Genomic DNA, 55,844 nt, shown 5'->3' with positions numbered 1-55,844 from the left:
AGGACGGCCCGGAACGGATCAGCTGGACGCCCGGGGTCGGTTACCGGTCGATCGACAGCGTGGACCGCACTCCGGCGAAGGTCCCGCCACCGTTGGACGGGCGGCCGGGGGCCGAGGCCACACCGGTCGGTGTGTGGGTGTTGCGGTCCGGCCCCGGCCTGGTCCTCTACGTACCGCTGCGCGGCACGGTCCGGTGGAGCGGCCCGGCCCCGGTGATGATCGCCGACTACGACCGGCTGATCTACCGGGACGGCGCGGACCTGGTCGGCGTCGGGCCACGGGACGGCGCGGTGAAGGGGCCGTGATGCGGCATGATGCGGAGCCATGAGCGCGAACCTGGAGTCGTCGGTGGTGTCGGAGCGGGACGACCGGGCCTCGCTGCGCAGCGTTCTGGTGCTCACGCTGGTGGGCTGGCTGCTCTTCAACGCGGGCGCCACGATCGGCCGCTATTCCGGGCCGGATTACGCCGGGTCGCCGGTCAAGGGTGTCGGGACCGTCGAGAAGTGTGAGCGGCGTGGGCCGTTCACCATTCTCGACGGCGTGGGCTTCTACGACGCCTGCTACTTGTGGGTGGAGTGGGACCGCAACGGGTCGGAGCGGGTGCTCGTCGACGACCCCGGCTTCTTCCGTGGGGAGAAGCCGGGCGACACGATCCGGATCGGTTACGGGGTGTCCCGTCCCGAGGTGGGCTATTCGTCGGGGCTGGAGCTGCTCAAGTTCGGTTTCGTCGGGCTCGGTGGCCTGCTGCTCGGTCTCGGGACGCTGCTGCTGCTCGTCCGGCTCAAACTGTATGTTCTGCGATGACCTCGTCGGCCCAGGCGGGGGCGTAGAGGGCGTCCGGCTCGACCAGGCCGGTCAGGGCGAGGGCCTGGCGGACGTGCCCGTGCGCGTTGACGATCTCGTAACCGTGGCCGCCGCGGACGGCCCGGGTGTAGCCGACCAGCAGCAGGTCGATGCTCTCGCTGCCGATGGACTCGACCTGCCGCACGTCGATGACGACGCGGTGCCCGCGCCGGCCGGAGGCGAAGGCGTCCCGCATGCCGGCCCGCAACACCCGGTCGGTGTCGCGGTCGAAGGCGCCGATCAGGCGCAGGTGGACGGTCGAGCCGGTCCGTTGGGTGGTTCGCTCGATCTGATAGTGCGGGTCCATGCCTAGGGGTTTACCCGCCGCATGTGTCCATGCGCCAAATTCGGGATTAAAGGGTGACCGAGCCAACAGTTTCAGGACGGTCCGTAGTCGCGTTCGACGGTCGCCACCCGCACTCGGTAGTCGCGGTACCACACTTCGCGTCCGCGCCGCTGGGCGACCAGATGGGCGGCGACCTGCTTCCAGGCGCGGGCCGCGTCGTGGTCGGCCCAGTAGGAGACGGTGATCCCGACGTCCTCCCGGGCCGACTCGATGCCCAGATATCCGGGCTGGTCAAGTGCCAGTTCGTGCATCCGGGCGGCCATCGCCGCATATCCCTGATCACCCTCGGTGCGGGTCGACGTGAAGATCACCGCGACGTAGGGCGGTTCGGGGGTCTCAGCGATCAGGGTCATCCGGAGATGGTCTCAGAACGGGACGGCGACCAACTCGCTGTAGAGCAGGTCGATCCGGTCCGGGTCCAGCGTGTCGCTGCGGTACATCCGGCGCCGCTCGGTCGGCACGGTGATCGCGCCGGGCGGGCGGAACCCGGCGACCCGCGGTTCCAGCAGGGTGGCCGGGACGCCGTGCCGCAGCAGCAGGTGGCGGGTGAACGGCCGGAACATCCGGCGGAACACCGCCTGGTCGCTGACGTGCACCAGGGAGGCGAAGAACGGCAGGTTCTTCGGCCGGTCGTGGCGGAAGACTGCCCAGCAGACCCCGCCACGGTCGGCGAGCACCACGTGCCGGGCGGCGAGGGCGTCCCGGTGGTCCCGGTATCTCTCCAGGTCGTCGCCGCTGAGCAGATCCTCGATGCGGCGCGGGTCGGCGGTCACCGTGCGGTCTCCCCGGGGCCGGGCCGGCCAGGGCAGATTGGGTACGGCCACCAGCGTGCTGTCGAGGTGCCGGAATCCGAGGCGCTCGTTCATCGGGATGACGGTGCCGCTCGGGGACAGGTCGGTGAAGTGGTAGCCGGGCTGTTTCAGTAAGGCCCGCAGCAGCCGGATGCTGAGCAGCCGGTACTCCGGCAGCACGCACCACCCGGCCAGGTTGCAGAACCGGTGGCGGGCGCCGCCGATCGTCCGGTCGGCGTAGAAGGCCAGATAGACCCCGACGACGAGCCCGGCCGCGATGAGCATGAATCCGTGGTTGGGTGCGGCGGCCTTCCACGGTGGGGTGAGCGCTCGGGCCCACATGTCGACGCTGAGCCGTGTGTTGAGATGGGCGTGCAGGAAGTGCGCGACCCGGGACACGTCCGCGGACGTGATCGGCAGGACCTGGACGTTCATGTGTCAAGAGTCTCTGCCGATCCGCGTCCCCCACAGTTGCAAATGTCAGGTCAATCGCGAGCCCTTCTCACAATGTCGCGGCCCAGGCCAGTAGCTCGGTGCGGGCCGCGGTCAGGGTGGCGGCCGGGATCGCGGCCACGTCGGAGGTATTGACCACCAGTGCCACGTGGGTGCTGCCGGGCGCCGAGCCGGTGGCGTCCAGCAGCAGCCGCCGGGCCGTGGTGGCGCCCACCTCGGTGCCGACCGCGATCGGGCCGGTGGTGGTCAGCCCGGAGCGGGTGCCCAGGTCGGAGACGACAGCGGTGCGGCCGGACGGGAACGACGCGGGCAGGTGCAGTTCGGTGGGCGCCCCGAGGGCGGCCGGGGGCTCGCGCCAGACCAGGACCCCGTACTGGCGGCCGGTGGTGAGCCCGGCGATCGCCGGGAGCCGGGAGGGCACGGTGAGCCACGCCTGCTGCCGCCCGGACCCGGCGAATCCGTCACGGGCCAGGTCCTCGTAGGCGAAGGCGACGGTGCGGCCGGCCACCGCGCTCGGATACAGCCGGTCCAGCACCCGCGGGTCCAGCCGCAGCGCCCCGTTCGCGATCACCGAGTGGTCCTCGCCGTTCCAGGCGTCACCTTCGGTCTGCACCTTGTCCGGGTTGCCGTTCATCAGTTCGCGGTGCTGTCCGCTGTAGACGTCCCACTGCCACTGGGTGGCCGACAGCACCGGGCCGGATCGCGCGGCGTCGTTCCAGAAGGTGGCGCCGGAGAGCCGGGAGTCGAGGCCCTGGTACATCGCGCGGATCATCCACGGGGTGCGCGAGGAGTCCATCGCGTTGCCGAACTCGGAGACGAACGCGGTGGTGTCCAGGGCGGCGGCCCGGTCCCGGATGCGGTTCATCGCCGCGCTGTACGTGCCGTCGGCGGCCGGGGTCGGGTCCAGGGTGATCCGCGCGCCGTCGTAGTAGTGACTGTTGAAGACGTACCGGGAGCCGAGCGGCGCGATGGTGGACAGGCCGCCGGCCTCGCCGAAGGTGGTGTTCCAGAAGACCAGCGGCTCGGCGTAGACCGGCCGGTCGCTCCAGCCGGTGGCGTCCATGACGGCCCGGAACCGCTGGTAGAACGGCATCATCCAGGTCGCCTCCCAGGTGGTGCCGGAGGCCCCGTCGAGCCCGCCGTCGAACGGCTCGTTGAACGGGTCGATCCCGAGCACCATCGAATGGTCGACGCGCGACCGCAGGTGGGTGAGCATGGCGCGGGCCTGGGCCAGGTAGGCGTCCTGGACTCCGTACCGGTTGCGCCAGAAGTCGTAGGCGGCCGAGCGGACGGCGTTGTTGGTGAGCATGTTCTGCCCCCACAGGACGCAGATGCCGCACGACTCGGTGGGGTAGTCCCCGGCGTCGATCACCCACTTCGGGGCGCCGTCGCCGGTGTACCAGCTGCCCCGGTGGAACAGGTGCGAGGAGTACAGGTCCTGGTGGTAGTCGATCAGCACCCGGATGCCCCGGCCGGTGAACTGCCGGATCTGGTCGGCGGCCCGGTCCAGGTAGGCGGTGTCGATCCGGTCCCGGGCCGGCTGCACCCCCTCCCAGCTGATCAGGAAGCGGATCGCGTTGGCGCCGGTCAGGTTCCGCATCTGGACGGCGGCGGTGGCCGCGTCGGCGGTGCTGCGGAACGGCAGGAGTCCGTTCTCGTACAGCTTGGTGCTCCCGGAGACGTTGAAACCGCGCAGGACGATCTCACGTCCCCGGGAGTCCGTGGGCGCCGCGACGGCGGGTTGCACCGGCACGACCAGACCCACCACGAGCAGCAGAAGTGCTACGAAGAAAGCCCGCATGCATAGACGTTAATCACTTTGTAACCTTCCGGTCGAGAAGGCAGCCCGACTTCTTGCCCAGCTTGGCAAGACCGGCCAGATCACCGGCGCCCCAGACGGCCTTCTTCGAGGTGATGGTGTGGTACATGATCTGGCCCCGGTCCTCCTGCTTCGGGTGCGCCAGGCCGATCGCGTGACCGATCTCGTGCATCAGCACCGCCCCGGTGGTGCCACCGTTGGCCGCGCCGAACCCACGGCTCATCTTCGCGACCGACGGCGCGTTCAGCACCACCGCGCCCTCCACCATCCGCAGCGCCGGGGCACCGGACGAGGTGTACGCGGTCTGCCATCCACCACCGCCCATGCCCAGCTCACGGGCGCCCTTCGGCAGCCACTTGCTGTGCTTGCCCGGGTTCACCCAGGCGATCACGATCTCGGTGCCGGCCGGGTACGTCCCGTTGAACCCCTTCTCCGCCTGCGGGATGACCGTGGTCGTGCCGGCATAGCGGAAGGTCAGGCCGGAGGCCGCCGAGATCCGGCTGAACGCGGTCTTCACCTCGGCGAGCGAGTTCTTCGGCGCCCGGTCCAGGTTGACCCGGTAGTCGATCGCGCCGCCGCACGGGTTCCAGCGGGCGACCAGCTTGTCACCGTTGGACTGGCTCATGAAGGCGTACGACTTCGCACTGCCGGCCGCGGCCAGTGCCACCCCCGGCGAGGCGACGACCAGCGAGGAGACCGCGGCGAGCACAGCGAGAACACGCTTCATGAACACGTCCGATCCGGTTGAAGGAAGTGCCCATTCCAGGCCGGTGCGGGTGCGGGCCCGGTTCACACCCGGGTGCGAACCGGTTTCTTCCACCGCGGAGCCGGCGTGCCCTGAGGCTTTCCGCCGAGGCGATCAGAGGGTGGTGGCGTCGAGCAGGCGCTGGGCGATCCGGCGGGCCGCGGCACGCACCTCCGGGCCGTCCACGATCCGGTAGCCGACCGGCAGGTGGCAGAGCTGGCGGGCGTACCAGTCGGGGGCGCTGGTGGTGCCACTGAGGACGGTGGTGCCGGGTTCCGGGCCGGGGCGCAGCGTGCCGAGGGCCGGGCCGATCCAGTCGCGCACCCGGTCCGGCGGGCCGTCGATCAGGATCTCGGCGGTGAACTCCCAGCCCTCGCCGAGATGCTCGTCCAGGACGGCCACCGGGTCCAGGCCGGGCGGTGGGCGGAAGGTGCCGGTCCGGGTCTCGACGGCGGTCACCCGGTCGATCCGGTACGCCCGGCGGGCCCCGGCGGTGTGCGAGTGGCACAGCAGATACCACCGGCCGTGGCGTACCACGATGGCCCACGGGTCCACCTCGGCCGACCATTCGCGGCCCGACTCGGTGCGATAGCCCACGCGTACCGGCAAGCTCTGGGCGCAGGCCCGGACCAGCCCGGACGTGATCTCCGGGTCCGGTCGCGCGGCCCGCCGGTCCGGGGCCGGCGCGGCGGTGCGGCGGACCGCCTCCACCTGGGCGCCGAGTGTCTCCGGCAGCACCCGGACGATCTTGCCGAGGGCGCTGCCGACCGGATCGCCGGTGTCGCCGGCCGCGTGGTGACCGTCGAGCACCGCCATCACCAGGCCGAGCGCCTCCGCCTGGGTGAAGATCAGCGGCGCGGGGCGGGCGCCCCGGCCGACCCGGTAGCCGCCATAGGGCCCGCGCACCGATTCGATCGGCAGCCCGGCCTCGCGCAGGATCGCGATGTAGCGGCGGGCGGCCCGCTCGGTGATGCCACCCAGTCGTTCGGCGAGCCGGTCCGCGGTGATCCCGGGACTGCCGTGCACGGCCTCGTAGGCCATCAGCGCCCGCGCGGTCGGACTGGTCATGCCGGACAGACTAGGCCAGCCCGTGTGCCGATCCGCGGCTCGATGCGAGCCGCGGATCGGCACACGGGCTCAGACCTCGAAGATCATGCAGCTGGACGTGGCGTGGGCGATCAGGCGGCCGGCCGCGTCGGTGATCCGGGCCTCGGCCAGCGCGGTCCGCCGGCCCCGCTGCAGGACGGTGCCGGTGCAGCTCAGCCGCCCGGAGGCGATGGTGGCCGGGCGCAGGAACTTCACATTCAGATCCATGCTGGTGTACGCCACACCGGCCGGCAGCGTGCTGTGCACCGAGCAGGCGGCGGCGGTGTCGAGCAGGGTGGACAGAACTCCACCGTGCACGGTGCCGAGCGGGTTGTAGTGGAACTCCCGCGGCTCCAGGTCGAGGGTGACGCTGCCCTCCTCGACCGTCATGCCCTGCCCGTCGATCAGGCTCATGATCGGCGGGGGCGGCAGCTCACCGGACGCCACCGCCTGGAGGATCTCCAGACCGCTGCGCCGGCCCAGCAGGTGCGCGTGCTCGGCCGGGTCGGCCCAGCCGAACGTGCGGGTGCGGGCACCATCCTGAGTCTGCGTCATGGATGCAGGCTCGCAGCAGCTTGCTGCGTCTGTCAACAAGACCTAGCCTTCATCACATGTCCACCCCGCCCGCCGCCCTGAACTGGTCCGTCGACAACTGCACGATCGAGCGGGCGATGGGAGTGCTCGGCGAGAAGTGGGCCCTGGTGGTGCTGCGCGAGGTGTTCTCCGGCATCCGCCGCTTCGACGACATGCGGGTGCGCACCGGGATCCCCCGGCAGGTCCTCACCAACCGGCTGGCCACCCTGGTCGGGAACGGGGTGCTGCGCCGGGACCCGTACCGGGAGCCGGGCGCCCGGCTGCGCCACGAGTACCGCCTCACCGAGAAGGGCTTCGACCTCTACCCGGTGATGATCGCGCTGGCCGAGTGGGGCAACAGATATCTGGCCGACCCCGAAGGACCCCCGATTTCGTACGCCCACCGCGACTGTGGCGCCGAACTGCACCTGGACGTCACCTGCGCGGACGGCCACCGGGTGACCGAGAAGCGGGCGATCCAGCCCCGCCCCGGCCCGGGAGCGCACCCCCGGACCGGCACGGGCTCATCGTGACGAGCTGAGCGGCAGTGCCCGCACCAGCATCCGGTGCGACCGCCAGCCGGGGAACGGGATCAGATCCCCGACGTGCTGGAACTTCATGCCCTGCAACGCGTGCCATACCCGGGTGTTGGTCTCGGTGACCGCCATCGAGGTGCGCTCCTCGGGCCGCTGGGCGAGCAGCTCGGCGAAGAGCCGGATCCCGATCCGGTGCCGCCTGCTGGCCGGGTCGACGAACGCCTCACAGATGGCGAACGTCCGCCCGTCCCACTCCTTGACCACCTCGGGATCGTTCACATCGGTCAGATCCCGCCACCACAGCGTCTCCGGTGGCAGTGGACAGCCCATCACCGCGCCGACCAGCTCACCGTCCACGTAGCCGAGTGCCGTCTGCGCCCCGGGCGCCTCGGCCGTCCAGCGCAGACGGTCCTCGACCGACGGTTCACTGTGATCGATCAGGTGCAGATCGGCGGCATGGACCCGCCGGTACACAGCTGCCAGTTCATCGATGTCGACCTTCTCGGTAAGGACGACGGAACTGGTCGATTCCTCGCGTGCCCCCACGCCTGAACCTCCGTTAACTCCATTAAGGCAAGCCTTACCTAAACAGAGGGATATTCGCATTGGCAAGGGAGTCGTCGATCACCGGGCCCGATTAGGATCCGCGGGTGACGCTCAGTGACACCGCCCGGCGCCGGCCGGTCATCACCCTGCTCGTCGTCTGCCAGAGCAGCATCGGGCTGATCTTCGGCGGCATCGGGCTGTTCCTGCCGTTGATCCGCACCGATCTGGGAATCAGCTTCACCGAGGCGGGCACCATCGCGGCGGTGAGCAACCTGACGTACGCGCTCATGCAGGTCCCGTCCGGATACCTCGCCGACCGGTTCCCGCCCCGGCGGCTGTTCATCATCGGGATGCTCGGGCTGAACATCCTGTCCGCGCTGTTCGCGGTGCTCGACTCGTACCCACTGCTGCTGATCGACCAGGCCCTGGCCGGGATCTTCCGCGCCCTGGTCTTCATGCCCGGCCTGCTGCTGATGACCGCCCTGTTCCCGCCCGGCCGCCGGGCCACCGCGATGGGGTTGTACGTGGTCGGCGGCTTCTCGTCGAACATCCTGCTCAGCGCGGTCGGGCCGGCACTGGTCGGGCCGCTCGGCTGGCAGCTGCTGTTCCTGCTGTTCGCCGGGTTCGGCCTGCTCGCGCTGGCCCTCTACCGGCACCTGGCCGGCCCGGCCACCCCGTCCGCGGGCGGCTCCCCGGTCCGGCTGCGGGAGCTGCCCGGCCTGCTCCGGCAGCGGATCGTCCAGCTCACCGGGGTCATCCAGTTCACCCGGCTGTCGGTCGCCCAGGGCTTCACCTTCTGGCTGCCCACCTATCTGGTCGTCGACCGCGGGCAGTCACTGGCCGCCGCCGGGGCCGTCGCCGCGGTGGCGTCGGCGATCAGCGCGCCGGTCAACTACCTGGGCGGCTACCTGTCCGACCGGATCAACCGGCCGCTGCTGGTCATCGGCGGTTCGCTGATCGTGCTGACCACCGGGCTGAGCCTGCTGACGTACGCCCCCGGCCTGCTCGGCGTCGTCGGCGTGGTGGCGCTGATCTCGGTGGCCATCCAGATCTACTTCGGGCCGCTGTTCGCCCTGCCGCTGCAGGTCCTCGGCGATCGCAACGCCGGGCTGATCAGCGGCCTCGGCAACTTCTGGGCCAACCTGGGCGGCTTCGTGTTCGTCTGGACGCTCGGCGCGGTCAAGGACGCCACCGGCTCGTTCCGGGCCGGATTCCTCAGCCTGGCCGCACTCTGCGTGGTCGCGCTCATCGCCACATGGCTGATCCGGCCGTCACTCCGGCGAGCGACCTAGGCACGGCGGCGGCCAGGGCGGCGTGCCCGTCCGGATTCAGGTGCAGGTGATCCCCGGCGTCGAAGGAGGGCAGCAGCCGCCACGGCGCGGACGGATCCCGCACCGCCGCGTCGAAGTCGGCGAAACCCTCGAACAGACCGTTTCGGATCGCACTGTTCACCGCCTGGCGGGCGGTCTCCCGTACCCCGTCGGGGTCGTCGTAGATGTTGCCCCCGAACGGCGTCAACGTCGCGCCGGCCACGCGCAGCCCACACGCCTGGGCACGCAGCGTGATCTGCCGATAGGCCGCGATCAGATCACCCGTCACCCGCCGCTGGGCCGGCTCCGACGCCGCCGTCGTGCCCAGATCGTTGGCCCCCTCGAAGACCAGCAGCCGGGTCGCCCCACCGAGAGCGAGCACGTCCCGGTCCAGGCGGGCCAGGGCATTGGGTCCGAGACCGTCCCGCAGTACGCGGTTCCCGGCCGCCGCCTGGTTCAGGATCGCCAGCCGGGGGTCACGCAGCCGGTCCACCAGCCGGTCCGGCCAGCGGTCGTTGCCGTTGGTCGTCGAGCCCCGCCCGTCAGTGAGCGAGTCACCCAGCACCACCAGCGCCGACGCCCCCGTCGCGACCACCTCGACACCGCTGATCAGATACCAGTGGTCGGCCGCCACCGCCCCCGGCAACTCCGGATCGCCATGATGATCCCCGGAGACCAACCACGATGTGGTACGCGAACCCGGGTGCGACGTGAGTGCCCCGTCCCACCCCTCGTCGCAGTACACGGTGATGGTCAGGTTCGACCGCGGCGGCAGCGTCAGATCGACCGGGTCGGAGACGATCTGCGCGCCCGCCGGGACACTGCCGCCCGCCCTGCCGCCGAACGTCAGCCGCCGCCCCGAACCCGGCACGATCCCGGCCGCCCCGGCCCGCCCACCCTCCGGCCGGGCCACCGCGGCCGCGGTGATCGGCAGCGCGGTGGTGCCGAACGCGTTCGAGAACCGCACCCGCAGCCGCCGACCACCGAGCGACACCCGGACGGTCTGACGCAGGGTGACCCCGGCCAGCGTGGCGAACGGCTCGGGAGGCAGATTGTGCCGCTCGGTGAGCTGCGGAGCGGCAGTCCAGGTGTGAATCCAGCGGGGTCGTGACGGCGGTCCGGAATCGATCAGCAGCAGGGGCGAGGCGGCCCCCAAGAGGGTACGACGCCGCATGCCCCGGAACGTATAGCCACATATCGATCTAGTCAACATGCGTTTGGGAGCGCTCCAAGTTAAGCTCGTACGCGGATCACGAACGGAGGACGCCCCCATGCTGATGGCCCTGCTCCTGGACGCCGCGAACATCGTCGGCGGCCTGCTGTTGGCCCTCCCCCTGCTCGGCCGGTTCCCGGCGGTCGCCCGCGTCATCGCGAAGATCGCCCGCTGGCAGTGGCTGGTCGGGATCATCGCCCTGGTGGCCGGCGGCTACTACCTGATCGTCCACCTGATCTCCGGCCCCCACCTGTTCCACTTCGAGGTGGTCGGCATCGCGGTCGGTGTGATCCTGGCCTGGGACCGCCTGACCGGCAAGAAGCCCCTGGTCACCGCGGCCAACGCAGCCCCGGCCCCCACCGCAGCCCCGGCCCCCGGCGGCGGCACGGCCCCCGGTGGCGGCACGGCGCCCGGTGGCGGCACGGCGCCCGGTGGCGGCACGGCGCCCGGTGGCGGCACGGCGCCCGGAGCCCCAGCGGTCACCTCCACGCCAGGCTCCCCCGCCGACCTGTCCGGCCCGGCTCTGCTGATCGCGGTCTTCGGCATCATCGCGATCATCGTCGGCCTACAGGGCTTGTTCACCCCGAACTGACCCACCGTCCGGCACCACACCCGCGATCTTGACAGATTCCCCCACCGCTTCGAGCCTTCCTCTCAGTTCCGTGCCGCATCCCGGTCAATCCATCGCCAAAGCGACCGCCCGACCGAGATCTTGGCGAATCAACCACCGATTCCGGTGGAGAAACGACCAAGATTGACTCAGGCGGGAATTCGCGTGGGGAATTTACAGCGAGCGGCCGGGCCATGAGGAGAAGGCCTTTTGAGCCTTCTTATCGGTCGGCGACCGGACCGCGGTCAACTCCCGCGCGAGTGTGCTTCCTCGGCAGATCTTGGTGAATTTACCACCGAGAAGAGTATTTGTTCTCGGCTGCCTGATCACTCGCGGTCAATCCCTCGCGCGGGCGACTCGCTCAGTAGAAATCTTGGCGTATTTACCACCGTTTCGGGTGGAAAATCCGCCAAGATCGGCCAGAGTGGGGCCGGAAGGCGGACACTCGCGCGAGGAATTGACCGCGAGCGGGCCAGCATCCGAGAAGAAGATCCTTATCCGGTGGAATATCCGCCAAAATCGGCCAGGCGAAGCCGGAAGGCGAAGCCGGAAGACGGACACTCGCGCGGGGAATTGACCGCGGACGGGACAGCAGCCCAGCGGAAGACTCTTCTCGGTGGGAAATCCACCAGATCGGCGCTGGGTGAGTTGCCGGTGCGAGGGAATTACCGCAAGCGGTCAGGCGGCCGAGAAAAAGGCCGAAAACTGTGGTGGATCCGCCAAGATTTCGGACGGCTGGTCGTCTTGGCGATGGATTGATCGGAACGCGGCACGGAACCGCGCAGAATTCTCAAAGCGGTGGTGAATCGGCCAAGATTTCTGGTGATGGGGTCGCCTGTCTTGGGATCGGCCTAAGAGCATTCCGGAACCCTGCGGCAGAATCACAATGGTGGCGCACCGACCACGGTCGCGCCAAACAAAGGACTAAAGGTGGCGCATCGGCCACGGGCGCGCCAGGCAAAGGGACGAAGGGGGCGCACCGGCCACGGGCGCGTCAAGCAAAGGGACGAAGGTGGTGCATCGGCCACGGGCGCGCCAGGCAACGGGACGAAGGGGGTGGATCGACCGCTATCGGGCCTGACAAGCCGCTTGGGAGAACGTTCTTTCTGCCGGAAAGAACGTTCGGTGTCTGATGTTCAGCTGCTGCTGTCTTGAGTGATTGGAACGCGCTCGTTCCGAGATCCGTGAGCGGTTCGAGACGGTGGCCGAACAGCCGACATCAGAGCTGAGCCGAGACCGCCAGGCCATTACGACATCGATGACCGTGGACGGTAGGTGAGGTGGGGGCGGGGCTCCGGGCGTACACAATCGGGGGTTTCATGGGGTGGGGAAAGGGTGCCGGAGGCGGCTGTATGTGTCTCGGTAGGCGCGTGGGCCCCAGACCGACAATGCGGTGTCCCGGAGCCAGGACGGCAGTGACGCGACGCGGGTGAAACGGTCGGTGGCGGCGCGGACGTGGGCTATCCGGTCGCGGCGCAGATCCGTGTATGCCGCGCCCGCCCCGTCCCACGGAACCGTGGCCAGAAGGTCGGCCAGGACCAGTCCGTCCTCTACCGCCATCGCCGTGCCCTGCGCCCACACCGGGACGGTCGCGTGGGCCGTCTCGCCGATCAGGGCGCAGCGGCCCGCCGACCAGGTGGCGGTTCGCGTCTCGACCACCGGCGCATGATGACAATCGGTCATCGTGTCCAGGGCTTGGCGGGCGGTGGCCGGGTAGGACGCGAACGTCTGCTGCGGGTTGTCGTCACGGAGCGAGAGCGAGAGCGAGAGCGAGAGCGAGAGCGAGGTCGCGTAGCCGTACACATCGGTGTCGTCGACCGGGGTGAGCACCACGGCGCTGCCGGGTCCGGACCAGCTGGTCCAGCAGTCGACGCCCGGGTTCGGGGCGAGGAAACGCCAGCCGTGACCAGCCGCCACCGGGGCCGGGGCCGCGGGGTCGACGGCGGTCCGGACCAGGGAGTCCACCCCGTCGGCTGCGGCCACGAACCCGAACTGCCGCCTGGTCCCATCACCTAGGGTGACTTCGCCGCTCGTGTCCACCCCGGTCACCTCCAGCGGGTGCGCCGGGCCGTCGGCGAGTAGAGCGAGCAGATCCGGTCGTCGTACGCAGCGTGGTCGTGCCTCCGGCCCCCAGAAGGCGTCCTCGTCGACGGTGAACAGGAGCCGGCCGCGGCGGTTGCGGTATTCCCGGCGGATTGTCGGGCGGCCGAGTTTCTGCAGTTCCTCGGCCAGTCCAAGAGCGGCGAACGCGGCGATGGCGTTGCCCGGCAGGTTCACCGCGGGACTCGCGGCGGCACCGAGCCCGGCACTGGGCGTGGCACCGAGCCCGGCACTGGGCGTAGCACCGGGCACGGCACTGGGCGTAGCACCCAGCACGTCACTGGGCGTAGCACCGAGCGTGACATCGGGACCGTCCCCGAGCGTGGCGGCATCGAGCACAGCGGCACCGCCACGCTGGGCGACGGTCACCGGAACGTCCTGTCGGCGCAACGCCCGGGCCAGCGCCAGACCGGCGATGCCGTCACCCACCACGAGTACGTCGTCCATGACGGTCCAGCCTGCCACTCATCGACCACTGTTGGTGGATCAGTGCCGAGAACCGGACATCAGATCATCAGGTCCACCCATACGAGTCGATGGTCGGAGGTCGGGTAGCCGCCGACCGCGGACCACGCCGGGTCGTAGACGCCGGTGAGCCGCGACAGTGGATCGGAGCGGACCGGCCAGAACACGCCCGAGTCCCGGACCCGCAGGTCGGCGCGCGGCAGTACGTAGTCGGCGCGCAGGTTGCCGGGGCTGGTGTCGGCGAAGTCGGCGGTGTCGTACGCCGGGTTGCCGGTGTGGGTGAGGTTCGCCCCGCCCTGCAGCGCCGCCGCTTCGGTGCCGCCCGCACTGTCCGGGGTGGCCCGGGTGCTGATCAGCGGATGGTTCACCAGCCGGCGGATCGCGGTGGCGTAGGAGTCGCCGTCGTACGGGTCGGCGTTCTGGTCGCCGGCGATCACGAACGCCGCCCCCGGCTTGAGGCCACCGCGGCGGCCCAGGTCGTCGTAGACGTACCGGGAGGCGCCGGGTTTGACGTAGTCGGCCCAGAATCTGATCTCGTCGTGGTTGCGCCGCCCGTTGCGGTCCTCCGGACCGTCGAAGGTGGGCGGTGTCGGATGTGAGGCGAGCAGGTGCACGGTCCGCTTGCCGATTCTGATCGGTACGTCCCAGTGGCTCTTGGACGACAGCCGTAGCACCGCGCGTTCGTCGGCCGAGTAGAACTCGGTGGGCATCAGGTTGCCCGGCATGTCCTTCCATTTGAACCGCTGGAAGGTGCGCACGGATGTCCGGTCGATCGGGAATTTCGAGTAGACGACCATGCCGTACTGGCCGGGGAAGGCGCCGAACCCGAACGCGTCGTCGCTGTCGGTCACGCTGCCGTTGTTGTTGAGATCAAAACCGGACGGGATGCCGGTGTTGGACGGGGCCACATAGCGGTACCGGTAGTGCTGGGCGGGCGCCCCGTTCTGCGACACCGCCAGGAAGTCGTCGGCGAACAGCCGGGCCGCCTCCGGATCGAAGTCGAACTCGTTGACCAGCAGCACGTCCGGAGCGGCCCGCTGGATCACCTCGGCCACGTTGCGCACCTGACGCCGGTAGACGTCGTCGGCGCCCGGGTCGGCCAGGTGCTCGCGGAGCAGCCCCTCACTCGCCCGGTTGAGGGACAGGTTGTATGTCGCGAACCGGATCTCCGCGGTGGGCCGGCCGCCGGCGAGCGCCGGGGTGGCGCTGCCGACCAGTGCCGCACCGAGAAGAGCGGTGAAGAGAAGACGCCTCATTCCTCCAGTGCCTACCGGACCGTCCGAGGTGGAGGCAATGGCGTTCACCGATCGGTCACACGCTGTTCGCGACCATCGTCGCGACAAAATGCTCGACCAGCGGGTCGGCGTCCTCGTGCACCAGAATCGACAGCACCACCCCCGGCGGCACCCGCAACCGCCGGACCGCCACGTCAGCACGCGCCCGGACCGTCAGCGACGGCACGATCGCCACCCCCAGGCCACCGGAGACCATGGCCAGCTGGGTGGCGATCGAATTGGCCTGGTGCCGGGCGTCCGGACTGAACCCGGCCCGCCGGCACGCGGTCACCACCTCGTCGTGATAGCCGGCCGCGACCTCCCGCGGAATCCACACCCACGGATCGGCGGCCAGTCCGGCCAGATCCAGATCGTCATTTCCGGTGGCGTGCGGATGATCCAGCGGCAGCGCCGCCACAAACGTGTCCCGATGCAGCGGCACCGCGCGCACTCCGGCCCCGCCCGCCGTCCGGCGAACCAGAGCCAGATCAACTTCCCGATTGCGTACGGCTTCAGCCCCCGATTCGGTATCGACCTCCACCATTCGCAGCCGTACCTCCGGCCGGGTCTTCCGATAATGCCGCAACATTGGCGCCAGTAGATCGGTGAACGCCGAAGCCACCGCACCGACCACCAGCTCACCCCGCAGCCCGTCGCGCGCGTGCCCGACCGCGGCCCGGGTCCGTTCGGACTCACGCACCAGCTGCCGGCAGTGTTTGAGCAGCACCTCGCCGGCCTTGGTCAGGGCCACCTGGCGGCTGGTCCGGTGCAGCAGCCGCACGTCCAGTTCCCGCTCCAGCGCGAGGATCGCCTGCGACAGCGGCGGCTGGGACATGTGCAGACGGTGCGCCGCCCGGCCGAAGTGCAGCTCCTCGGCGACGGCGATGAAATAGCGGGCCTGCCGAACCTCCATGATCCATATGCTAGGCGTCTCGATACGGGACGAGATCGGACCTTCCCTGTATCGATGACCGGGGCGTCCACTGGGTGATGTGCCCGTACACCTCACCGCTTTCGTCACCACCATCGCGCTGCTGGCCGTACTGCCCGGCCAACAACGCCGTCATCACCCGGCAGACCCTGGCCGGTGGCCGCCGGTCCGGGCTGCTGGCTGTGGCCGGATCGTCGGCCGGCATCCTGCTGTGGGCGGTGGCCGCCGCGCTCGGCCTGTCCGCGTTGCTACTGGCGAACCCCGGCACATACCTGATCATCAGGCTGGCCGGCGCCGCCGTGCTCTGCCTGCTGGGCATCCAGTCACTGTGCGCCACTCGCCGCCCGGACCGCACCCCCGCCGCCCGCCACAACTTCACCGCCGGTATCGCCGCCAGCCTCGGCAACCCGAAAGCCGGTGTCGTAGCCCTTTCACTCATCCCCCAGTTCGTCACCCCCCACGGCCCGGTGCTGGCCTCCTCGATCATGCTCGGCGCGATCTGGGCGACGATCTCCGGAACATGGTTCTCCCTGTACGTCCACCTCATCGACCACGGTCGAAACCGCCTGACACGCCCCGCCGTCCAGAAGCTGCTCCACACCGCCACCGGCCTCACCATGATCGCGCTGGGGGTAGCGGTGGCGGTCGGCGCATAGCCTGCGCTCGAATGTGGACGTACCGTTAGGAAATGGCGCTCTGGTCGACCCGCAGTCTGCGCTCCCTGATGGCTGCGACCGGCCCCCGGGAACGGGCCGAAGCAGTCGCCGACCTGCACGCCGCCCTGGCCGGCCGGGACCCGGCGATAGCCTGCGACATCGCCCCCGCCGACGTGCAGATCACCCGGATGGCCGCCTTCCTGCTCGACGACCTGAGCGAGCCGCACCTGCTCCAGTTGCGCGCGGTGGACCGCCCCGACGCCACCCGCCTGGCCACCACTGACGCCGGCCGCAATCTGCGCACCCTCCAGTTACGGTTGGCCGAACGCATGCGCCTCCAGGCGGTGGCGGTCCTGTGCTCCGAGCCCCCGGACACCCCGGAGCAGACGCACGTCCGCTATCTGGCGACGGCCACCGGAATGCTCGCCTTCGGCGACTACTACGAGCTGGTGGCCCGGATCGTGACGTTCCCGTTCGACGGCCCCACGGATCCCCGCCACCAGCGGGGCGCCCGCGAGATGAGCATGGCGGTCCAGGCCACCGCAGCCACCCGAACCCTGTTCGAGGTAGATCTGGCCGCCCCCACTTTCGACGTCGCCTACCAGACCATGTGGATCAACCTGATGTCCGAGGCCCGCGAGTCCACCCTGCTCCCGACGCTCACCCAGTGGCGCCGCTGGTCCCCCTGACCACACGGCCACCGAACCCCTCAGCGGCGGGCGGCTTCCGGGAAAGCTGATCTACCTGGATGGATGGGGCGATCCGCCCGACCATCGACGGGCGACTAAGACACAGTGGAACCGGATCCGGGCTGACAAGTTCTTGACGGGACGGCTGTGAGCGCTAACACTCTGGCAACACCCCCGTTACGCGCCGCCGGTCGGGGACGGCTGCGCGTCGTCCTCGGCTGGGAGAAACATGCAGATGAGCAGGCGTCTCGGGCGCCGCGTCACCTTTACCGCATTGACGATGATCGCCGGTGTCCTGGCCGTTCCCGCGCCGGCCGCTGCCGCTGAGGACGGGCTCGTTCTCTGGTACAAGCTGGACGGGAACGCTGTGGACTCGTCCGGGAACGGGCGGGACGGCAGCGTGCTCGGCACCCCGGACTGGGGGGACGGGCTCGGGCTGAACGGTTCCGACACGTACGTCAAGGCGCCTGATGATCTTTTGAAGGGTCTGGATTCGGTCAGCGTCTCGTTCGACGTGCGGATCGATGCGGCGCAGGCCACGCCCTATTTCCTGTACGGGTTCGGGAACACCGACGCGGCCACCGGATATGGGAACGGCTATCTGTTCGCCACCGGGAACGGGTATCGGAACGCGATCTCGCTCGGTAACTGGTCGGGCGAGCAGAACACCCGGCCGGCCGACGGGCACAACCTGGCTCGCGGCACCTGGAAGACGGTCACCTACACGCAGACCGGCACTACGGGAACGTTGTACGAGGACGGTGTCGCGGTGGCCACCAACACCGCGATCAGTGTCCTGCCGAGTGCGATCGGCGGCGGTGCTACGACCGCGAACTACTTCGGCAGGAGTACGTACAACGGGGATCGGCTGTTGAAGGGCCGGCTGCGGGATGTCCGGGTGTACGACCGGGCGCTGGCCGCGAACGAGGTGGTCACGCTGGCGGCGCGGGCGAACACCGAGGCGGTCGCGGCCGACGTGGCGGCGCTCGATCTGGGCGACGTCAGCGGTCTCACGACTGATCTGAAACTGCCGGCGAGTGGCCCGTACGGCTCAATCGTCACCTGGCGCAGCGACGACGGTGACGTGATCAGCGACGCCGGGAGGATCTTCCGTCCGGCGGCCGGTGAGCCGGACGCGCACGCCACCTTGACCGCGACGCTGAACCGCGGCGACCGGCGGGACACCAAGACCTTCGAGGTCACGGTCAAGGCGGCCCTGGACGACGCGGCCAACGCGGAGGCCGCGGTCAAAGCCCTCAAGATCCACAACCTTGATGACGTACGCGGGAACCTCACGCTGCCGGCTGACGCGACGTGGACGTCCAGTGATCCGGCGACGATCACCACCACCGGCGAGGTCCACCGGCCGCCGCACGACACAGCGTCGAAAACGGTCACGCTGACCGCCACCGTCACCTACGGCACGGCCCGCGCGAGCCGGGACTTCACCGCCACCGTGCGCCCGCTGCCGAAGCCGGAGCCCTACCGGGGTTACCTGTTCAGCTACTTCACCGGTGAGGGCACCGCGAACGGCGAGCAGGTCTACAACGCCCTGTCGAACGGTGACGATCCGCTGAACTGGCGCGAGATCAACAACGGCAATCCGGTGCTGACCTCGACGAAGGGCACCGAGGGCCTGCGTGACCCGTTCATCATCCGCTCGCCGGAGGGCGACAAGTTCTACCAGATCGCCACCGATCTCAAGATCCACGGGAACGGTGACTGGGACGCCTCGCAGCGCACCGGCAGCAAGTCGATCATGGTGTGGGAGTCCACCGACCTGGTGAACTGGACCGATCAGCGGCTGGTCAAGGTCTCCCCGGACACCGCCGGCAACACCTGGGCGCCGGAGGCGTTCTGGTCCCGCGAGTTGGGCGCCTACGTGGTCTTCTGGGCGTCGAAGCTGTATGCCGAGACCGATCCGAACCACACCGGCAGCACCTACAACAAGATGATGTACGCGACCACCCGCGACTTCCACACGTTCAGTGAGCCGAAGGTGTGGAAGGACCCCGGCTACTCGGTGATCGACTCGACGGTGATCGAGCACGACGGCGTCTACCACCGGATCACCAAGGACGAGCGGAACAACTCGTCGAACTCGCCGTGCAGCAAGTTCCTGATCCAGGAGAGGTCCACCGACCTGCTGAGCACCAACTGGGACTTCGAGGCCGAGTGCATCGGCTCGGGGGCACTCAGCCAGGGTGAGGGCCCGCTCGTCTTCAAGTCGAACACCGAAGACAAGTGGTACCTGTTCATCGACGAGTACGGCGGCCGCGGCTACGTCCCGTTCTCCACCACCGACCTGAGTTCGGGGGTGTGGACGCCGGAGCCTAACTACAGCATGCCGCGGCGCCCGCGGCACGGCACGGTACTCCCGGTGACGCAGGCGGAGTACGACCGGATCTCGGCGAAGTACGAGGAACCGCCGACCCCGGCCGTGGGGCTACGACTGCGGTATCAGTTCGACGAGACCAGCGGCACCGTCGCGCGGGACACCTCGGGCAACAACTTCAACGGCGCCTACGTGAACACACCCGCCTGGGGCACCGGTGTCCAGGACGGCTCGTTCAAGCTGTCCGGCTCGAACTACGTGACCATCCCGAACGGCGTGCTCAAGGGCGCGCAGGCGGTGACCGTCTCGGTGTGGGCCAAGTGGACCGCGTCCACCACGGTCAACCAGTGGATCTACAGCCTCGGGCCGGACAGCAGCAAATACCTGTTCACCAGCCCGCGCAACGGCGGCAACATGCTCTTCTCGGCGATCACCTCCGGATCGTGGCAGGCCGAGTCGAAGCTGGCGCACAACGCCGCCCTGCCGGGTGGGAGCTGGCAGCACATCGCGGTCACGATCGACGGGTCGAACGCGGCGATGTACCTCAACGGGACCCGGATCGCGTCGGCGAGCGGGGTCACCGTCAAACCCTCCGAGCTGTACGACGCCACCAAGTCGTACAGCGGGTACGTAGGCCGGTCGTTGTATGCGGCCGACCCGAACTACACCGGCGAGGTGGACGACTTCCGGGTCTACGACACCGCGCTGTCCGCGGCGGAGATTCTGGAGCTGTCCGGGCGTACCACCTCAATCGGCGGGGTTGATCTTTCGGCGTTGAAGGTCGCGGCGATCGTCGACGACGCGGCGGGCACGGTGAAGCTGCCCGTCAAACCAGGGTCCGACGTGACAGCGCTGGCCCCGGTGTTCACCCTGGCCCGGGGTACGACGATCAGCCCCGCCTCCGGTAGCACGCAGGACTTCAGCAAGCCGGTGCGGTATGAGATCACCGGCGCGGACGGGGCGAAACGAACCTGGACCGTCAGTGCCGTGATCATGAAGAGTCCGATCCTTCCCGGACTCAACGCCGACCCGAACATCTCGGTCTTCGGCGACACGTTCTGGATCCACGCCACCACCGACGGGTTCGACGGCTGGTCCGGCACCCAGTTCCGCGCCTGGTCGTCGAAGGACCTCGTCACCTGGACCGACCACGGGGTGATCCTCGACCTCGGCCCGGACGTGACCTGGGCCGACAACAGCGCCTGGGCGCCGACCATCGCCGCCCGGAACGGGAAGTACTACTTCTACTTCTCCGGCGGTCTGGCCAGCGGAAACACGGCCAAGCACCTGGGCGTGGCGGTGGCCGACTCACCGGCCGGGCCGTTCACCGACCTGGGACGGCCACTGGTCCCGGCCGGCACCTACAGCGGTCAGATGATCGACCCGGCGGTGTTCACCGACGACGACGGGAAGTCCTATCTCTACTGGGGCAACGGCAGTTCGTACCAGGTGCCACTGAACGACGACATGATCAGTTTCGACCCGGCGCTGGTGAAGACGTACAAGCCCACGAACTACAACGAGGGCAGCTTCGTCATCAAGCGGGACGGCCGCTACTACTTCATGTGGTCGGAGAACGACACCCGCAGCGCCGACTACCGGGTGGCGTACGCGACCGGCACGTCACCCCTGGGTCCGTGGAGCGACCGGGTCGGCGTCATCCTGCAGAAGGACACCACGCAGGGCATCCTCGGCCCCGGGCATCATTCGGTGGTCCGGGTCCCGGGCACCGACGAGTGGTACACCGCGTACCACCGGTTCGCGATCCCCGGCGGTGACGGCACGCACCGGGAGACCACCATCGACCGGCTGGAGTTCACCGCGGACGGGGCGATCAAGCCGGTCGTGCCGACGCTGGAGAGCATCGACCCGGTGACGATCGTGTCGGCCGGCCCGGACGCCACCGGCACCGAGGGCAGCCCGGTCAGCCTGAACGGCACCGTCTCCAACACCGCCAACCGGGCCACCTGGACGGTCAGCGGCACCGGTTGTGTGATCGCCGACCCGCACGCCGCGAAGACCACGCTGACCTGCGCCGACGACGGGACCCACACGGTCACGCTGACGGCCGGGCGCAGCTCGGACACCGCGACGGTCACCGTCGTCAACGCGGCGCCGGTGGTCACCGTGCCGGGCGGCCGGCCCGCCCCGGACGCGCCGATCGCGACCCGGGCCGCGGTGACCCACCGGATCCCGGTCGGCGACCCCGGCGCCGACGTGCTCACCTGCACGGTGAACTGGGGTGACGGCACCACCGCGAACGGGACCGTGGGCGGGGGCGTGTGCACCGCGCGGCACACCTTCACCAAGCCGGGCGTATACCGGCCGGCGATCACCGTCCGCGACGACGACGGGGCTACGACCACCGGCGTACTGCCGTTCGTCACCGTCCACCAGCCGAAGGCCGGGTACGTCGCGGGTAGTGGCTGGGTGGGGCAGACCGACTTCGCGTTCGTCGCGAGAGGGAGCGCGTGGATCCGCCTCCCGGACGGCCGGGTGCTCCGGTCCACCAGCGTGACCCCGCCGCTGATCATCGGCCCGGCCGCGTCGTTCCTGGGCGCCGGCACGATCGACGGGACGTCGGGTTACCGGTTCTCGGTCAGCATGCTGAACGCCCGCAAGGACAGCGTGCTCATCAAGATCTGGCACGAGCGGACCGGCAAGGTCATCCACCAGGTGCACGGCACCCTGGACGGGGGCGGCATCGTCACGTGACGTCAGCGAGCGGGCCGAGGGACGTCCCTCGGCCCGCTCGGCATCACACTCAGACGACCCACCAGCCGGGAGTGATGCAGCGCTGCCAGCCGGAGCTGCTGGAGTAGTTGTAGTACAGGTCGGCGCAGACGTGGCCCCGCCACCAATTCGCCGCGGTGTCGCTCTCGTAGTGGAAGAACAGGTACGACTCGCCGGGTCTGTCGATGGACGAGTCGCAGCTCTTGGTGTTCTTCGCCGTGCTCCACGGCGTGCCGTTGTCGACCTTCAGGTCCAGGTAGACGGTCACCTTGCAGTTCGTGGCGCTGGTATTCACACCCGGCTGAATGATGACCTTGGTGTAGGTGGCGAAGTGGTTGCCCGTCCAGTTCATGACGACGCACAACTCGATCCAGTTCAGCGCCGGGCTGATCGTTCCGGCCACCACCTGGCAGTCGTTCTGTTGGGCGGCCCGCGCGGGCGCCGCGCCGGTGGTCACGACGATCAGCATGACGGCGATGACGGTGGCCAGGCGCAGGAGTGCGGCCCGGCCCTTCTGCACGATCACGGTGCGGCTCAACTGGTGCCCTTCGGTATGACGGCGACTTGGCCAGGACAGTAGGAAAGAAAGTTAACAACGTCAATGCACGGCCGATCCACATTGACTTCTAAATCGCTAAATGTTTACGTAAACATCCGTCCTCACAGCAAGGACCCGCGATGAAGATTCGAGCTCTGCTCGTGACGGCCGCCCTCGCCGTCACGAGTCTTTCGGCGCCGCCGGCAGCCACCGCCGCAGCCGCAGCCGCCACCACGATCACCATCGACCCGACCTACCGTGGGCCGGCCTGGGAAGGGTGGGGCACCAGCCTCGCCTGGCTGGCCCACGCCACCGGCGGCTACCCCGACGAGATCCGCAACCGCCTCGCCGACCTGCTCTTCAGCGCCGACGGGCTGAACCTGAACATCGCCCGCTACAACATCGGCGGTGGCAACGCCCCGACCGTGCGCCAGTACCTGCGGCCGGGCGGCGACGTGCCGGGCTGGTGGCGGGCCCCGGCCGACTACACGCCCGCCGACAAGGACTGGTGGGATCCGGACGACCCGGCGCACTGGGACTGGGACGCCGACCCGAATCAGCGCTGGTGGGTGGACCGGATCAAGGGCCAGGTCGACCACTGGGAGACGTTCAGCAACTCGCCGCCGTGGTTCCAGACCGTCAGCGGGTACGTCAGCGGCGGCTTCGATCCCACCACCGACCAGATCCGGACCGACCGGCTCGACGACTTCGCCACCTATCTGGTCCGGGTCACCGAATTCCTGGAGCGCGAGCACGGCATCACCGTCGACACCATCGAACCCCTCAACGAACCCAACACCGACTATTGGCGTACGACACTCGGCGCCGACGGTCAGCCCACCGGCGGCCGGCAGGAGGGCGCGCACGCCGGGCCGGCCCTGCAGGCCGCGATCATCGAGGCGCTGCGCCGGGCCGCACCGGAACGGGCGATCGCCGCACCCGACGAGACCAACCCGGGGACCCTGGTCACCAACTGGTACGGGTACACCCCGGCGGCCCGGGACGCGGTCGACCGGATCAACGTGCACACCTACGGCACCGGGCGCCGGACCAGCGTGCGGGACATCGCCAAGGCGGAGCGCAAGCCGCTGTGGATGAGCGAGGTCGAGGGCAGCTGGGGCAAGGACTTCACCAGCATGGACTCGGGTCTCGGGATGGCTCAGCGGATCATCGACGACCTGCGGGAGCTGGAGCCGTCGGCGTGGGTGCTGTGGCAGCCGGTCGAGGACGCCGAGAACATGATCGCCGAGGGCAACCTGCAGTGGGGGTCGATCCACGTCCCCTTTGATTGCGATGAAACAGACACGCTGCAGACCTGCCCGATCCAGACCAACACCAAATACGACACGATCCGGAACTTCACCCATTACGTGAAGCCTGGCGACCACCTGGTGAAGGTCAACAGCACCCGCAGCATCGCGGCGGTGACCGACTCCGGCGCCACAGTGGTGCACACGAACCCGGCCGCCACCGACGAATCCGTCACGCTTGACCTGTCCGGCTTCACAGTCGGTAGCCGCGCGCGCGTCACCCCGGTGGTCACCAGCGCCACCGGAAAACTGGTCCAGGGCTCCCCCGTCAAGGTCACCGGCAAGAAGGCCACCCTGACCGTTCCCGGACAGTCGGTCACGACCTTCCTGATCAGCGGAGTCACTGACAAGGGCGCCGCACACCTCAAGGCCGACCACACCTACCGCCTGGAGGGAGTGGCCAGCAAGCGCTCCCTGACCCCGTCCGGCACCGGCCTGGCGATCCGCACCAACAGCCCCACCGCCGCCGATCAACTGTGGACCGTCCAGCCGTCCGGCGACGCCTACCAGCTGATCAACGCGGGCAGCGGCCAGCGACTCGCGGTCCGCAACGGCACCGCCGTCACGGAGAGTGCGGGCATCGTCGACGACGGCGCGCGCTGGGCCGTCTCGACCACCGGCGACGGCACCTACACTCTGATCAACCTGGGTGCCCGCCGGCTGCTGGACGTGAACGGGGAGGCCACCGCCGACGGTTCACCGGTCGGCGTCTATCTGCCCACCTCGGCCGCCAACCAGCGATGGACGCTGAGGGACGAGACGGTGGGGCGTACACAATCGGCCATCGCCCACACCGAGCCGGGATCGGCGCCCGTCCTCCCGGCGACCGTGACCACCGTCCTGCCCAGCGGCGAGACCCGCGCCCTGCCGGTCACCTGGACCCTCCCGGCCGCGCCGGCGTGGCGCCGACCGGGCACCGTGCTGGTCCGCGGCACCGCCGTCACCGCCCTCGGCCGGACCGTCCCGGCCACCGCGAAAGTGACCGTCGACGTCTTCACCAGCACCCTCCCGGGCCGGGCCAGAACCTGGGCCGGCGGCACCCCCGAACTACCCGCAACGGTGATCGCCATCGGACGTCACGGCGGCCAGGCGACAGTTCCGGTGGCATGGCGGCCGGGAGTGTTCCCGGCGGTCGGCGTGGTCGGCGTGCCCGGCACCGCCACGGTGCTCCCCGGCCGGACCCTGCCGGCCACCGCCCGGGTGCAGGTCACCGAGCCGTCCGAGGGCCTCGCCACCGGGGTGACGGTGGCCGCGTCGTTCACCGAGGGTGGTTACTCGACGGCCGGGCTCACCAACGGTGACCTCACCGACAAGGCGTGGTCGAACTGGAAGGCGTCCGGCCGCAACCCGGTCGAGACGCTGACCGCGACCCTGCCCGAGGGGGTGGCGGCCGGGCGTGCGGTGCTGCACCTCTACCGGGACAACGCGTCGGGTGGCGGCCTGCCCGCGACGGTGCGGGCCGGCATCCCGGCGGCCGGCGGCTGCCAGGTCACCGGATCGCCGATAACGGTCACCGCGACCGTCGTCGACATCCCTCTGGCCGCGCCGGCGCCCACCTTCTGCCTCCAGCTCACGCCGACTCCGGACGGTTACCTGACCGCCTCTGAGCTGCAGGTCTACACCAAGGCGCCGGGAGTCGGCACGGACGCGTCGGCGGTGGACATCCGGGTCGACGGTAGGACGATCAAAGGCTTCGACCCGGCAGACCACACCTATCGTGTACGGGGTACCAAGGCGACCGTGGTGACGGCCACCCCCACCGACCCGTACGCCACGATCACGGTGACCAACTCCGGCCGCACTCGTCTGGTGACCGTGACCAGCGAGGACGGCGCTTCCACGAGCGTCTACCGGATCGAGCTGACACACCGCTGATCATGCTCCCGTGGCCGGCCCATCATCGTGGTCCGGCCACGGGGACAGCCCGTCGGGGCGGCACCCCCGTGGCGCCGCCCCGCGCGGTTCAAGCCCGCGGAGACGCCTCAGCCGACCATGCCTCCGGTCATTGCGCGGCCACGTCCGAGGGCACGCCTCAGCTCACGCACAGGCAGAACGGGTGACCGGCCGGGTCGAGGAAGACCCGGAAGGTGGTGCCCGGCTGGTGGTCGTGTTTGGTCGCGCCGAGGGCCAGCACCGCCGCCTCCGCGGTGTCCAGGTCGTCGACGGTCACGTCCAGGTGCATCTGCTGCGGCGCCTCCTGACTCGGCCACACCGGCGCCCGATAGTCCGCGACCTGCTGAAGCGAGAGCGACTGACCGTGGTCGGCGCGAACGTCGGCCCAGTCCTCGGACACCTCCACCTTCCAGTCGAGCAGTTCGCCGTAGAAGCGGGCCAGAACGGCCGGGTCGGGACAGTCCAGAACGATGCTGGGGTAGCGAGCGATAGCCATGCCGCCGACCCTAGAACCTGATCCGGACGATCCGCTTCCGGTTCATGTGTCACCACCCGATCCACCAGTCGATCGTCACCTGGCAGGCGATCGCGGCCGCGACCAGACAGAGCATGTCCAGCGCCCAGTTGACCACCGCCGAACCGAGGTGGCCGCCGTCGAGGTGGCCGCGTCGTGCCGGCGGTAGAGACGGAACGCTTACGCCGCGGAGATCTCCGATCCGCCCGGCAGCGTCATGCTCATCGCCGAGCGGCTCAGGGTCATCGCTCACCCGGCCGGGTGGCACGGGCACCCCGAACCCGGCGAGCAGCCGCCGCTGCTGACCGGCGAACGCCAGCTGGGAGCCGAGCGCGGCGGCCAGGGCGAGGGCTGCCCAGCCGGGGTCCGCGGCACCGAGCACGGCGATGGCCTCGGCGGCGTCGGGCAGCCGCCCACGCAGCGCGATCACCGCGCCGAGGCAGGCCAGCACGACGAGGCCGGTGCCCATCCACCGGCGCCGGTCCACCGCCCGGCGACTCCGCTCCACGGTTGTCGTCACGATCGACAGTCTTCTCTCCGGAAGCCGCCGCGTCGTCATCCCGCTGGGGTCATTCCAGGTACCACGAACGCGGTACACACCGAGGTCCCCGTTCGTGTGCCGATTTCCGGCTCGATTCGAGCCGGAAATCGGCACACGGTCTGACCCCGGCCACGGAAGCTCTCTAGGTCGAGCCCATGTCGCATCGAAGGCCGACTCTCAGTGACGTGGCCGCCGCGGCCGGTGTGTCCAAAGCGGCCGTCTCCCGCACCGTCAACGACGCTCCCAGGATGTCCCCGCAGACCCGGGACCACGTGCGGCGGGTGATCGAGCGGCTGGGCTGGCGGCCGGATCCGGTGGCCCGGGCGCTGGTCAAGCGGCAGATCAGCCCGCACTGGCGCTGCGTGTTCCCGACGACGTCGCGGGTGCGGCGGAGTCCGGCGTCCACCGACGGTTGAGTTTCACCGGAAATGCCGTGTCGCACGGAGAAGAACCGATTTAACGGAATTGGCGGTCAGTACCGCATGAACCATTTCCGAGCTGCCCGGATTTACCCCTGGCTATCGACAGACACCTTTACTACGGTGGGCGGAGTTCCGAATAGGACAGGGGGATCTCATAGATGAGTCACGACGACACGGTGTCCATCGGGCGGCGTTCGCTCCGGGTGCTCGGTGCGGCCGTCCTGACCGCCGCGCTGACCGTCGCACCGGCCTCGGCGGCCTCAGCCGGTGGTCACGGACACGGACACGGCGGCGGGGGTAAGGGCGACCCATGCGCGAAACGGGCCAACGACACGTACGCCGAAGTGCTCGAATGTGTGACCCTCAAAGGTGTCATGGGTCATCTGAAGGCGTTCCAGAAGATCGCCGACCGGAGCACCGACCCGAATTACCCGGGCACCCGGGCGGCCGGCACGAAGGGCTATGCGGACAGCGTCAAGTATGTGTCCGGGTTGCTGCGCAAGGCCGGCTACAAGGTCACGCTGGACCCGTTCGAGTTCCAGTTCTTCTTCCCGGTCCTGTTGCAGCAGCTGACGCCGACGGCAGCGACGTACGGTTCCGGCTCGTTCACCAACGCCCCGCCCGGTGACGTGACCGGCCCGGTCATCCCGGTCGACGTCAACCTGACCGGCGACCGTGCCACCACCAGCGGCTGCACCGCCGACGACTTCTCGTCGCTGGACTTCAGCGGCCCGAACGACATCGCCCTGATCCAGCGTGGCGGCACCCTGCCGGACGGTTCGGCCTGCGGTTTCGTGGTCAAGGCGCGCAACGCGCAGGCGGCCGGCGCCGAAGCCGTGATCATCTTCAACCAGGGCAACGACCCGTCCCGGGAGACGCTGATCGTCGGCACCCTCGGCGACGACCCGGGGGTGACGATCCCGGTGGTGGGTGCCAGCTTCGCCGACGGCGCCGCCCTGGCCGCGGCCGGTTCCACCGCACACGTGCGGGTGCAGCCGCCGGAGACCCGGACCGACGTCAACGTGATCGCCGAGCTGCCGGGGCGAAACCGGAACAACATCGTGATGGCCGGCTCGCACCTGGACAGCGTCACCGAGGGGCCGGGCATCAACGACAACGGCTCCGGTTCGGCCGCGATCCTGGAGACCGCCCTGGTCCTGGCCAGGAGCAAGCCGCAGAACACGCTGCGGTTCGCCTGGTGGGGCGCCGAGGAGGAGGGCCTGCTCGGCTCGGCGGCGTACGTCGCGGAACTGCCCCAGGCGGAGAAGGACAAGATCGCGCTGTACCTGAACTACGACATGGTCGGTTCGCCGAACTACATCTTCCAGGTGTACGACGCGGACGAGTCGTCGTTCCCGGCCCCGGTCGTGGTGCCGCCCGGCTCGACCGCGATCGAGGACCTGTTCGAGTCCTACTACACCTGGAAGAAGCAGCCGTACGACGACGCCGAGTTCTCCGGCCGCTCCGACTACCAGGCGTTCATCGAGGCGGGCATCCCGTCCGGGGGCCTCTTCACCGGCGCCGAGGTGGTCAAGACCGAGGAACAGGCGGCTATCTGGGGTGGCACGGCCGGCGCGTCGTTCGACCCGAACTACCACCAGCCGGGTGACACCATCACCAACCTGAACCTGAAAGCGCTGGAGATCAACAGCGATCTGATCGCCTTCGCCCAGCTCACCTACGCCTTCTCCACCGAGTCGGTGAACGGCGTGAAGGGTAGGCCGGTCCCCGGAAAGCCGATCCGGCTGCCGGCCCCGGCCGGACCGCGCGGCACGTTCGTGACCGACGGTGGGCACGCCCCGCACGACCACGATCCGTCGGCATAACCCATGCGAAAAGATCCCGCCCCGGTGTACGTACACCGGGGCGGGATCTTTGCCGGGGTTAAATGTCGCGACCGCCCGGCTCGGGGGCCGCGGTCAGGTCCATCAGCTGCTGGGTGACGTGGTTCGTCAGCGCTTCCTGGTAGCTGGTCGCCAGCTGGCCCAGCCGGTCGATCTCGTCCAGCGCCGCGGACCGCTTCTCCACCAGGCTGTCCATCGCCTCGGTGTGGTTGCGGCGGGCGTCCGCCTCGATCGTGGCCGCCTTGATCTGCGCCTCGCTGGTCAGCTGGTCCGACTTGTCGCGGGCGTTGGAGATCAGCGACTCGGACTCACGCTGCGCGTCACGCATGTGCTCGTCGGCGGTGCGCTGGGCCATCATCAGCACCCGCGAGTTGCGGTCGTCGTCACCGGCGGTCAGCGCCGGCATCGCACCGGACGGCGCCTGCGAGCGGGCCCGCTGCAGCTGCTCCTGGACGCTGCGGGCGTTCTGCTCGGCCCGGGCGCGGGCCTCCTGCAGTCGCTCCAGCTGCGCGGCCAGGTCGGCGAACTCGTTGTTGAGCACCATGGTCGCCGCCGGGTTGCCGCCGCCCCCGCCACCACCGCGCTGCAGCGTGTCCTTCAGGGCGCCGTTCTCCTCCAGAAGGCGGGTGAGCTCGCCCTCCACCTCGTCCAGAAAGGCGTCGACCTCCTCCTCGTCGTATCCGCGCTTCCCGATCGGCGGCTTCTTGAAAGCCACGTTGTGGATGTCTGCTGGAGTGAGCGGCATCGTGCTCCTCGGTTTCCTTGGTTGAGCCGTGCGGCACAAAATCCTACGCAACGACTCAAAGCCCCTTGATCTTACGGGCCTCACTACCGCAAGAATCTCCGCGAGACTACCGGGGTACGGAGGACGGCGCACGTCCCCGGCGTCCGCATCACACCTATCCGTGGGTTCTTTCGTTCAGCCCACGGCGTGCGGTCACGGAGCGTAGATTCGAGGCGCCCGGGCCGATCGTGCCGAATCGACCCGGGCGGATCAGGCCGTGCCGGTCAGTGCCAGAAGACGGCGACCGCGGCGTTCACCACGGTCAGCGTGACGATCCCGATGAAGTGGCCCTTGTTGACCTCGTCACGCTTCCGCGGGATGAAGACCATGATGAAGATCAGCACGGCGAAGAGCAGCTTCACGCCGAGCTTGATCGGGTCGGGCTCGTTGTCGCCGCCGCCCCGCAGCGGAGCCGACAGGGCGATGCCGGAGACGAGCTGGATGATCGAACCCCACAGCACGGTCGGGGTGATCCGGATCTTTCCGGACAGGAGCGTGGTGACGGCGCCGCCCAGCAGCAGGGCGAAACCGACCAGGTGAATGAGAAGAAGAATCAGCCGCAGTGCTTCCACGTGCGCAAAGCTTGCCAGGCGATCACCTGTGAAGAGCCTGGGGGGTACGGCGTACCAGCAGCGGTTCGGCCACGAACGGCACCAGCGCGGCCAGCGTGCGCGGCCCACCCGCCGGCGCCTTGGCCCGGGGCGCCCGGGCCGTCCAGCAGCACCGCCCCGGCCGGCGAACCCGCCGCGATCCCGACGCTGAACACCACCGGATCACCCGGCGAGGCGATGCGGCAGGAACTTCCCGGATCGGCCGGTGACGGAGGTGGGCGAATCCCCGATATGACGGTCTGGTCCGCGCCTCAGCCCCCGTGTCGTGTAGGTGCCCACCACCGATCTGACGCCAGCCTTCGAGATCTCCACCAGGAGCCGGGGAGGCCTTGGACGGTGGCGTCGCTGGCGGCCGAGGGCGGGTTGTCGCGGGCCCCGTTCGCGCGCCGGTTCACCGGGCTGGCCGGGCAGCCGCCGCTCACCTATCCGACCTGGTGGCGGAGGACTGTGGCGGCCGGGCTGCTGCGCCGCGACGTGAGTGTCGGCGAGACCGCGGCCCGGGTGGGCTAACCGGTCGGAGTTCGCGTTCCCGGCCGCGTTCAAACGGCGCTTCGGAAGCCCACCGGGCCGGTACCGCCGGTCAAGGGCCCAGCCTCGGGCCGAGTGAGGTGAGGCCGCTTCCACCCGCCGACGGCGACGCCCGCGAGTTCCCCCGGGCGTCGGCCGGCCGTGATGTAGGAGACGGAACCATTGCTCCGGCGGCCGAATCGGATAGCGTTGTTACCGATTGGTATGGGGATCGGGAGACAACGGGATGACACGCTACGTAGCGATCGGCGACAGTTTCACCGAAGGCCTCGGTGACACCCTGCCGGACGGCACCGAGCGCGGCTGGGCCGACCTGGTCGCCGCCGGGCTCGCCGCGTCAGCCGCCGACACCGGCGAGACCGTGGAATACGCGAACCTCGCCATCCGCGGCCGCCTCCTCGCCCCGATCGTCAACGACCAGCTGGAGGCGGCCCTGGCGCTCGACCCCCAGCCCACGATGATCTCCTTCAACGGCGGCGGCAACGACATGCTGCGCCGCGGCGTCACCATCGCCCACCTGGTCGAGCTGACCGAGCAGGGCCTGCGCCGGATCACCGGCGCGGGCGTGCACGCGGTCGTCCTGAGCGGCGCCGACCCGTCCGACCACATCCCGTTCGGCGCCACCTTCCGCCGCCGCGGCGAGGAACTGACCGAGGCCGTCGCCGCGATCCTCCCCCGCTACGACAATGTGACTTTCGTCGACTGCTTCCGGGACCGCGAACTACGCCGCCGCGACTACTGGTCCAGCGACCGCCTCCACCTGAACGCCAACGGCCACCGCCGGGTCGCCAGCCTGGTCCTGGCCGGCCTCGGCCACGAAACAGCCGCCCACGTCCTGGACCCGTCGACACCCACCAGGTCAGGCGGTCTGCTGGCCGAGGCCCGCTACTACAGCGAACACGTCCTGCCCTGGCTGAACCGCCGTTTGCGGGGCCGCTCCTCCGGCGACAACCGAACCCCCAAATTCGCCACGTGGACCCCGATCGCGGTTTAGGTCGCGCTCCGTCAACAGCACGCCCCACAGAGGCCACACATGGTCCGCCGGCGCCCGTAACCTTCCCGATCGTGCCCGCCGGACCGCGCAGCGCTAACCAGGCGACCGCTCCTCACTCAACGCTAGAACGAACGTTCTTTCTCGGCAGGCGGCCCGCCCACCCAGCTACCTGCTCGCCCTGGTGTCGCCAGTTCCGCCAAGCCCGCCAACTCCAACACTAGAACGAACGTTCTTTCTCGGCAGGCGGCCAGCCCGCCCGCCCAGCTACCTGTCCGCCCTGGTGTCGTCAACTCCGCCAAGCCCGCGAACCCCAACACCAGAACGAACGTTCTTTCTCGGCAGGCGGCCCGCCCACCTAGCTACCTGCTCGCCCTGGTGTCGTCAAATTCCGCCAAGCCCGCGGACCCCAACGCTAGAACGAACGTTCTTTCTCGCAATGCGGCCCACACTCGGATCTCACCTCACTCAAGAACAAGAACGAGCGCCCTCTCCCATAAAGCGGCCCGCCTACGGCTGCAGCTCCGCGCCAGAACTAAAGGTCTCTCTCACAAGCTGCCTACCTCCGGCAAACGCCCCCACACCAGAACGAACGTTCTTTTCGGATGGGACCCGCCCGCGGGCCCTACCGCACTTCAGGCCAGAACGAACGTTCTTTCTCGGGCTCCAATCCCGTTCCAGCTCACCCACCGACGACTGAATAGGGTCATTTGCACCTGAATAGACCCGCTGCCGACCGTCTGCGCACTTATTGCCCATCGTCCTAGACGACCCGCCCGGCACAGATCCTGGTGAATTCAACACCGAGAAGAGCCCTCTCCCCGGTCACCAGATTGTTCGCGGTCAACCCGTCGCGCGGGCGACCCGTTCAGCCGAGATCTTGGAGGATTTGCCACCACACAGAGTCTTCCTCTGGGCTGCTGGCCCGTTGCGGTCAATTCCCCGCGCGGGTGTCCGACTTCCGGCCTCGGCCTGGCCGATCTTGGCGGATTTTCCACCGGATAAGGTGGTAAATCTACCAAGATCTCGGCTGGACGGTTTGCCCACACAAGGGGATGTCCGCGAGTGATCAGACAACCGAGAACAAGACTCAAAACGGTGGTAAATCATCCAAGATCGGCCCAATTGGAGCGGAGGGCCGGACACTCGCGTGGGCAACTGACCGCGAGCGGGGGCCGGCCACCAAAGAAAACGACTCGAAACTGTGGTAAGCCACCCATATCTACGGCGAGAGGGCACTCGCGTGGGCATTGACGGGCGAGCAGGTGGGCCGCAGACGGAGAAGACTCGAAACGGCGATAGATGCGCCAAGATCGACTGGGGAGCGGATGTGGGAACTGACCGCTGACGGGCCAACCACCGGGTAGACGGCTCAGCCTGGCTTCCGACCGAGTCGACGCTGGGAAGTGCGGAGAAGCTACCAGGATCCGCGCTTCGGCGGCCGAACCGCGACGGGGATAGACCACAAACGGATCAGTGGATGGAAAGAGAGCTCACGGACTCAACCGCGGCAATCGATCGCACATCGGGCGGGGCCGACAGCGCAGCAACGACGCCGTCGCCCGGGAGGGCGAAGCACTTGGGCATAGCTGGAGCTTTTACCGGTTAGGGGCGCATTCGCCCGGCAGCCGCTGGGCGGTCCGGTGGCGGGATCGCCTCGCGTGGTCGGCGCGGGGCTGGGTGCTGCGTTTGTGAAGGTGTGGCTCGTACCGGATGAGGGTGGTCGCCCCCACCGCATCGGTGAGGGCGACCGGGGCGCCCGGCGGGACCAGCCAGCGGGTGGCGGGCTGGGCCGAATCAGACAGCAGGACAGATCGGACGGCGGGGCGAAGGGACGGCGGGCGGAACGGGGTCAGAGGTACGGGTCAAGAAGCAAAAGGGCAAGGGGTCAGGAGTACGGCTCAAGAAGCAAAAGGGCAAAGGGTCAGGAGTACGGCTCAAGAAGCAAAAGGGCAAAGGGTCAGGACTGGGGCAGGACTCGGGCGATCTTGATGGTGCTGGTGGTGCCGCCGGTGGCCGGGTAAGCGGCGCTGCCGTCCTTGTAGGACTTGAAGGCCTGGTAGTTGTGATCCTTAACAGCCAGGGAGAGTCGGGCGCCTACCGTCTTGCCGGTGGACGCGTCGTACACCTGGGCGGCCATCGATGATCCGGACTGCCAGGAGAGCAGCATGCGGTTGGGGCCGTAGCCGACCAGGTGCGGATGGGCCGAGCCGATGCCCGTTTTGATCGATGTGGTGGATTTGCCGGTGGTGAACTTCTCCAGGCGGATCTTGCCGCCCTGGCTCCACGCGGTCCAGTAACCCTTGGTCTTGGCCAGCACCAGGTCGCCGCCGAAGAGGGTGCCGTCGCAGGTTCCGGCGGCTACCGTGCGGTACGGGTTGGGCTGGGCGATCCGGCAGTTGTTGTCGGTGGCGCACACTCCGACGAATCGCTTGGTGCGCGGGTCCCAGACGATCCGGGACGTCCACGCGTGGCTGCATCCGACCTCGGCGGCGTCCTTGTGCCCGGTGAGCAGGGTGCCGTTCTTGTTCACCACCTGGATCCGGTCGCCCTGGTGGATGTCGACGCATTTGCCGTTCTTGACGGTGATCGCGACTCCGAAGTACGCGGCCCAGTCGGAACCGTTGGTGGCCAGCCGGCCGTGGTGCTGGTACCACCAGACGAAGCGGGCGCCGTCGGAGTATCCGGTGCGGCTGCCGGTCAGGTTGGTGACCTGGCGCTGCCACACCTGCTTGCCGTTGTTGTCGAACCGGACCATGTGCATGGTGTTGCAGGGACTGGATTCGCCGCCGCAGAGTGGGCCGGCGCCGCAGGTGCCCTTGCGGGTGAGCAGGATGACACCACCGGTCGCGTCGGCCTGGACATCCTGCAGGTCGATGCCCACGAAACTGGTCGGTTTGCCCGCCAGTTTGTCGTCGCAGCCGAGTTTGCCCAGGTAGACCTTGCCGTCGGTGCCGAGCCAGGCCAGCCAGGAGGTGCCGTCGGGGCGGGCGGCGAGGGCCATCGGCAGCTTCTCGGTGTCGCCCTCGCCGCCGTATCCGGTGACCTTGGACGGCAGGCTGACCGTGGTGACCCTGGTGACCGGTTTGGCGGAGACCTTGCGGGCGCAGCCACCGGCGGTGCCCGATCCGGCGGCGGAGGCGGCGGCCGGGGCACCGGCCGAGGCGGCGGAGGCGGGGGCGCCGGGGGCCGAGGCAGCCGCGGACGGCTTGGCGCCGGCGACGGCCGGGGCTCCCGGAGCGGCGGTGCCGGATGGCAGGGGACCTTCCGCAGCGACCTGTTCACCAGGGGCCGGAGCCTCTGCGGACGGCGGCGATGAGCACGCTCCCATGACAAAAGCGGCAAGAGCGGCAATGGATGCCGCGAGCAGGGTTCTCCGGGCTCGCATGTCCTTTTCCTCGGTTGTTTTAAGTTTTACTTAGGGGCGTCTTAAACCGCGCTTCATGATCGGCGCATCGAGAGACCTTACCGGTTTCCGTCCGCTCATCAAACCGCCACCCGCCCGTCGCCCGGGGACCCTTGTCCCCTTCGCCACCAGGGCGGAATCATGCTCGCCAATAGACTCGCCGGAGGAACGATGACTGGGCCGCGCATTTCCGTAGTCATTCCCGCGTATAACGAAGAATCAATGATCGGCGCCTGCCTGGACGCTCTCGAAAAGCAGTCCCGGCCCGCTGACGAGGTGATCGTCGTCGACAACAATTCAACGGACCGGACCGCCGATGTCCTGGCGGAATTCCGGGAACGGGTGATCGTGCTCCACGAGCCGCGTCAGGGTGTGCAGTTCGCCCGCGATCGGGGGATGAACGCGGCGACCGGTGACGTGATCGTGCGGATCGACGCGGACACCCGGCTGCCGGCCGGACACCTGGCCGGGGTGGAGGCCACGTTCGCCGATCCGCGGGTGGACGCGGCGACCGGTCCGGTGCACTACTACGACGTGACGATGCCGCGGGTGGTGGCCCGGGGTGACGCGCTGGTCCGGGGCATCTGGACGGTGCCGAACGGCCGCCTGGACTGGATCTTCGGCGCGAACATGGCGATCCGGCGGTCGACGTGGCGGGCGGTGTCGGCGGGGCTGTGCGCGGACGAGCGCTTCCACGAGGACCTGGACCTGGGTATGCATCTGCGGGCGGCCGGTCATACCGTGCGGTACGAGCGGCGGCTGACGGCCGGCACATCGTCCCGCCGGATAAAAGGGGATTACGCCGGGTTCCGGCACTACCTGCTGATGACCGAGCGGGGCTACGCCCAGCACATCGGGCGGCTGCGCCGGGGGTCGTACGCCCGCGCCTGGATGACCGCCCGGCTGCTACTGGTGATGTACCCGATGATGCGGTGGCTGCACACCAGTCACCATCGGCGGCACGGGCTCCCGGTGGTGGCGGCCCGCAAGAACCCGATGTCTACGCGGGCTTGACCTGCGGCGACGTGCCGGGGACGGCGGTCTGGGCGTGCAGTGCGGCGAGCGCCTGCCGGGCCTCGGTGACGCCCTGGGCGGTGAGGCGGTAGAACCGGCGGGCGGGCCGGCCCTGCGCGGCGGGGTCGATCTCCTCCCACCGGGCCTCGACCCAGCCGGCCGCCTGGAGGCGGTGCATGATCGGGTAGAGGCTGCCGCTGGCGAGCCCGGTGGCCTGCATGAGCTCCAGCCCGTACCGGTCGGCGCCGGGGTCGGCGAGCAGCGCGGCGAGTGTCCGCGCGGTCGGTACCGTGATCCGCATCCGGCAACTCTATCGGAACTCTACATAGGGTCAAGGCGCACCCCGGCGGGGACCGTGGACGACACCGCCCCCGTGACCACCGGCGCACGACACGTCGGCGTCCTCGGCGCGGAGGTGGGCTGCCAGGGTGAGGCGAGGCCCTGGACGGCCCTCCGGAGCAGGTGGCGAACGAGGTCGCCGAGACCATGACGGGGCCCGGTGCCGATATGGACAGGAGCACGGAGGTCGCGCGCTGAAGATGTCCAGTGCTTGACAAGAAAGTGACGGGCATCAACACTTCGAAACATTCCCCCGTAGCGTTAGCGCTAACATTTTCGGAGCTCCGATGCCTCGAATCCTCACCCGTGTCAGCACGGTTCTCGCCACCCTCGTCCTCGTCCTCACCGGCCTGTCCGCCCCGGCCAGCGCCCTCGACCCGTTCACCGGCTACCTGATGGCGCACTTCACCGGGGAGTCGGCCCGAGGTGAGCAGATCTACCTCGCGCACAGCAAGGACGGCCGCACCTGGACCGACCTGAACGCCGGCGGCCCGGTCCTGCTCTCCACCGTCGGTACCCAGGGCGTCCGCGATCCGGCGATCGTCCGCTCCCCCAACGGCGACAAGTACTGGATCATCGCGACCGATCTGCGGATCGCCGGCGGCACCTCGTGGGGCGACGCCTCCACCAGGGGCAGCAAGAGCCTGGTCGTCTGGGAGTCCACCAACCTGGTCACCTGGTCGGCGCCCCGCCTGATCAACGTGGCCGGCGGCATCTCCGGCGCCGGTGACGCGTGGGCGCCGGAGGCGATCTGGAACCCGGCCACCAACGACTACGTCATCTACTGGGCCACCAACTCACCGCTCAACGGCGTCACCAAACACCGCATCTGGTACGTCCGGACCAGCGACTTCCGCACCGTGACCGCGCCCCAGCTCTACATCGACAGGGGATCCGGCCAGGGCATCATCGACACCCAGATCGTCGAGGTGGCCAACAGCCTCGGTGGTTACCGCTACTACCGGGCGTCGGCCGACGGGCAGATCACCATCGAGGGCGCGAACTCGATCCTCGGCTCCTGGACCCGGATCGGCGACCTCCGGCACCTGGGCATCTCCAACGGCGCGACCGGCGGCAACGTGGTCGAGGGCCCGATGTGGGCGCAGACCAACGGGCAGAACGAGTGGCATCTCTGGCTGGACCAGTACGCCACCGGCCGCGGGTACATGCCGGTCCGCTCGACCAACCTGGGCAGCACCGCCAACTTCGCCACCCGCGGCGACTACAGCCTGGGCGGCACCCGGAAACGGCACGGGTCGATCCTGAACCTGACCGCCGCCGAGGAGAGCCGGGTGCTGGCCAAGTGGGGGCCGAACGCGGTGCTCAACCGGATCCAGTCGTACAACAACCAGACCAGGTACGTACGCCACTCGAACTTCGACGTCCGGATCGACGCGAACGTGAGCCCGGCCCAGGACGCCCAGTTCCGGGTCGTCCCCGGCCTGGCGAACAGTTCGGGGTACGTGTCGTTCGAGTCGGTCAACTACCCGGGCCACTACCTGCGGCACTACGCGTACGACGGGGTGCTCGCCGCCGACGACGGCACCGCGACGTTCGCCGCCGACGCCACGTTCAAGCAGGTGGCCGGGCTGGCGGACGGTTCGTGGGCGTCGTTCCAGTCGTACAACTACCCGACCCGCTATCTGCGGCACTACAACTATCTGCTGCGCGTCGACCCGATCAGCACCGCGACGGAGCGGGCCGACGCCACGTTCCGCGTCACCTCCTGAGGCATCGAACGGAGCGGGCCGACGCCACGTTCCGCGTCATCTCCTGAGGCATCGAGAGGGGTCGTCACCCGGCGGCCCCTCTTCCTTGTTGCTACTACCTTGCGGTGCAAGGTACCTTGTCGACGTGAGTGATGAAGCGGCTCTGACCACGGCTCTGCGCCGGGGCACCATCGAGTACTGCGTGCTCGCGCTTCTCGACAAGCGCGAGCTCTACGGCGTCGAGCTGGTGCAGCAGCTGAGCACCGGTCTCGGCATGACCACCAGCGAGGGGACGATGTACCCCCTGCTCTCTCGCCTGCGGCGCAACGGCCGGATCGCCACCACCTGGCGCGAGGCCCCGGCCGGGCCACCGCGGCGCTACTACACCCTGACTCCGGACGGCGAGGCGGCTCTCACCCACTTCCGCACCGAGTGGGTCACCTTTCGCAGCGGCGTCGACCGCATCCTCGGAACGGAGAAGTGATGATGATGACCGAGAGCGATCACCTGGTCGAGATTTACCTGGCGCGGGTGGACCAGGCCGCGATGCGGCTGCCGGCCGCCCGCCGCGAGGAGCTGGTCAGCGACTTGCGCGAGCACATCGCGATCGCGCGGGCCGAGACCGAGGAGGAGACCGAGGCCTCGATCCGGACCATCCTGGAGCGCCTCGGCGATCCGGAGAGCATCGTCGCCGCCGCCGACACCCAGACCGACCTGCCCCGGATGCCCCCGGCCCCGGCCTGGGCCCCGGCGCCCGTGCCCGCGCCGCGCCGGTCCGGCCTGCGGCCCGGCTGGATCGTGGCCATCGCGGTGGCCGTGGCCGGGGTGCTGGCGTTCTGCTTCCTGGCGCTGGCGCTGGCCCGCGGCGACAGCGGCGCGGAGATCGCGCCCATGCCGGCCGAGCCGGCCCAGACGGAGTTGCCGACCAGTGAGCCGTCCTGACCCCGGGGCAACCCTGATGATCGACTCGTAGGGTCTCGTCCGGGTTATTACGGATATGCGGAGCCGGTGACGGTTGGCAGGATTGAGGCGATTCTCGCCTTGGGGAGGCCAGTATGAGGTTCGCCCGTCCAGCCGCCGCCACCGCGTTCGCCGCCGCCCTGCTGCTCGCGGCCTGCGGATCACCCTCCGAGCCCACCGCCGCACCGGTGCCGGTGCCGATCAGCCCGCACGCCGGCCACAGTGCCGGTTCGGCGCCGCCGCCCAGTCCGTTACGGACCGGGGAGCGGTTCGTCGACGTCGGCCTGTCCGAGCCGTACTCCCCGGCCGCGCCGAACGGCGGCACCGATGAGTACCGGTGCTTTCTCGTCGACCCGAAACTGACCGAGCCGGCCTTCCTCACCGGCAGCCGCTTCCTCCCGCAGAACGCGGCGATCGTGCACCACGCGATCTTCTACCGGCTCGGCCCCGAGCAGGCGAAAGCCGCCGAGCAGGTCGACGCGAAGGAGGACGGCGAGGGCTGGACCTGCTTCGGCGACAGCGGCGTGCAGGGCGAGACCGCCTGGGTGGCGCACTGGGCGCCGGGCGCCGGCGAGACGCTGATGCCGGACGGGTTCGGCTTCGAGATGCCGCCCGGCAGCAAACTGGTCATGCAGGTGCACTACAACCTGCTCGGCGGCACCGGCGCGGACAGCTCCGGCATGCAGATGCGACTGTCCGCCGAGTCCGGGCTGAAGCCGCTGCGCACCGGGCTGTTCATGGCCCCGATCGAGCTGCCCTGTGAGCCCGGCGGCACCGGCCCGCTCTGTGACCGGGAGACCGCGATCGCCGACGTCGGCAAGCGGTTCGGCGCCGAGTCCGTCGAGACCGTTCAGGAACTCAACCAGTGGTGCAACGGCGGCAAGGCACCGAAACAGGGCGACACCCAGCACTGTGACCAGCCGATCTCGCGGGACGGCACGGTCTACATGGCCGCCGGGCACATGCACCTGCTGGGCCGGTCGATCAAGGTCGAGCTCAACCCCGGCACCGCCGAGGCGCAGACCATCCTCGACGTCCCGGAGTACAACTTCGACGAACAGGCCCTGACCCCGCTGAAAGAGCCGGTCACCATTACCAAGGGCGATGTCGTACGCGTGACGTGCTCCCACGACGCGACCCTCCGCAAGCGGCTCCCGCAGTTGCAGAGCCTCCCGCCGCGTTACGTGGTGTGGGGTGAGGGCACCAGCGACGAGATGTGTCTGGGAATCCTGGTCGTGGCACCGGCCGGATAAGTGGGTATGGGTAGGCCCATGACCGAGTACGGCATCCACGCCTCCCACGAGCAGATCTCCCCCGGCGCGCTCCTGGACGCGGTGATCGCGGCCGAGCGCGCCGGCTTCGACGCCGCGATGTGTTCCGACCATTTCTCACCGTGGAGCACCCGGCAGGGCCAGTCCGGTTTCGCCTGGTCCTGGCTGGGCGCCGCGCTCCAGGCGACGAACCTGTCGTTCGGGGTGGTGAACGCGCCCGGCCAGCGTTACCACCCGGCCATCATCGCCCAGGCGATCGGCACCCTGGGCAGCATGTACCCGGGCCGGTTCTGGGCCGCGCTGGGCTCCGGCGAGTTCAGCAACGAGCACATCACCGGTGAGAAGTGGCCCCGCAAGGAGGTCCGCGACGCCCGGCTGATCGAGTCGGTCGGTGTCATCCGGGACATGCTGGACGGCCAGGAGGTGTCCCGGGACGGCCTGATCACCGTCGACCGGGCCCGGCTGTGGACCCGCCCCGCCGTCGCTCCCCCGCTGATCGGCGCCGCGGTCAGCGTGAAGACCGCCCGTGCCTGCGCCGCCTGGGCCGACGGCCTGGTGACGGTGAACGCGCCGGAGGACCACCTGCGCGAGATGATCAGCGCCTACCGGGACGCCGGCGGCCGTGGCCCGATCTGCCTCCAGGTGCACCTGAGCTGGGCGCCCACCCAGCACGAGGCCGAGTCGATCGCGCACGACCAGTGGCGCAGCAACATCTTCGTGCCGCCGGTCTGCTGGGATCTGGCCACCGCCGAGGAGTTCGACGTGGTGTCCGAGAACGTCACCGTCGATCAGGTCGCCAAGGTGGTCAACATCTCCGCCGACCTGGAACAGCACGTCGAGTGGCTCCGGGGCTACGCCGACCTCGGTTTCGAGCGGATCTACCTGCACCACGTGGGCCAGGACCTGATGCCGTTCATCGAGACGTTCGCCAGCAAGGTGCTGCCCGAGCTGCGCTGACGCCTTACCCGGGCGTACGCAACAGGGGTAGCAGTTGATCTCCCTGCCGTTGGATCTCCGGCAGGTAGGGAGTGTCGGAGAGCACGAAGTGGGAGATGCCGAGGGCCCGGTACCGGTGTAGCGAGCGGGCCACCTCCGCGGCGGTGCCGACCAGCCAGGTGGTGGCCGCTCCGCCGCCGCCGTACCGGCCGGGGGTGGTGTAGAGGTTGCCGTCGAGGACCTCGCCGCGGGCGGTCAGGTCGAGGAGGCGCTGCTGGCCGACCGCCCCGGCGTGGATGTCCCGGTTCGGGGCGATCGCGCCGGCGGCCATCCGCGCCACCCGGGCCTCGGCGTCGGCCCACGCCTGCCCGGTGGTGTCCCGGATCAGTGTGGTGATCCGCAGACCGAATTCGAGCGGGGCGTGCTCGCGGCCGGTCTCGGCGCTGAGCCGGCGCAGGCGGTCGATGCGTTCGGCCACGTCGTCGAGCGGCTCGCCCCAGAAGAGCTGCACGTCGGCCTCGGCGGCGGCGACCCGTTCCGCGGCGGCCGAGGCGCCCCCGAAGTAGAGCCGGGGCGGGGTGGCCGGGCGGACCGCCAGGGTGGAGCCGGTGACCCGGTAGTGCTCGCCGTGAAAGGTGACGTCCGGTTCGGTCCAGAGCCGGCGGGTGACGTGCAGGAATTCGCGGGTCCGGGCGTACCGCCGCTCCGGATCGTCCTCGGTGTCGCCGTAGGCGGCCGTCCGGTCCCGGCCGGAGACGATGTTGACCAGCACCCGCCCGCCGGAGAGGTGATCGAGGGTGGCGGACGCGGCGGCGAAGTTCGCCGGATGCCAGTACCCGGGCCGGATCGCGATCAGCGGCCGGAACGTGCTGGTCCGGGCGGTCAGCGCGGTGGCCACGGTGAACGTGTCCGGCCGCCCCCACCCGGCGCCGAGCAGCGCGCCGTCCCAGCCGTGCCGTTCCAGGGCGAGCGCCTGCGCGGTCAGGGTGCCGAGGCTGTTGTGCCCATCGACGACGTCGTCGCCGCGGTGTCCGGGGTCGGCCTGGTTCGGGATGTACCAGAGCAGTTCGAGGCCCATCACATCTCCTATTCGACCTATCGAATTTGGAGCTTAACCGGAGAACTCTCAGAAAGCCCGCGCCGCCGACGATGCGCAACATGTGGACAGGCCGCCGAACCCCCCACCCGGCCGGGTCACCGCCGCATTCACCGGGCTGGCGGTCGCCGTCACGCTGGGCTACGTGCTCGGCAGCGCACCGGTCCGCAACGGGCTGATGCTGCTCACCGGGCTGCTGGCGGCGGTCGCCATCGCGGTCGGCCTGCGCCGGCACCGCGTCACCGCCCAGGGCCCCTGCCGCCTGGCGATCATCGCGCTGGCGCTGCTCAGCGTGACCAACACCGCCTGGCTGGTGACGTCACTGACACCCGGCAGCGGTCCCCCACCCGACATCCTGGTCATCCCACCCTTATTCGGCGGATACGTCTTCCTGCTCGCCGCCAGCCTGGCCATCGTGCTCCGGCACGCGCCCCGCGACACCAGCGGCACCCTCGACGCCGCGGTGTGGGGCATCGCCCTGGCCGCGCCGGTGTGGGAGTTCCTGTTCCGCCCCCGCCTGCTGCACCTCGGCGTCACCCTCTTCGGGCAGTTCCTGGTGCTCACCCAGCTCCTGGTGCTGCTCGGCATCTGCGGCTCGCTGCTCCGGGTGTCCCGCAGCAGCCCCGGACCGGCCCGGGCCAGCCTGCGTTTCCTCTACCTCGCCCTCGGCTTCACCATCCTCGGCATCGCCCTGGTCAACCTGGGCAACCCGGCCGAGAAGTCCCAGCTGCCGGCGCTGCTGTTCGCGGTCGGATACCTCGCGCTGGGTGCGGCCGGGCTGCACCCCAGCGTCAAACACCTCAGCGAGCCGGCGGTACGGGCCCAGCCCGCCACCCCCCGGTTCCAGCTCGGCCGGCTCGGCGCGGCACTCCTGCTGATCCCGCTCAGCGGCGGGCTCGCCCAACTGTTCGGGCAGCCCGCCGACGGCCTGCTGCTGACCATCGCGCCGCTGCTCAGCATCCCGCTGGTGCTGATCCGGATCGCCAAACTCCGGCAGGCCCTCATCCACCAGGCCACCCACGACGAACTGACCGGACTCGTCAACCGGCGGCACCTGTTCACCGTGATGCAGACGGCCATCGCCGCACACGCCGACGGCTCACCCGGCGACCTCGGCCTGATCTACTGCGACCTGAACGGCTTCAAACCGGTCAACGACGAACACGGCCACGAAGCCGGCGACGCCATCCTGCGCAGCACCGCCCGCCGCCTGGCCGAGACCGTCCACCCCGGCGACGTGGTCGCCCGCATCGGCGGGGACGAATTTCTCATTTTCGGTACGTCCACCGACCCCGTCTCGGTCCGGGCCCTCGCCGACCGGGTCGCCCGGGCCGTCGCCATGCCGGTCACCTGGTCCGGGCGCACGTTACGGGTGACCGCAGCCATCGGCACCGTCACCTGGACCGATCGTCGGGTGGTGCCCCCGGACGAGCTGCTCGCGGCCGCCGACGCCCGCATGTACGAACACAAACGGTCCCGCTCCGACCGGGCCGCCTGAGAACACCCGCTCGCTCTTTCAGGCTCCGCCGGTGAACGCCCGGACCAGGGTGATCACCGAGGCGGCGGCCAGGCCCCACAGCACCACCGGGCGGAACCGGGCCGGATCGGTCAGGTGGTTGAACAGCCGGTCGCCGGCCCACCAGCCGGCCGCGATCGCCGGCAGCCCGACCGCCGCGATCACCAGCGCGCCGGTGGTGAACTGCCCGGCCAGCACGAACCCGGCGATCCCGGCCGGCCCGACCACCACGAAGACCGCCGCCAGGGTGGCCCGGAACTGCCGCGGCGGCAACCCCATCGCACTGAACGCGGCGGCCATCGGCGGCCCGTTCACCCCGGTCGAGGTGGTCAGCACCCCGGACAGGAATCCGGCGGCCGCCACCGCGGGCCCACCGGCGGTGATCCGCAGCCCCCGCCAGATCGCGACGGCCCCGGCCAGCACACACAGGGCGATCAGAATCGTGAGAGTACCGGCGGGCAGCAGCGTGAGCAGCAGCAACCCGAACGGCAGCCCGGCCAGCCCGGCGATCAGCACCGTGCCGGCGGTGCGCTGCCGCACCTCGGCCCGGTCCTTCACCACCGCGAACAGGTTGATCACCGCGGCCAGCACGGTGGTTCCGACCACCGCGTCGACCGGTCCGGTCAACAGCCCGACCAGCGGAACCGCGAGCAGCGAGAACCCGAACCCGGTGGTGGCCTGGGCGAGAGCGGCCACCACGAGCACCGCCGCGACCCCGGCGAGGGTGGTCAATCGAACGCCCGCAGATGCCGCTGCCGGGCGGCGGCCAGGTGGGCGAGCATCGCGGCCTCGGCCCCGTCCGGATCCCCGCCGGCGATCGCCGCGGCCACCCGGCGGTGCTCGTCGAGGGTCGTGTCGGTCTCGGTGTACGGGAAATACAGCCGGTGGATGTGCAGGTGCGCGTGGAGCCGGGTGATGGCGTCCCGGAGCAGCGGGTTGCCCGCACCGGCCGCGACCACATCGTGGAACGTCGCGTCCCGGGCGGTGAACAGCGCGTGTGACCGGCGGCCGTCCTGCCCGTCCTCCGGCGCCGGGAACGGGATCGCGGCCTCGGCGGCGACGGCGGCCCGCTCGTCGGCGCCGGCCCGTTGCGCGGCCCAGCGGGCGGCCGGGCCCTCCAGCACCATGCGCATGTCGAACATCTGGCTGAACTCGTCCCGGGTGAGGAGGGGACTGACCGTGTACCCGGCGAGGGGGCGTTTGCGGACCAGGCCCTCGGACTCCAGCCGGGCCAGCGCCTCCCGGACCGGGGTGGGCGACACCTGGAGCTCCCGGGCCAGCGCGTCGATGTTGATCCGGTCCTCGGGCGCGAGCCGGTGTTCCAGGATGAGCGACTTCAGCGACTCGTGAACGTCGTCGCTGAGGACTGAGCGGCGGATCATTTTCCCTTCCCTGCCGGGTTGACGTACCGCATCGGCACCCACTAGACAGTTTCGTAGATCCTATAGGATCTACGAAAGGACCCGGGCCGTGGATCCGTTCGCAAGGGTGCCGCTGGGCGGCACCGATGTCACAGTGACCCGTCTCGGCATGGGCCTGGCGCCGATCGGTGGACTCTATGCCGCCGTCGGCGACCGCACCGCGGCGGCCGCCGTCGACGAGGCCTGGCGCCGGGGCGTGCGCTTCTTCGACACCGCCCCGCTCTACGGCGCCGGCCTGTCCGAACAACGCGCCGGAGCCGCCCTCCGAGGCCGCCCGCCCCAGAGCGCCGACCCCGACGGCTTCACCATCGCCACCAAGGTCGGACGCCGCATCCAAACGCCGGGACAGGGACGACTCAGCCCCACCGCGACAGAGGGCGGGGATGGGATGTGGGCGGAGAGCCGTGGGGATGCCGTCTGGGACTTCTCGGCCGAGGGGGTTCGGGAGTCGCACCGGGAGAGTCTGGAGCGGCTGGGGCTGGAGCGGGTGGACATTCTGCATCTGCATGACCCGGACGAGCACTTTCCGCAGGCTCTGGCCGAAGCCCTGCCCGTGCTCGCCGAGCTGAGGCGGGCGGGGACGGTTCGGGCCGTGTCGGCGGGGATGAACCAGTCGGCGATGCTCACCGAGTTCGCGCGTACCGGGCAATTCGATTGTTTTCTTCTTGCCGGCCGATATTCGCTGCTTGATCAGTCGGGGCTGGGTGATCTGCTGCCGGAGTGCCACCGGCGGGGCATCTCCGTGATCATCGGGGGTGTCTACAACTCGGGGATCCTGGCCGCTCCGGTGCCCGGCGCCACCTTCGGCTATCGGCCCGCCTCGCCGAAGATGCTGGCCCGGGCGCAGGCCATGGAGCGGGTGTGTGCCCGCTACGACGTGCCGCTCCGGGCCGCCGCGCTCCAGTTTCCGTGGGGGCATCCGGCGGTGGCTTCGGTGCTGGTCGGGATGCGGTCGCCGGAGGAGGCGGCGGACGCGGCGGCGATGGCCCGGGTCGTCATCCCGGGCGCGCTCTGGCGGGACCTGTCGGCGGCCTGGCTGCTGGACCCGGAGGTGCCGGTGCCGTGATCGACGCCCATCAGCATTTCTGGCGTGCCGACTATCCGTGGCTGCCGGACCGGCTGCGCCGGGACTACACACTTGCGGATCTGCGGCCGCATCTGGCCGCCACCGGTTTCACCCGGACGGTGCTGGTGGAGGCGGGATTGTGCACGGCGGCGGAGACTGCCGGATTCCTGGCGCTGGCGGCCGGCACCAGCGAGATCGCCGCGGTGGTCGGGTGGGCGTCGTTGTCCGATCCGGATCTGGCGGAGACTCTCGCGGCTCATCGCCGCGGGGCCGGGGGTTCGCTGCTGGCCGGGATTCGCGATCAGGTGCAGGCCGGTCCCGACGACTTCCTGGACCGGCCTGCGGTACGCGCGGGCCTGGCCACCGTGGCCGCCGGTGGTCTGGTGAACGAGCTGGTGGTCCGGCACGCCCAGCTGCCGTCGGTGGCCCGCGCCGCCGCCGCACTGCCGGAGTCGACGTTCGTGCTGGACCACCTGGGCAAACCGCCGATGGACGACCTGGGGCGCTGGCGGGAGCTGATCACGCCGGTGGCCGAGTGCCCGAACGTGGTGGCGAAGTTGTCCGGTCTGGTCACCGAGGTGGGCCCGGGGTGGACGGCGGAGGACTTGCGGCCGTTTGTGGAGACCGCTGTGGAGTTGTTCGGCCCGTACCGGCTGATGTTCGGCTCGGACTGGCCGGTGTGTGAGCTGGTCGCCACCTATGAGCAGGTGGCGGCGGTGATGACGGCGATCCTGGGCGGACGGCCGGCCGGGATCTTCGGGCGCAACGCGGCCCGTGTCTACCTCGATGGGAGCGGTAGTTGAGATATCTGCGGGTGGGTCCGCCCGGTGCGGAACGGCCGGTTCTGAAGTCCGGGGGTTCGCTCCACGACCTGTCCCCGGTGACCGCCGACATCGATGCGGCGTTCCTGGCCGCCGGTGGGTTCCGCGGGGATCCGTCGGAGCTGCCGCCGGCTGATGTGGACGGTGGCCGGGTGGGCCCGCCGATCGCCCGGCCGGGGGTGATCCTCTGTGTCGGGCAGAACTACGCGGCGCACGCGGCCGAGTCCGGGGCGCCACCACCGGCCGAGCCGATCGTCTTCTACAAGGCGCCGAACACCATCGTCGGCCCGGAGGACGACATCGTGCTGCCGCGCGGTTCGAGCCGCACCGACTGGGAGGTGGAGCTGGGCGTGGTGATCGGCCGTACCGCCCGCTATCTCTCCTCACCGGAGGAGGGCCTGGCCTGTGTCGCCGGGTTCGTGGTGGTGAACGACGTGTCGGAGCGGGAGTTCCAGCTGGACCGCTCGGGTGGGCAGTGGTCGAAGGGCAAGTCGTGTGAGACGTTCAATCCGCTCGGGCCGGAGCTGGTCACCCCGGACGAGGTGACGTTCCCGCTGCGGCTGCGGTCGTGGGTGAACGGGGAGCCGCGGCAGGACTCCGGCACCGCCGACATGATCTTCGACGTGGGGTTCCTGATCTGGCATCTGTCCCAGTTCACCGTGCTGGACCCGGGCGATCTGATCAACACCGGGACACCGCAGGGGGTGGCGCTGTCCGGCCGGTTCCCGTACCTGAAGCCGGGTGACGTGGTGGAGACCGAGATCGAGGGCCTGGGGCGGCAGCGCAGCGGGGTGGTCAAGGGATGAGGGTCGCCTCGGTGTCCACCCACGACATCCGGTTCCCGACGTCGCGCACCCTGGACGGCTCCGACGCGATGAACCCGGACCCCGACTATTCGGCAGCCTATGTCGTGATGACGGCGGACGACGGCGCGGAGGGGCACGGCTTCACCTTCACCATCGGCCGGGGCAACGAGGTCTGCCGGGCGGCCCTGGACGCCCTGGCCCCGCTGATCATCGGCGCCGACCTGTCGGACATGGGGGAATTCTCGCGCCGGCTCACCCACGACTCCCAGATCCGCTGGCTCGGCCCGGAGAAGGGGGTGATGCACCTGGCCGCCGCCGCGGTGATCAACGCGGCCTGGGACCTGATCGCCACCCGGCGGGGAAAACCGCTGTGGCAGCTGTTGTCCGAATCGTCCCCGGACGAGCTCGTCGATCTGGTCGACTTCCGCTACCTCACCGACGCGATCACCCCGGCCGCCGCCCGTGACCTGCTCACCGAAGCGCTTCCCGGCCGCGAGCAGCGGGCTGCGCACATCAGGGAGACCGGGTATCCGGCGTACACCACATCGGCGGGCTGGCTCGGCTACCCCGACGAGAAGATCGAGAGGCTGGCGCGGGAGGCCGTCGCGGCCGGGTTCCGGCAGATCAAACTCAAGGTCGGTGCGGACCTGACCGATGACGTACGCCGTCTGGCGCTCGCCCGGGCGGTGGTCGGTCCCGGCATCCGGATCGCCGTGGACGCCAACCAGCGGTGGGGGGTGTCCGAGGCGATCGCATGGATGACCGCGCTGGCCCCGTACGACCCGTGGTGGATCGAGGAACCGACCAGCCCGGACGACATCCTGGGTCATGCCGCGATCCGCCGGGGGCTGTCGGCGGCGGGGCCGGGCGGCGGGCCGATCCGGGTGGCGACCGGGGAGCATGTGCCGAACCGGATCGTGTTCAAACAGCTGTTGCAGGCCGGCGCCGTCGACGTCGTGCAACTGGACGCGTGCCGGGTGGCCGGGGTGAACGAGAACATCGCGATCCTGCTGCTGGCCGCCCACTTCGGCACGCCGGTCTGCCCGCACGCCGGTGGGGTGGGCCTGTGCGAGGCGGTCCAGCATCTGTCCTTCTTCGACTACGTGGCGGTGTCCGGGACGCTCGACGACCGGGTCATCGAGTACGTGGACCACCTGCACGAACACTTCACCGACCCGGTCGTGATCGAGCGGGGCGCCTACCGGGCCCCGTCGGCGGCCGGCTTCTCGACCCGGATGCGGCCGGAGTCGCTGCGCCGGTACGCGTACCCGGAGGGGGCGGCATGGAGCTGACCGGTTTTGTCGCGGCGATCACCGGCGGCGGCTCGGGCATCGGGGCGGCCACCGCCCGGCGGCTGTCACTGGCCGGCGCCGAGGTCGGGATCCTCGACCTGAATCCGTCGTCCGGGCACTTCATCAAGTGTGACGTGGCGGACGGCGGCTCGCTGGACGCGGCGATGCGGGAGCTGGCGGACACGTACGGCGGCGTCGATTTTCTGATCAACAGCGCCGGGATCAGCGCGGTCGGCACGGTCGAGGACAACGGCGACGCCGAGTGGGCCCGGGTCCTCGACGTGAACGTGACCGGGATCGCCCGTGCCTCCCGGGCCGCGCTGCCCTACCTGCGGCGCAGCCGGAGTCCGGTGATCGTGAACCTGTCGTCGATCGCGGCCACCGCCGGGCTGGTGCAGCGGGCGCTCTACTCGGCGTCCAAGGGGGCGGTGCACGCGCTCACCCTGTCGATGGCCGCCGACCTGGTCGGTGACGGGATCCGGGTGTGCTGTGTGGCACCGGGCACGGTGGACACCCCGTGGGTGGGGCGGCTGCTGGCGCGGACCGATGATCCGGAGGGTGAGAAGGCGCGGCTCGCGGCGCGACAGCCGACCGGGCGCCTGGTCAGTGCGGACGAGGTGGCCGCGGCCATCCAATACCTGGTCAGCCCGTCGGCCGGCGCCACCACCGGGATGTCGCTCGCGGTGGACGGGGGCATGTCGGGCCTGCGGCTCCCCCGGTGAGAGTCCCCCGTGGACCTGATCAGCCCGCCAGCTGATCAGGTCCCGGCGGATCCCAGCCCCCCGGTGGAACCCACCGGACGAAGTTAATCCGGAGTCCGCGCCGGGGTCGTCAGCCCGGAGGTGGACAACGGGGTAAACCCCTGTAGTAGACGGCGTCCCCCACCGGACGGACGATCTTCCGCGAACTACCGGCTAAGGTGCGTCGATGCAGGTCAAGCCGATGCTCGCGGACGGGGCGCTGGCCGTCGCCATGTCCGTGGTCAGCCTGCTGCTCGCCCAGGAGACGCCGGTCGCGCAGTGGCAGCCGTTCGACGTGTGGGCGGTGCTGCTCACCCTGGCCGTCACCCTGCCGCTGACGTGGCGGCGGCAGGCCCCCGAGGCCACCATGCTGTGGGCGCACGCGGTCTGGTTCGTCTACGTGAGTCTCGACTACTGGCCACTCGTCATCGCGTACCCGATGCTGGTGTTCTGCTACACCGTCGCGGCGGTGGGCGCCCGCTGGGCCCCACCCACCGCGGTGGTGCTCGGCGCGGTCGTCTGGATCTACGGCGGCTGGATCACCCCCGGCTCGTCGATGGCCAGCGTGATCGGGCAGGGCCTGGCGATCCCGGTGGTGGTGTGGTGGATCGGGCACGGCGCCCGGCAGCTGGAGGTGACCAACCGGCGGCTCGCCGAGGCCACCGAGGAGCTGCGGCGCGGGCAGGCCGACCTGGCCCGGCGGGTGGTCGTCGACGAGCGGGTGCGGATCGCCCGGGAACTGCACGACGTGGTCGCCCACCACATGTCGGTGATCTCGGTGCAGGCCGGGCTGGCCCGCTATGTGCTGCGCTCCGACCCGGAGACCGCGCACGGCGCCCTGGACGCGGTGCTCACCACCAGCACCGAGGCGCTCGACGAGCTGCGCCGGATGCTCGGGCTGCTGCGGCTCGGGCGGGAGGCCGACGAACCCGACACCCGGCAGCCGCTGCCCGGCCTGGAGGGGCTGCCCGACCTGACCGCCCGGGTGGCCGGCGCCGGGCTGCCGGTGACGCTCGACGTCGAGGGGACTGCACGGCCACTGCCCCAGGGCATCGCCCTGACCGCGTACCGGATCGTCCAGGAGTCCCTGACCAACGCGATCAAGCATGCCGGCCCGGCCCGCGCGGTGGTGCTGGTCCGGTTCGAGGCGGAGGCGCTGACCATCACGGTGACCGACGACGGCCCCGGGAACACGACGGCTCCGGCACCGGGTGGTGGGCACGGGCTGATCGGGCTGCGCGAACGGGCCGCGCTCTACGGCGGAACCCTGACGAGCGGTCCACACGGGACACGGGGCTTCCGGGTGTCCGCTAGGCTGCCATACCCGCAGTCCTGAAGGGAGCCGACGTGACCAGCGTGCTCGTCGTCGACGACCAGGACCTGATCCGGGCCGGGCTGGTCGCGCTGATCCACGCCGCCCCCGGGCTGGAGGTCGCCGGGGAGGCCGCCGACGGGCTCACCGCGGTCGCCGTCGCCGCCCGGACCCGGCCGGACGTGGTGCTGATGGACATCCGGATGCCCGGCCTGGACGGGGTGGCCGCCACCGAGCGGATCCTCGCCGGCGCCGCCGGCCGCACCCGGATCCTGGTGCTGACCACCTTCGACCTCGACGAATACGTGTACGCCGCCCTGCGTAACGGGGCCAGCGGATTCCTGCTCAAGGACATCAGCCCGGAACGCCTGATCCAGGCCATCCACACCACCGCGTCCGGCGACATGATCTTCGCGCCGAGTGTGACCCGGCGGCTGATCGAGGCGTACACCCGCGGTGGTTCCCCGGCCGGGCCGCCGGATCTGCTGGCCACCCTCACCGGGCGGGAGCTGGAGGTGCTGCGGCTGGTCGCCACCGGGCGGTCCAACGCCGACATCGCCGCCGACCTGACCCTCGGTGAGGCCACCGTGAAAACCCACCTCAATCGGGTGATGACCAAGCTCGGGCTGTCCAGCCGGGCACAGGCGGTGGTCACCGCGTACGAGTCGGGCCTGGTGGTGCCGGGGACGGGTTGACCCGTCCCCGGCACCTCCCCTACTCGCGGATCGCCTCGACGCGGACCACCGCGCCGGGCGGGGCCGGCGGCACCAGCGTGCCGTCGATCCGCTCACCGTCCACCAGCAGGTGCGTCACCCGGCCGGTGCCGCGGACGGTGATCTCGTAGGTGGCCCCGCGGAACGCGCGCGTCGCCGCGAACCCCGGCCAGTCGCCCGGCAGCACCGGGTCGATCCGCAGGCCGGCGAAGTCCGGGCGGATGCCCAGGATCCACTGGGTGATCGCCACGAAGTTCCACGCGGCGGTGCCGGTCAGCCAGGAGTTCTTGGCCTCGCCGTGGGTCGGCGCGTCCTTGCCGGCGATCATCTGGGCGTAGACGTACGGCTCGGTCCGGTGCACGTCGCTGATCTCTTCGCGCGCCGACGGGTTGATCCGGCGGTAGTAGTCGTACGCCCGGTCGCCGTTGCCCACCATCGTCTCGGCGATCATGATCCACGGGTTGGTGTGGCAGAAGATGCCACCGTTCTCCTTGTAGCCCGGCGGGTACGAGGAGATCTCCCCCAGCTCGATCCGGTAACTGGAGTAGGCCGGCTGCTGCAGCACGATGCCGTGCGGGGTGGCCAGCCGCTCGGCCACACTGTCCAGCGCCTTGCCGGCCAGCCCGTCGTCCAGGCCCACCCCACCCAGCACGCAGATGCCCTGCGGCTCGATGAAGATCTGGCCCTCGTCGTTCTCGCCGGAGCCGATCACGTTGCCGTAGAAGTCGTACGCCCGGCGGAACCAGGCGCCGTCCCAGCCGTGCTCGGTGATCGTCCCGGACATCTTCTCCGCCGCCGCCCGGTAGACCGCCTCCTCGCCCTCGTTCCCGCGCAGGCCCGCGATCACCGCCAGCTCCTTGGCCGCCAGCACGAACAGACCGGCGATGAACACCGACTCGGCGACCCCGCCGGACGCGTTCTCGGTGGTCTGGAACGGCTCGCCCGGAGTGTCGGAGAAGCAGTTGAGGTTGAGGCAGTCGTTCCAGTCGGCCCGGCCGATCATCGGCAGCCCGTGCGGGCCCAGCCGGTCCAGGGTGTACTTCAGGGACCGCTGCAGGTGCTCGTAGAGGGTGACCTCGCTGCCCGGCCGGTTGTCGAACGGCACCCGCTCGTCCAGGAACGTGTGGTCGCCGGTCTCCTTCAGATAGGCCGCCACCCCCAGGATCAGCCACAGCGGGTCGTCGTTGAAACCGTCGCCGATGTCGTTGTTCCCGCGCTTGGTCAGCGGCTGGTACTGGTGGTACGCGCCGCCGTCCTCCTTCTGGGTGGCCGCGATGTCCAGGATGCGTTCCCGGGCCCGCTGCGGGATCATGTGCACGAAGCCGAGCAGGTCCTGGTTGGAGTCCCGGAAGCCCATGCCGCGGCCGATGCCGGACTCGTAGAACGACGTGGACCGGCTCAGGTTGAACGTCGCCATGCACTGGTAGGCGTTCCACACGTTGACCATGCGGTTGGTGTCGCCGTCCGGGGTGCGCACGGTCAGGTTCCCGAGCAGCTGATCCCAGTAGGCGCGCAGGTCGTCGAAGCCGCGCTGGACCTGGGCCGGGTCCAGCCACTTCTCGATCACCGGGCGGACCCGCGTCTTGTTGATCGTCTGGGAGCCCGGCGGGTCGAACTTGTCGTCCTTGGGGTTCTCCGCGTAGCCCAGCACGAAGATCACCTCGCGGGTCTCCCCCGGCGCCAGGCTGACCTTCACATGGTGGCTGCCGATCGGCTGCCAGCCGTGCGCGATCTCGTCCCGGGCGGCACCGGTCTCGACGACGATCGGGCGGTCCCAGCCCCGGTAGGGGCCGAGGAAGGTCTCCCGCTGGGTGTCGAAGCCCTTCAGGTCGTCGGTCGCCGACGTGGCGAAGTAGGCGAAGTGGTCGCGCCGTTCGCGATACTCGGTCTTGTGGTAGATGACGCCGTCGACCACCTCGACCTGGCCGGTGTTGAAATTACGCTGGTAGTTGGTGGCGTCATCCTGGGCGTCCCAGAGACAGAACTCCACAGACGAAAAAAGCGACAATTCCGCATTTTCCGTACGATCGTTGGATACGCGCACTCGCCAGACCTCAAGCGTCTCGTTGAGGGGTGCGAAGTACAGCGTCTCGGCTCGGATTCCACCCCGGGACGACGCGATCTTCGTATACGAGAGGCCATGCCGGCACTCGTAGTCGTCGAGTTCCCGCTCCGGGGTCGGCTGCCAGGACGGCGACCAGTAGTCGCCGGTGGCGTCGTCCCGCACATAGACGTAGCGGCCGCCCAGATCGAGCGGCGCGTTGTTGTAGCGGTAACGGGTCAGCCGCCGCAGCCGGGCGTCACGGTAGAACGAGTAGCCACCGCCCGTGTTGGACACGATCCCGAAATAGGCGTCAGTGCCGAGGTAGTTGATCCACGGCAGTGGCGTGTCCGGCCGATCGATGACGTACTCGCGCTGCTCATCGTCGAATTGCCCGTAGCGCAACAGGTCCTCCCGCGTCGCCGTCGTAGCCACCGGCCCTCCGCCGGTCGGCGTGGGAGCACTTTTGGGAGCGCTCCCATACCGCTCATTTTACCGCCCGGACACCTTCTTGGGACCAGTCCGAAAAGCCCCTTCCGCCGCCGGGCCGCCACGCCTCTCACACAACACACTTCAGTACTCAGGCATACTGAAGGTAGATAACATTGACGGTGTGACCTATCGCCTTGAAATCGTCACCGAGGTACGAGACTGGCTTCATCAGCTTCGCCGAACCGATCGGATAAGCGCCATGCTGGTCGGCCAGGCGATCACCGCGCTGCTCGAAGAAGGCCCCAGCCTCGGAAGGCCATTGGTCGATCGGATCAAGGGGTCGCGCCTGCACAACCTGAAGGAACTCCGGCCCGGATCGACCCGGACGACAGAGATGCGAATATTGTTCGTCTTCGACCCCGGCCGTAATGTGGTTCTCCTGGTCGCCGGTGACAAGGCCGGGCAATGGACCGCCTGGTACCGGCAGGCGATCCCTCTCGCCGAGTCGAGGTTCGCGACCTACCTGAAGGAGAAGGAACAGCCATGAGCAGTACCCATGGGTATGACCGTGACAGTTTCCTCGCCGAGTTCTTCCCCGATGACATGGACCGCGCCGAGGTCGAGGCCGGGGCCCAGGCGCTCATCAACGTGAGCCGTGCCCATCGGCTCGCCGAGATGCGCAAACGTCTCGGTCTGACGCAGGCCGAAGTGGCCGAGCGGATGAACGTGCGGCAGGAGCGGGTCTCCGCCATCGAACGAGCCAAAGTCGACGCAGGCGAACTGCGAACCCTCGCCGCCTACATCGCTGCCCTCGGTGGCCGAATGGAGATCGTCGCCGATTTCGGCGGCGAAAGGCTGGTGGTGGGCTGACCCGCCGGCCCGACTCGTGGCCGGTCGTTTCACGGCACCGGTCCGGTGCCGTG

52 protein-coding genes (1 of these 52 running past the window's edge) are annotated in these 55,844 nt (G+C 69.6%); 29 read left to right on the top strand and 23 right to left on the bottom strand.

Annotated elements, in window-relative coordinates; translation table 11 throughout:
- A protein-coding gene (locus ACQ0O7_RS32585) for a PQQ-binding-like beta-propeller repeat protein (RefSeq protein ID WP_430787810.1) crosses the window boundary here: on the top strand, positions 1-305 show its end. The gene continues 889 nt to the left of window position 1, outside the view; the window shows 305 of its 1,194 coding nt (coding positions 890-1,194); its start codon lies off the left edge, out of view; the stop codon is at positions 303-305.
- A gap of 19 nt (positions 306-324) precedes the next feature.
- Positions 325-804 (top strand): DUF6346 domain-containing protein, encoded by a 480-nt coding sequence (locus ACQ0O7_RS32580; protein ID WP_430787808.1) that lies wholly within the window; start codon positions 325-327, stop codon positions 802-804.
- On the opposite strand, the gene ACQ0O7_RS32575 is transcribed toward ACQ0O7_RS32580, so the two are convergent.
- From ACQ0O7_RS32575 to ACQ0O7_RS32545, 7 genes are all read right to left on the bottom strand, one after another.
- On the bottom strand, positions 782-1,150 hold the full coding sequence (locus ACQ0O7_RS32575; RefSeq protein ID WP_430787806.1) for an STAS domain-containing protein: 369 nt from the start codon (positions 1,148-1,150) through the stop codon (positions 782-784). The two genes, ACQ0O7_RS32580 and ACQ0O7_RS32575, sit on opposite strands and share 23 nt — an antisense overlap.
- Positions 1,151-1,221: 71 nt before the next feature.
- On the bottom strand, positions 1,222-1,542 hold the full coding sequence (locus tag ACQ0O7_RS32570; RefSeq protein ID WP_430787804.1) for an antibiotic biosynthesis monooxygenase family protein: 321 nt from the start codon (positions 1,540-1,542) through the stop codon (positions 1,222-1,224).
- A 12-nt stretch (positions 1,543-1,554) separates the two neighbouring features.
- The gene (locus tag ACQ0O7_RS32565) at positions 1,555-2,415 is read right to left on the bottom strand and encodes a hypothetical protein (protein WP_430787802.1); all 861 of its coding nucleotides are present in this window, start codon (positions 2,413-2,415) and stop codon (positions 1,555-1,557) included.
- Between the two features lie 67 nt (positions 2,416-2,482).
- Positions 2,483-4,234, bottom strand: a complete 1,752-nt coding sequence (locus ACQ0O7_RS32560; RefSeq protein WP_430787800.1) for a cellulase family glycosylhydrolase — start codon at positions 4,232-4,234, stop codon at positions 2,483-2,485.
- 13 nt (positions 4,235-4,247) lie between these two features.
- Entirely contained in the window at positions 4,248-4,979 is a 732-nt protein-coding gene (locus tag ACQ0O7_RS32555) for a matrixin family metalloprotease (protein ID WP_430787798.1), read from the bottom strand.
- A gap of 132 nt (positions 4,980-5,111) precedes the next feature.
- Positions 5,112-6,065: a helix-turn-helix transcriptional regulator gene (locus ACQ0O7_RS32550; protein ID WP_430787796.1), complete on the bottom strand. Its 954-nt coding sequence runs from the start codon at positions 6,063-6,065 to the stop codon at positions 5,112-5,114.
- Between the two features lie 69 nt (positions 6,066-6,134).
- Positions 6,135-6,638, bottom strand: a complete 504-nt coding sequence (locus ACQ0O7_RS32545) for a PaaI family thioesterase (RefSeq protein WP_430787794.1) — start codon at positions 6,636-6,638, stop codon at positions 6,135-6,137.
- Between the two features lie 56 nt (positions 6,639-6,694).
- On the opposite strand from ACQ0O7_RS32545, the gene ACQ0O7_RS32540 reads away from it, so the two are divergent.
- Positions 6,695-7,189: a winged helix-turn-helix transcriptional regulator gene (locus ACQ0O7_RS32540; protein WP_430787792.1), complete on the top strand. Its 495-nt coding sequence runs from the start codon at positions 6,695-6,697 to the stop codon at positions 7,187-7,189.
- Here ACQ0O7_RS32540 and ACQ0O7_RS32535 read toward each other — a convergent pair.
- A complete protein-coding gene (locus ACQ0O7_RS32535) occupies positions 7,181-7,738 on the bottom strand; it encodes a GNAT family N-acetyltransferase (protein ID WP_430787790.1) in 558 nt (185 codons plus the stop codon). The genes ACQ0O7_RS32540 and ACQ0O7_RS32535 overlap by 9 nt on opposite strands.
- A gap of 104 nt (positions 7,739-7,842) precedes the next feature.
- On the opposite strand from ACQ0O7_RS32535, the gene ACQ0O7_RS32530 reads away from it, so the two are divergent.
- On the top strand, positions 7,843-9,030 hold the full coding sequence (locus tag ACQ0O7_RS32530; protein ID WP_430787788.1) for an MFS transporter: 1,188 nt from the start codon (positions 7,843-7,845) through the stop codon (positions 9,028-9,030).
- Here ACQ0O7_RS32530 and ACQ0O7_RS32525 read toward each other — a convergent pair.
- Positions 8,984-10,222, bottom strand: coding sequence for an SGNH/GDSL hydrolase family protein (locus ACQ0O7_RS32525; protein ID WP_430787786.1), 1,239 nt, complete (start codon positions 10,220-10,222; stop codon positions 8,984-8,986). The genes ACQ0O7_RS32530 and ACQ0O7_RS32525 overlap by 47 nt on opposite strands.
- Before the next feature lie 97 nt (positions 10,223-10,319).
- Here ACQ0O7_RS32525 and ACQ0O7_RS32520 point away from each other — a divergent pair, with 97 nt between their 5' ends.
- Positions 10,320-10,853 carry a hypothetical protein gene (locus ACQ0O7_RS32520; protein ID WP_430787784.1) on the top strand — a complete coding sequence of 178 codons (534 nt, stop codon included), beginning with the start codon at positions 10,320-10,322 and terminating at the stop codon, positions 10,851-10,853.
- Between the two features lie 1,335 nt (positions 10,854-12,188).
- Here the strand turns inward: ACQ0O7_RS32520 and ACQ0O7_RS32515 are convergent.
- Genes ACQ0O7_RS32515 through ACQ0O7_RS32505 form a run of 3 tightly spaced genes read right to left on the bottom strand, consistent with a single transcriptional unit; the run spans position 12,189 to position 15,623 of the window.
- Positions 12,189-13,418 carry an FAD-dependent monooxygenase gene (locus ACQ0O7_RS32515; RefSeq protein WP_430787782.1) on the bottom strand — a complete coding sequence of 410 codons (1,230 nt, stop codon included), beginning with the start codon at positions 13,416-13,418 and terminating at the stop codon, positions 12,189-12,191.
- Positions 13,419-13,477: 59 nt separating this feature from the next.
- A complete protein-coding gene (locus ACQ0O7_RS32510; protein WP_430787780.1) occupies positions 13,478-14,692 on the bottom strand; it encodes an endonuclease/exonuclease/phosphatase family protein in 1,215 nt (404 codons plus the stop codon).
- Positions 14,693-14,747: 55 nt separating this feature from the next.
- Positions 14,748-15,623 (bottom strand): LysR family transcriptional regulator, encoded by an 876-nt coding sequence (locus ACQ0O7_RS32505; RefSeq protein ID WP_430787778.1) that lies wholly within the window; start codon positions 15,621-15,623, stop codon positions 14,748-14,750.
- A gap of 77 nt (positions 15,624-15,700) precedes the next feature.
- On the opposite strand from ACQ0O7_RS32505, the gene ACQ0O7_RS32500 reads away from it, so the two are divergent.
- The 3 genes from ACQ0O7_RS32500 (at position 15,701) to ACQ0O7_RS32490 (ending at position 22,036) form a co-directional block, all read left to right on the top strand.
- Positions 15,701-16,297 carry a LysE family translocator gene (locus ACQ0O7_RS32500; protein WP_430787776.1) on the top strand — a complete coding sequence of 199 codons (597 nt, stop codon included), beginning with the start codon at positions 15,701-15,703 and terminating at the stop codon, positions 16,295-16,297.
- Between the two features lie 32 nt (positions 16,298-16,329).
- Entirely contained in the window at positions 16,330-16,986 is a 657-nt protein-coding gene (locus tag ACQ0O7_RS32495; protein WP_430787774.1) for a hypothetical protein, read from the top strand.
- Positions 16,987-17,221: 235 nt separating this feature from the next.
- Positions 17,222-22,036, top strand: coding sequence for a family 43 glycosylhydrolase (locus tag ACQ0O7_RS32490; protein WP_430787772.1), 4,815 nt, complete (start codon positions 17,222-17,224; stop codon positions 22,034-22,036).
- Positions 22,037-22,085: 49 nt separating this feature from the next.
- Here ACQ0O7_RS32490 and ACQ0O7_RS32485 read toward each other — a convergent pair whose 3' ends face one another.
- The gene (locus tag ACQ0O7_RS32485) at positions 22,086-22,592 is read right to left on the bottom strand and encodes a hypothetical protein (RefSeq protein WP_430787770.1); all 507 of its coding nucleotides are present in this window, start codon (positions 22,590-22,592) and stop codon (positions 22,086-22,088) included.
- Between the two features lie 140 nt (positions 22,593-22,732).
- Here ACQ0O7_RS32485 and ACQ0O7_RS32480 point away from each other — a divergent pair, with 140 nt between their 5' ends.
- A complete protein-coding gene (locus ACQ0O7_RS32480; RefSeq protein WP_430787768.1) occupies positions 22,733-25,777 on the top strand; it encodes a glycoside hydrolase in 3,045 nt (1,014 codons plus the stop codon).
- A gap of 157 nt (positions 25,778-25,934) precedes the next feature.
- Here ACQ0O7_RS32480 and ACQ0O7_RS32475 read toward each other — a convergent pair whose 3' ends face one another.
- Together ACQ0O7_RS32475 and ACQ0O7_RS32470 are read right to left on the bottom strand one after the other, a co-directional pair.
- Complete coding sequence (locus ACQ0O7_RS32475; RefSeq protein ID WP_430787766.1) at positions 25,935-26,291, bottom strand: VOC family protein; 357 nt, start codon at positions 26,289-26,291, stop codon at positions 25,935-25,937.
- Positions 26,292-26,340: 49 nt separating this feature from the next.
- Positions 26,341-26,829, bottom strand: a complete 489-nt coding sequence (locus ACQ0O7_RS32470) for a hypothetical protein (RefSeq protein WP_430787764.1) — start codon at positions 26,827-26,829, stop codon at positions 26,341-26,343.
- 176 nt (positions 26,830-27,005) lie between these two features.
- Here ACQ0O7_RS32470 and ACQ0O7_RS32465 point away from each other — a divergent pair, with 176 nt between their 5' ends.
- Together ACQ0O7_RS32465 and ACQ0O7_RS32460 are read left to right on the top strand one after the other, a co-directional pair.
- Complete coding sequence (locus ACQ0O7_RS32465; RefSeq protein ID WP_430787762.1) at positions 27,006-27,266, top strand: helix-turn-helix domain-containing protein; 261 nt, start codon at positions 27,006-27,008, stop codon at positions 27,264-27,266.
- A 164-nt stretch (positions 27,267-27,430) separates the two neighbouring features.
- Positions 27,431-29,098 (top strand): M28 family metallopeptidase, encoded by a 1,668-nt coding sequence (locus ACQ0O7_RS32460; RefSeq protein WP_430787760.1) that lies wholly within the window; start codon positions 27,431-27,433, stop codon positions 29,096-29,098.
- Positions 29,099-29,156: 58 nt separating this feature from the next.
- On the opposite strand, the gene ACQ0O7_RS32455 is transcribed toward ACQ0O7_RS32460, so the two are convergent.
- Entirely contained in the window at positions 29,157-29,861 is a 705-nt protein-coding gene (locus tag ACQ0O7_RS32455; protein WP_430787758.1) for a DivIVA domain-containing protein, read from the bottom strand.
- A 263-nt stretch (positions 29,862-30,124) separates the two neighbouring features.
- Positions 30,125-30,472, bottom strand: coding sequence for a hypothetical protein (locus ACQ0O7_RS32450; RefSeq protein ID WP_430787756.1), 348 nt, complete (start codon positions 30,470-30,472; stop codon positions 30,125-30,127).
- Positions 30,473-30,847: 375 nt separating this feature from the next.
- Between ACQ0O7_RS32450 and ACQ0O7_RS32445 the strand changes: the two genes are divergently transcribed.
- Positions 30,848-31,021, top strand: coding sequence for a hypothetical protein (locus tag ACQ0O7_RS32445; protein WP_430787754.1), 174 nt, complete (start codon positions 30,848-30,850; stop codon positions 31,019-31,021).
- 244 nt (positions 31,022-31,265) lie between these two features.
- Positions 31,266-32,033: an SGNH/GDSL hydrolase family protein gene (locus tag ACQ0O7_RS32440; RefSeq protein WP_430787752.1), complete on the top strand. Its 768-nt coding sequence runs from the start codon at positions 31,266-31,268 to the stop codon at positions 32,031-32,033.
- A 1,957-nt stretch (positions 32,034-33,990) separates the two neighbouring features.
- On the opposite strand, the gene ACQ0O7_RS32435 is transcribed toward ACQ0O7_RS32440, so the two are convergent.
- Positions 33,991-35,361, bottom strand: coding sequence for a hypothetical protein (locus ACQ0O7_RS32435; protein WP_430787750.1), 1,371 nt, complete (start codon positions 35,359-35,361; stop codon positions 33,991-33,993).
- A gap of 216 nt (positions 35,362-35,577) precedes the next feature.
- Here ACQ0O7_RS32435 and ACQ0O7_RS32430 point away from each other — a divergent pair, with 216 nt between their 5' ends.
- Complete coding sequence (locus ACQ0O7_RS32430) at positions 35,578-36,450, top strand: glycosyltransferase (protein ID WP_430787748.1); 873 nt, start codon at positions 35,578-35,580, stop codon at positions 36,448-36,450.
- Here the strand turns inward: ACQ0O7_RS32430 and ACQ0O7_RS32425 are convergent.
- Positions 36,437-36,751, bottom strand: coding sequence for a PadR family transcriptional regulator (locus ACQ0O7_RS32425; protein ID WP_430787746.1), 315 nt, complete (start codon positions 36,749-36,751; stop codon positions 36,437-36,439). The two genes, ACQ0O7_RS32430 and ACQ0O7_RS32425, sit on opposite strands and share 14 nt — an antisense overlap.
- Positions 36,752-37,076: 325 nt before the next feature.
- Between ACQ0O7_RS32425 and ACQ0O7_RS32420 the strand changes: the two genes are divergently transcribed.
- The 5 genes from ACQ0O7_RS32420 (at position 37,077) to ACQ0O7_RS32400 (ending at position 41,686) form a co-directional block, all read left to right on the top strand.
- On the top strand, positions 37,077-38,519 hold the full coding sequence (locus tag ACQ0O7_RS32420; RefSeq protein WP_430787744.1) for a glycoside hydrolase family 43 protein: 1,443 nt from the start codon (positions 37,077-37,079) through the stop codon (positions 38,517-38,519).
- A gap of 124 nt (positions 38,520-38,643) precedes the next feature.
- The gene (locus ACQ0O7_RS32415) at positions 38,644-38,982 is read left to right on the top strand and encodes a PadR family transcriptional regulator (protein ID WP_430787742.1); all 339 of its coding nucleotides are present in this window, start codon (positions 38,644-38,646) and stop codon (positions 38,980-38,982) included.
- Complete coding sequence (locus tag ACQ0O7_RS32410) at positions 38,982-39,440, top strand: HAAS signaling domain-containing protein (RefSeq protein ID WP_430787740.1); 459 nt, start codon at positions 38,982-38,984, stop codon at positions 39,438-39,440. The genes ACQ0O7_RS32415 and ACQ0O7_RS32410 overlap by 1 nt, the downstream gene beginning before the upstream one ends.
- 113 nt (positions 39,441-39,553) lie before the next feature.
- Positions 39,554-40,711 carry a monooxygenase gene (locus ACQ0O7_RS32405; protein ID WP_430787738.1) on the top strand — a complete coding sequence of 386 codons (1,158 nt, stop codon included), beginning with the start codon at positions 39,554-39,556 and terminating at the stop codon, positions 40,709-40,711.
- Positions 40,712-40,729: 18 nt separating this feature from the next.
- Complete coding sequence (locus ACQ0O7_RS32400) at positions 40,730-41,686, top strand: TIGR03885 family FMN-dependent LLM class oxidoreductase (RefSeq protein ID WP_430787736.1); 957 nt, start codon at positions 40,730-40,732, stop codon at positions 41,684-41,686.
- A gap of 4 nt (positions 41,687-41,690) precedes the next feature.
- Here ACQ0O7_RS32400 and ACQ0O7_RS32395 read toward each other — a convergent pair whose 3' ends face one another.
- Complete coding sequence (locus ACQ0O7_RS32395; protein ID WP_430787734.1) at positions 41,691-42,743, bottom strand: LLM class flavin-dependent oxidoreductase; 1,053 nt, start codon at positions 42,741-42,743, stop codon at positions 41,691-41,693.
- 82 nt (positions 42,744-42,825) lie between these two features.
- Between ACQ0O7_RS32395 and ACQ0O7_RS32390 the strand changes: the two genes are divergently transcribed.
- Positions 42,826-44,259: a GGDEF domain-containing protein gene (locus ACQ0O7_RS32390; protein ID WP_430787732.1), complete on the top strand. Its 1,434-nt coding sequence runs from the start codon at positions 42,826-42,828 to the stop codon at positions 44,257-44,259.
- An 18-nt stretch (positions 44,260-44,277) separates the two neighbouring features.
- On the opposite strand, the gene ACQ0O7_RS32385 is transcribed toward ACQ0O7_RS32390, so the two are convergent.
- Positions 44,278-45,009 (bottom strand): TSUP family transporter, encoded by a 732-nt coding sequence (locus ACQ0O7_RS32385; RefSeq protein ID WP_430787730.1) that lies wholly within the window; start codon positions 45,007-45,009, stop codon positions 44,278-44,280.
- On the bottom strand, positions 45,006-45,659 hold the full coding sequence (locus ACQ0O7_RS32380; RefSeq protein ID WP_430787728.1) for a GntR family transcriptional regulator: 654 nt from the start codon (positions 45,657-45,659) through the stop codon (positions 45,006-45,008). Before ACQ0O7_RS32380 ends, ACQ0O7_RS32385 begins: the two co-directional genes overlap by 4 nt.
- Before the next feature lie 88 nt (positions 45,660-45,747).
- Here ACQ0O7_RS32380 and ACQ0O7_RS32375 point away from each other — a divergent pair, with 88 nt between their 5' ends.
- The 7 genes from ACQ0O7_RS32375 (at position 45,748) to ACQ0O7_RS32345 (ending at position 52,430) form a co-directional block, all read left to right on the top strand.
- Positions 45,748-46,764: an aldo/keto reductase gene (locus tag ACQ0O7_RS32375; RefSeq protein ID WP_430787726.1), complete on the top strand. Its 1,017-nt coding sequence runs from the start codon at positions 45,748-45,750 to the stop codon at positions 46,762-46,764.
- On the top strand, positions 46,761-47,567 hold the full coding sequence (locus ACQ0O7_RS32370) for an amidohydrolase family protein (protein WP_430787724.1): 807 nt from the start codon (positions 46,761-46,763) through the stop codon (positions 47,565-47,567). The genes ACQ0O7_RS32375 and ACQ0O7_RS32370 overlap by 4 nt, the downstream gene beginning before the upstream one ends.
- Positions 47,564-48,391, top strand: a complete 828-nt coding sequence (locus ACQ0O7_RS32365) for a fumarylacetoacetate hydrolase family protein (protein ID WP_430787722.1) — start codon at positions 47,564-47,566, stop codon at positions 48,389-48,391. The genes ACQ0O7_RS32370 and ACQ0O7_RS32365 overlap by 4 nt, the downstream gene beginning before the upstream one ends.
- The gene (locus tag ACQ0O7_RS32360; protein WP_430787720.1) at positions 48,388-49,683 is read left to right on the top strand and encodes an enolase C-terminal domain-like protein; all 1,296 of its coding nucleotides are present in this window, start codon (positions 48,388-48,390) and stop codon (positions 49,681-49,683) included. The genes ACQ0O7_RS32365 and ACQ0O7_RS32360 overlap by 4 nt, the downstream gene beginning before the upstream one ends.
- Complete coding sequence (locus tag ACQ0O7_RS32355; protein WP_430787718.1) at positions 49,674-50,405, top strand: SDR family NAD(P)-dependent oxidoreductase; 732 nt, start codon at positions 49,674-49,676, stop codon at positions 50,403-50,405. The genes ACQ0O7_RS32360 and ACQ0O7_RS32355 overlap by 10 nt, the downstream gene beginning before the upstream one ends.
- 205 nt (positions 50,406-50,610) lie before the next feature.
- A complete protein-coding gene (locus ACQ0O7_RS32350; protein ID WP_430787716.1) occupies positions 50,611-51,759 on the top strand; it encodes a sensor histidine kinase in 1,149 nt (382 codons plus the stop codon).
- An 11-nt stretch (positions 51,760-51,770) separates the two neighbouring features.
- The gene (locus ACQ0O7_RS32345) at positions 51,771-52,430 is read left to right on the top strand and encodes a response regulator (RefSeq protein ID WP_430787714.1); all 660 of its coding nucleotides are present in this window, start codon (positions 51,771-51,773) and stop codon (positions 52,428-52,430) included.
- 19 nt (positions 52,431-52,449) lie between these two features.
- On the opposite strand, the gene ACQ0O7_RS32340 is transcribed toward ACQ0O7_RS32345, so the two are convergent.
- Positions 52,450-54,924, bottom strand: coding sequence for a GH36-type glycosyl hydrolase domain-containing protein (locus tag ACQ0O7_RS32340; RefSeq protein ID WP_430787712.1), 2,475 nt, complete (start codon positions 54,922-54,924; stop codon positions 52,450-52,452).
- Between the two features lie 178 nt (positions 54,925-55,102).
- On the opposite strand from ACQ0O7_RS32340, the gene ACQ0O7_RS32335 reads away from it, so the two are divergent.
- Together ACQ0O7_RS32335 and ACQ0O7_RS32330 are read left to right on the top strand one after the other, a co-directional pair.
- A complete protein-coding gene (locus ACQ0O7_RS32335) occupies positions 55,103-55,468 on the top strand; it encodes a type II toxin-antitoxin system RelE/ParE family toxin (RefSeq protein WP_430787710.1) in 366 nt (121 codons plus the stop codon).
- Positions 55,465-55,791, top strand: coding sequence for an XRE family transcriptional regulator (locus ACQ0O7_RS32330; RefSeq protein WP_430787708.1), 327 nt, complete (start codon positions 55,465-55,467; stop codon positions 55,789-55,791). The genes ACQ0O7_RS32335 and ACQ0O7_RS32330 overlap by 4 nt, the downstream gene beginning before the upstream one ends.
- Positions 55,792-55,844: the final 53 nt, after the last annotated feature.

This window comes from Actinoplanes sp. G11-F43 (assembly GCF_050589265.1).
In the GTDB taxonomy this organism is placed as follows: Bacteria; Actinomycetota; Actinomycetes; order Mycobacteriales; family Micromonosporaceae; genus Actinoplanes.
The sequence above is the reverse complement of the archived record's forward strand: the minus strand, read 5'-3'. Positions and strand labels throughout refer to the sequence as shown.

Excerpts from the sequence above, each read along its gene's own strand:
- ACQ0O7_RS32350 (WP_430787716.1), top strand. The coding sequence starts at position 50,611 with ATGCAGGTCAAGCCGATGCTCGCGGACGGGGCGCTGGCCGTCGCCATG.
- ACQ0O7_RS32540 (WP_430787792.1), top strand. The coding sequence starts at position 6,695 with ATGTCCACCCCGCCCGCCGCCCTGAACTGGTCCGTCGACAACTGCACG.
- ACQ0O7_RS32490 (WP_430787772.1), top strand. The coding sequence starts at position 17,222 with ATGAGCAGGCGTCTCGGGCGCCGCGTCACCTTTACCGCATTGACGATG.
- ACQ0O7_RS32480 (WP_430787768.1), top strand. The coding sequence starts at position 22,733 with ATGAAGATTCGAGCTCTGCTCGTGACGGCCGCCCTCGCCGTCACGAGT.
- ACQ0O7_RS32460 (WP_430787760.1), top strand. The coding sequence starts at position 27,431 with ATGAGTCACGACGACACGGTGTCCATCGGGCGGCGTTCGCTCCGGGTG.
- ACQ0O7_RS32410 (WP_430787740.1), top strand. The coding sequence starts at position 38,982 with ATGATGATGACCGAGAGCGATCACCTGGTCGAGATTTACCTGGCGCGG.
- ACQ0O7_RS32495 (WP_430787774.1), top strand. The coding sequence starts at position 16,330 with ATGGCGCTCTGGTCGACCCGCAGTCTGCGCTCCCTGATGGCTGCGACC.
- ACQ0O7_RS32425 (WP_430787746.1), bottom strand. The coding sequence starts at position 36,751 with ATGCGGATCACGGTACCGACCGCGCGGACACTCGCCGCGCTGCTCGCC.
- ACQ0O7_RS32545 (WP_430787794.1), bottom strand. The coding sequence starts at position 6,638 with ATGACGCAGACTCAGGATGGTGCCCGCACCCGCACGTTCGGCTGGGCC.
- ACQ0O7_RS32435 (WP_430787750.1), bottom strand. The coding sequence starts at position 35,361 with ATGGGAGCGTGCTCATCGCCGCCGTCCGCAGAGGCTCCGGCCCCTGGT.
- ACQ0O7_RS32360 (WP_430787720.1), top strand. The coding sequence starts at position 48,388 with ATGAGGGTCGCCTCGGTGTCCACCCACGACATCCGGTTCCCGACGTCG.
- ACQ0O7_RS32505 (WP_430787778.1), bottom strand. The coding sequence starts at position 15,623 with ATGGAGGTTCGGCAGGCCCGCTATTTCATCGCCGTCGCCGAGGAGCTG.
- ACQ0O7_RS32355 (WP_430787718.1), top strand. The coding sequence starts at position 49,674 with ATGGAGCTGACCGGTTTTGTCGCGGCGATCACCGGCGGCGGCTCGGGC.
- ACQ0O7_RS32565 (WP_430787802.1), bottom strand. The coding sequence starts at position 2,415 with ATGAACGTCCAGGTCCTGCCGATCACGTCCGCGGACGTGTCCCGGGTC.
- ACQ0O7_RS32475 (WP_430787766.1), bottom strand. The coding sequence starts at position 26,291 with ATGGCTATCGCTCGCTACCCCAGCATCGTTCTGGACTGTCCCGACCCG.
- ACQ0O7_RS32555 (WP_430787798.1), bottom strand. The coding sequence starts at position 4,979 with ATGAAGCGTGTTCTCGCTGTGCTCGCCGCGGTCTCCTCGCTGGTCGTC.
- ACQ0O7_RS32420 (WP_430787744.1), top strand. The coding sequence starts at position 37,077 with ATGCCTCGAATCCTCACCCGTGTCAGCACGGTTCTCGCCACCCTCGTC.
- ACQ0O7_RS32570 (WP_430787804.1), bottom strand. The coding sequence starts at position 1,542 with ATGACCCTGATCGCTGAGACCCCCGAACCGCCCTACGTCGCGGTGATC.
- ACQ0O7_RS32395 (WP_430787734.1), bottom strand. The coding sequence starts at position 42,743 with ATGGGCCTCGAACTGCTCTGGTACATCCCGAACCAGGCCGACCCCGGA.
- ACQ0O7_RS32525 (WP_430787786.1), bottom strand. The coding sequence starts at position 10,222 with ATGCGGCGTCGTACCCTCTTGGGGGCCGCCTCGCCCCTGCTGCTGATC.
- ACQ0O7_RS32520 (WP_430787784.1), top strand. The coding sequence starts at position 10,320 with ATGCTGATGGCCCTGCTCCTGGACGCCGCGAACATCGTCGGCGGCCTG.
- ACQ0O7_RS32380 (WP_430787728.1), bottom strand. The coding sequence starts at position 45,659 with ATGATCCGCCGCTCAGTCCTCAGCGACGACGTTCACGAGTCGCTGAAG.
- ACQ0O7_RS32455 (WP_430787758.1), bottom strand. The coding sequence starts at position 29,861 with ATGCCGCTCACTCCAGCAGACATCCACAACGTGGCTTTCAAGAAGCCG.
- ACQ0O7_RS32515 (WP_430787782.1), bottom strand. The coding sequence starts at position 13,418 with ATGGACGACGTACTCGTGGTGGGTGACGGCATCGCCGGTCTGGCGCTG.
- ACQ0O7_RS32510 (WP_430787780.1), bottom strand. The coding sequence starts at position 14,692 with ATGAGGCGTCTTCTCTTCACCGCTCTTCTCGGTGCGGCACTGGTCGGC.
- ACQ0O7_RS32575 (WP_430787806.1), bottom strand. The coding sequence starts at position 1,150 with ATGGACCCGCACTATCAGATCGAGCGAACCACCCAACGGACCGGCTCG.
- ACQ0O7_RS32580 (WP_430787808.1), top strand. The coding sequence starts at position 325 with ATGAGCGCGAACCTGGAGTCGTCGGTGGTGTCGGAGCGGGACGACCGG.
- ACQ0O7_RS32560 (WP_430787800.1), bottom strand. The coding sequence starts at position 4,234 with ATGCGGGCTTTCTTCGTAGCACTTCTGCTGCTCGTGGTGGGTCTGGTC.
- ACQ0O7_RS32440 (WP_430787752.1), top strand. The coding sequence starts at position 31,266 with ATGACACGCTACGTAGCGATCGGCGACAGTTTCACCGAAGGCCTCGGT.
- ACQ0O7_RS32465 (WP_430787762.1), top strand. The coding sequence starts at position 27,006 with ATGTCGCATCGAAGGCCGACTCTCAGTGACGTGGCCGCCGCGGCCGGT.
- ACQ0O7_RS32430 (WP_430787748.1), top strand. The coding sequence starts at position 35,578 with ATGCTCGCCAATAGACTCGCCGGAGGAACGATGACTGGGCCGCGCATT.
- ACQ0O7_RS32330 (WP_430787708.1), top strand. The coding sequence starts at position 55,465 with ATGAGCAGTACCCATGGGTATGACCGTGACAGTTTCCTCGCCGAGTTC.
- ACQ0O7_RS32500 (WP_430787776.1), top strand. The coding sequence starts at position 15,701 with ATGTGCCCGTACACCTCACCGCTTTCGTCACCACCATCGCGCTGCTGG.
- ACQ0O7_RS32400 (WP_430787736.1), top strand. The coding sequence starts at position 40,730 with ATGACCGAGTACGGCATCCACGCCTCCCACGAGCAGATCTCCCCCGGC.
- ACQ0O7_RS32405 (WP_430787738.1), top strand. The coding sequence starts at position 39,554 with ATGAGGTTCGCCCGTCCAGCCGCCGCCACCGCGTTCGCCGCCGCCCTG.
- ACQ0O7_RS32550 (WP_430787796.1), bottom strand. The coding sequence starts at position 6,065 with ATGACCAGTCCGACCGCGCGGGCGCTGATGGCCTACGAGGCCGTGCAC.